At 65.4% G+C, this 57,275-nt stretch carries 52 protein-coding genes (2 of these 52 cut by a window edge); 16 read left to right on the top strand and 36 right to left on the bottom strand.

All coding sequences use genetic code 11. The features are described 5' to 3' along the window. From G5A46_RS18010 to G5A46_RS17990, 5 genes are all read right to left on the bottom strand, one after another. Positions 1–203: the 5' end (the start) of a sugar ABC transporter ATP-binding protein gene (locus G5A46_RS18010; RefSeq protein ID WP_163851858.1), read on the bottom strand. It extends 1,309 nt beyond the left edge of the window; 203 of the gene's 1,512 nt are visible here — the first part of the coding sequence; it begins with the start codon at positions 201–203; its stop codon lies beyond the left edge, outside the window. A 117-nt stretch (positions 204–320) separates the two neighbouring features. Then, positions 321–1,394: an ABC transporter substrate-binding protein gene (locus G5A46_RS18005; RefSeq protein WP_163851856.1), complete on the bottom strand. Its 1,074-nt coding sequence runs from the start codon at positions 1,392–1,394 to the stop codon at positions 321–323. A gap of 134 nt (positions 1,395–1,528) precedes the next feature. After that, positions 1,529–2,392, bottom strand: a complete 864-nt coding sequence (locus G5A46_RS18000) for a MurR/RpiR family transcriptional regulator (protein WP_163851854.1) — start codon at positions 2,390–2,392, stop codon at positions 1,529–1,531. 50 nt (positions 2,393–2,442) lie between these two features. Next, positions 2,443–3,168 carry a creatininase family protein gene (locus G5A46_RS17995; RefSeq protein WP_163851852.1) on the bottom strand — a complete coding sequence of 242 codons (726 nt, stop codon included), beginning with the start codon at positions 3,166–3,168 and terminating at the stop codon, positions 2,443–2,445. Positions 3,169–3,179: 11 nt separating this feature from the next. Further along, a complete protein-coding gene (locus G5A46_RS17990) occupies positions 3,180–4,094 on the bottom strand; it encodes a phosphotriesterase family protein (protein ID WP_163851850.1) in 915 nt (304 codons plus the stop codon). A gap of 147 nt (positions 4,095–4,241) precedes the next feature. Here G5A46_RS17990 and G5A46_RS17985 point away from each other — a divergent pair, with 147 nt between their 5' ends. Further along, complete coding sequence (locus G5A46_RS17985) at positions 4,242–5,219, top strand: phosphotriesterase family protein (protein WP_163851849.1); 978 nt, start codon at positions 4,242–4,244, stop codon at positions 5,217–5,219. A gap of 3 nt (positions 5,220–5,222) precedes the next feature. After that, positions 5,223–6,647, top strand: a complete 1,425-nt coding sequence (locus tag G5A46_RS17980) for an FGGY family carbohydrate kinase (protein WP_163851847.1) — start codon at positions 5,223–5,225, stop codon at positions 6,645–6,647. A gap of 19 nt (positions 6,648–6,666) precedes the next feature. Here the strand turns inward: G5A46_RS17980 and G5A46_RS17975 are convergent, their stop codons facing one another. The 6 genes from G5A46_RS17975 to glsA all read right to left on the bottom strand — a co-directional run bounded on the left by G5A46_RS17975 (position 6,667) and on the right by glsA (position 14,216). Beyond that, positions 6,667–8,370 (bottom strand): ABC transporter ATP-binding protein, encoded by a 1,704-nt coding sequence (locus tag G5A46_RS17975; protein ID WP_163851845.1) that lies wholly within the window; start codon positions 8,368–8,370, stop codon positions 6,667–6,669. 126 nt (positions 8,371–8,496) lie between these two features. Continuing rightward, positions 8,497–9,468 carry a patatin-like phospholipase family protein gene (locus G5A46_RS17970; protein ID WP_163851844.1) on the bottom strand — a complete coding sequence of 324 codons (972 nt, stop codon included), beginning with the start codon at positions 9,466–9,468 and terminating at the stop codon, positions 8,497–8,499. A 255-nt stretch (positions 9,469–9,723) separates the two neighbouring features. After that, positions 9,724–10,035 carry a hypothetical protein gene (locus G5A46_RS17965; RefSeq protein WP_204318801.1) on the bottom strand — a complete coding sequence of 104 codons (312 nt, stop codon included), beginning with the start codon at positions 10,033–10,035 and terminating at the stop codon, positions 9,724–9,726. 138 nt (positions 10,036–10,173) lie between these two features. After that, positions 10,174–10,884, bottom strand: coding sequence for a response regulator (locus tag G5A46_RS17960; protein WP_163851842.1), 711 nt, complete (start codon positions 10,882–10,884; stop codon positions 10,174–10,176). After that, entirely contained in the window at positions 10,881–12,287 is a 1,407-nt protein-coding gene (locus G5A46_RS17955) for an ATP-binding protein (protein ID WP_163851840.1), read from the bottom strand. Before G5A46_RS17955 ends, G5A46_RS17960 begins: the two co-directional genes overlap by 4 nt. Positions 12,288–12,362: 75 nt before the next feature. Then, a complete protein-coding gene (gene glsA, locus G5A46_RS17950; RefSeq protein ID WP_163851838.1) occupies positions 12,363–14,216 on the bottom strand; it encodes a glutaminase A in 1,854 nt (617 codons plus the stop codon). A 296-nt stretch (positions 14,217–14,512) separates the two neighbouring features. On the opposite strand from glsA, the gene G5A46_RS17945 reads away from it, so the two are divergent. The 8 genes from G5A46_RS17945 (at position 14,513) to G5A46_RS17910 (ending at position 22,355) form a co-directional block, all read left to right on the top strand. Then, positions 14,513–15,274 carry a DeoR/GlpR family DNA-binding transcription regulator gene (locus tag G5A46_RS17945; RefSeq protein WP_163851837.1) on the top strand — a complete coding sequence of 254 codons (762 nt, stop codon included), beginning with the start codon at positions 14,513–14,515 and terminating at the stop codon, positions 15,272–15,274. Next, positions 15,271–16,395 carry an ABC transporter ATP-binding protein gene (locus G5A46_RS17940; protein WP_163851834.1) on the top strand — a complete coding sequence of 375 codons (1,125 nt, stop codon included), beginning with the start codon at positions 15,271–15,273 and terminating at the stop codon, positions 16,393–16,395. Before G5A46_RS17945 ends, G5A46_RS17940 begins: the two co-directional genes overlap by 4 nt. After that, the gene (locus G5A46_RS17935) at positions 16,392–17,645 is read left to right on the top strand and encodes an ABC transporter substrate-binding protein (protein ID WP_163851832.1); all 1,254 of its coding nucleotides are present in this window, start codon (positions 16,392–16,394) and stop codon (positions 17,643–17,645) included. The genes G5A46_RS17940 and G5A46_RS17935 overlap by 4 nt, the downstream gene beginning before the upstream one ends. Before the next feature lie 55 nt (positions 17,646–17,700). Then, a complete protein-coding gene (locus G5A46_RS17930; protein ID WP_163851830.1) occupies positions 17,701–18,594 on the top strand; it encodes a carbohydrate ABC transporter permease in 894 nt (297 codons plus the stop codon). Then, positions 18,591–19,391 (top strand): carbohydrate ABC transporter permease, encoded by an 801-nt coding sequence (locus G5A46_RS17925; RefSeq protein ID WP_163851828.1) that lies wholly within the window; start codon positions 18,591–18,593, stop codon positions 19,389–19,391. Before G5A46_RS17930 ends, G5A46_RS17925 begins: the two co-directional genes overlap by 4 nt. Before the next feature lie 96 nt (positions 19,392–19,487). Further along, on the top strand, positions 19,488–20,144 hold the full coding sequence (locus G5A46_RS17920; protein WP_163851826.1) for a metal-binding protein ZinT: 657 nt from the start codon (positions 19,488–19,490) through the stop codon (positions 20,142–20,144). Between the two features lie 198 nt (positions 20,145–20,342). Continuing rightward, on the top strand, positions 20,343–20,636 hold the full coding sequence (locus G5A46_RS17915; RefSeq protein ID WP_239521080.1) for a DUF6525 family protein: 294 nt from the start codon (positions 20,343–20,345) through the stop codon (positions 20,634–20,636). A 60-nt stretch (positions 20,637–20,696) separates the two neighbouring features. Continuing rightward, positions 20,697–22,355, top strand: a complete 1,659-nt coding sequence (locus G5A46_RS17910; RefSeq protein WP_163851824.1) for a flavin-containing monooxygenase — start codon at positions 20,697–20,699, stop codon at positions 22,353–22,355. A gap of 71 nt (positions 22,356–22,426) precedes the next feature. Here the strand turns inward: G5A46_RS17910 and G5A46_RS17905 are convergent, their stop codons facing one another. From G5A46_RS17905 to G5A46_RS17850, 12 genes are all read right to left on the bottom strand, one after another. Beyond that, positions 22,427–23,230, bottom strand: coding sequence for an ABC transporter ATP-binding protein (locus tag G5A46_RS17905; RefSeq protein WP_163851822.1), 804 nt, complete (start codon positions 23,228–23,230; stop codon positions 22,427–22,429). After that, positions 23,223–24,197 (bottom strand): ABC transporter ATP-binding protein, encoded by a 975-nt coding sequence (locus G5A46_RS17900; RefSeq protein ID WP_163851820.1) that lies wholly within the window; start codon positions 24,195–24,197, stop codon positions 23,223–23,225. Before G5A46_RS17900 ends, G5A46_RS17905 begins: the two co-directional genes overlap by 8 nt. Then, entirely contained in the window at positions 24,197–25,036 is an 840-nt protein-coding gene (locus G5A46_RS17895; RefSeq protein WP_163851818.1) for an ABC transporter permease, read from the bottom strand. Before G5A46_RS17895 ends, G5A46_RS17900 begins: the two co-directional genes overlap by 1 nt. Positions 25,037–25,039: 3 nt before the next feature. Next, on the bottom strand, positions 25,040–26,068 hold the full coding sequence (locus G5A46_RS17890; RefSeq protein WP_163851816.1) for an ABC transporter permease: 1,029 nt from the start codon (positions 26,066–26,068) through the stop codon (positions 25,040–25,042). Between the two features lie 63 nt (positions 26,069–26,131). After that, positions 26,132–27,742 (bottom strand): ABC transporter substrate-binding protein, encoded by a 1,611-nt coding sequence (locus G5A46_RS17885; protein ID WP_204318800.1) that lies wholly within the window; start codon positions 27,740–27,742, stop codon positions 26,132–26,134. 56 nt (positions 27,743–27,798) lie between these two features. After that, positions 27,799–29,373 carry a hydantoinase B/oxoprolinase family protein gene (locus G5A46_RS17880; protein ID WP_163851814.1) on the bottom strand — a complete coding sequence of 525 codons (1,575 nt, stop codon included), beginning with the start codon at positions 29,371–29,373 and terminating at the stop codon, positions 27,799–27,801. A gap of 11 nt (positions 29,374–29,384) precedes the next feature. Then, the gene (locus tag G5A46_RS17875) at positions 29,385–31,409 is read right to left on the bottom strand and encodes a hydantoinase/oxoprolinase family protein (protein WP_163851813.1); all 2,025 of its coding nucleotides are present in this window, start codon (positions 31,407–31,409) and stop codon (positions 29,385–29,387) included. A gap of 286 nt (positions 31,410–31,695) precedes the next feature. Continuing rightward, positions 31,696–32,472, bottom strand: a complete 777-nt coding sequence (locus G5A46_RS17870; protein WP_163851811.1) for an IclR family transcriptional regulator — start codon at positions 32,470–32,472, stop codon at positions 31,696–31,698. 150 nt (positions 32,473–32,622) lie between these two features. Beyond that, entirely contained in the window at positions 32,623–33,003 is a 381-nt protein-coding gene (locus G5A46_RS17865) for a nuclear transport factor 2 family protein (protein ID WP_163851809.1), read from the bottom strand. A 17-nt stretch (positions 33,004–33,020) separates the two neighbouring features. After that, positions 33,021–34,325 carry an aminotransferase class III-fold pyridoxal phosphate-dependent enzyme gene (locus G5A46_RS17860; protein ID WP_163851807.1) on the bottom strand — a complete coding sequence of 435 codons (1,305 nt, stop codon included), beginning with the start codon at positions 34,323–34,325 and terminating at the stop codon, positions 33,021–33,023. Between the two features lie 5 nt (positions 34,326–34,330). Beyond that, the gene (locus tag G5A46_RS17855; protein WP_163851805.1) at positions 34,331–36,514 is read right to left on the bottom strand and encodes a 3-hydroxyacyl-CoA dehydrogenase NAD-binding domain-containing protein; all 2,184 of its coding nucleotides are present in this window, start codon (positions 36,512–36,514) and stop codon (positions 34,331–34,333) included. 4 nt (positions 36,515–36,518) lie between these two features. Continuing rightward, a complete protein-coding gene (locus tag G5A46_RS17850; RefSeq protein ID WP_163851954.1) occupies positions 36,519–37,724 on the bottom strand; it encodes an acetyl-CoA C-acetyltransferase in 1,206 nt (401 codons plus the stop codon). Between the two features lie 177 nt (positions 37,725–37,901). Between G5A46_RS17850 and G5A46_RS17845 the strand changes: the two genes are divergently transcribed. Then, positions 37,902–39,536 (top strand): AMP-binding protein, encoded by a 1,635-nt coding sequence (locus G5A46_RS17845; protein ID WP_163851803.1) that lies wholly within the window; start codon positions 37,902–37,904, stop codon positions 39,534–39,536. Between the two features lie 78 nt (positions 39,537–39,614). After that, positions 39,615–40,253, top strand: a complete 639-nt coding sequence (locus G5A46_RS17840; protein ID WP_163851801.1) for a glutathione S-transferase family protein — start codon at positions 39,615–39,617, stop codon at positions 40,251–40,253. Positions 40,254–40,328: 75 nt separating this feature from the next. Here the strand turns inward: G5A46_RS17840 and G5A46_RS17835 are convergent, their stop codons facing one another. Further along, positions 40,329–40,853 (bottom strand): peroxiredoxin-like family protein, encoded by a 525-nt coding sequence (locus tag G5A46_RS17835; RefSeq protein WP_163851799.1) that lies wholly within the window; start codon positions 40,851–40,853, stop codon positions 40,329–40,331. A gap of 259 nt (positions 40,854–41,112) precedes the next feature. Beyond that, the gene (locus G5A46_RS17830; RefSeq protein WP_163851797.1) at positions 41,113–41,910 is read right to left on the bottom strand and encodes an IclR family transcriptional regulator; all 798 of its coding nucleotides are present in this window, start codon (positions 41,908–41,910) and stop codon (positions 41,113–41,115) included. 103 nt (positions 41,911–42,013) lie between these two features. Here G5A46_RS17830 and G5A46_RS17825 point away from each other — a divergent pair, with 103 nt between their 5' ends. From G5A46_RS17825 to purU, 3 genes are all read left to right on the top strand, one after another. Continuing rightward, entirely contained in the window at positions 42,014–44,164 is a 2,151-nt protein-coding gene (locus G5A46_RS17825) for a malate synthase G (protein ID WP_163851796.1), read from the top strand. A 3-nt stretch (positions 44,165–44,167) separates the two neighbouring features. Then, a complete protein-coding gene (locus G5A46_RS17820) occupies positions 44,168–44,590 on the top strand; it encodes a GlcG/HbpS family heme-binding protein (protein ID WP_163851794.1) in 423 nt (140 codons plus the stop codon). A 467-nt stretch (positions 44,591–45,057) separates the two neighbouring features. Next, positions 45,058–45,939 (top strand): formyltetrahydrofolate deformylase, encoded by an 882-nt coding sequence (purU, locus tag G5A46_RS17815; protein ID WP_163851792.1) that lies wholly within the window; start codon positions 45,058–45,060, stop codon positions 45,937–45,939. Positions 45,940–45,981: 42 nt separating this feature from the next. Here purU and G5A46_RS17810 read toward each other — a convergent pair whose 3' ends face one another. From G5A46_RS17810 to G5A46_RS17790, 5 genes are all read right to left on the bottom strand, one after another. Further along, positions 45,982–46,638 carry an ATP-binding cassette domain-containing protein gene (locus G5A46_RS17810; protein ID WP_163851790.1) on the bottom strand — a complete coding sequence of 219 codons (657 nt, stop codon included), beginning with the start codon at positions 46,636–46,638 and terminating at the stop codon, positions 45,982–45,984. Then, positions 46,638–47,384 carry an ABC transporter ATP-binding protein gene (locus G5A46_RS17805; RefSeq protein ID WP_163851787.1) on the bottom strand — a complete coding sequence of 249 codons (747 nt, stop codon included), beginning with the start codon at positions 47,382–47,384 and terminating at the stop codon, positions 46,638–46,640. The genes G5A46_RS17810 and G5A46_RS17805 overlap by 1 nt, the downstream gene beginning before the upstream one ends. Beyond that, positions 47,381–48,337 (bottom strand): branched-chain amino acid ABC transporter permease, encoded by a 957-nt coding sequence (locus G5A46_RS17800; protein ID WP_204318798.1) that lies wholly within the window; start codon positions 48,335–48,337, stop codon positions 47,381–47,383. The genes G5A46_RS17805 and G5A46_RS17800 overlap by 4 nt, the downstream gene beginning before the upstream one ends. Then, positions 48,337–49,230 (bottom strand): branched-chain amino acid ABC transporter permease, encoded by an 894-nt coding sequence (locus G5A46_RS17795; RefSeq protein ID WP_163851773.1) that lies wholly within the window; start codon positions 49,228–49,230, stop codon positions 48,337–48,339. Before G5A46_RS17795 ends, G5A46_RS17800 begins: the two co-directional genes overlap by 1 nt. Positions 49,231–49,339: 109 nt before the next feature. Next, entirely contained in the window at positions 49,340–50,632 is a 1,293-nt protein-coding gene (locus G5A46_RS17790; RefSeq protein ID WP_163851771.1) for an ABC transporter substrate-binding protein, read from the bottom strand. A 318-nt stretch (positions 50,633–50,950) separates the two neighbouring features. On the opposite strand from G5A46_RS17790, the gene G5A46_RS17785 reads away from it, so the two are divergent. Continuing rightward, on the top strand, positions 50,951–51,619 hold the full coding sequence (locus tag G5A46_RS17785; RefSeq protein WP_163851769.1) for a GntR family transcriptional regulator: 669 nt from the start codon (positions 50,951–50,953) through the stop codon (positions 51,617–51,619). A gap of 28 nt (positions 51,620–51,647) precedes the next feature. On the opposite strand, the gene G5A46_RS17780 is transcribed toward G5A46_RS17785, so the two are convergent. The 6 genes from G5A46_RS17780 to G5A46_RS17755 form a co-directional block, all read right to left on the bottom strand. Next, on the bottom strand, positions 51,648–52,979 hold the full coding sequence (locus tag G5A46_RS17780; RefSeq protein WP_163851768.1) for an amidase: 1,332 nt from the start codon (positions 52,977–52,979) through the stop codon (positions 51,648–51,650). Next, positions 52,979–53,365, bottom strand: a complete 387-nt coding sequence (locus G5A46_RS17775) for a cupin domain-containing protein (protein ID WP_163851765.1) — start codon at positions 53,363–53,365, stop codon at positions 52,979–52,981. The genes G5A46_RS17780 and G5A46_RS17775 overlap by 1 nt, the downstream gene beginning before the upstream one ends. 4 nt (positions 53,366–53,369) lie before the next feature. Next, the gene (locus tag G5A46_RS17770) at positions 53,370–54,857 is read right to left on the bottom strand and encodes a 4-hydroxyphenylacetate 3-hydroxylase family protein (RefSeq protein ID WP_163851763.1); all 1,488 of its coding nucleotides are present in this window, start codon (positions 54,855–54,857) and stop codon (positions 53,370–53,372) included. A 29-nt stretch (positions 54,858–54,886) separates the two neighbouring features. Then, positions 54,887–55,411 (bottom strand): flavin reductase family protein, encoded by a 525-nt coding sequence (locus G5A46_RS17765; protein ID WP_163851761.1) that lies wholly within the window; start codon positions 55,409–55,411, stop codon positions 54,887–54,889. Beyond that, positions 55,408–55,953, bottom strand: a complete 546-nt coding sequence (locus G5A46_RS17760; RefSeq protein WP_163851759.1) for a MarR family winged helix-turn-helix transcriptional regulator — start codon at positions 55,951–55,953, stop codon at positions 55,408–55,410. The genes G5A46_RS17765 and G5A46_RS17760 overlap by 4 nt, the downstream gene beginning before the upstream one ends. Positions 55,954–56,180: 227 nt before the next feature. Continuing rightward, positions 56,181–57,275: the 3' portion of a CaiB/BaiF CoA transferase family protein gene (locus G5A46_RS17755; RefSeq protein ID WP_163851757.1), read on the bottom strand. Its footprint extends 54 nt past the window's final position; 1,095 of the gene's 1,149 nt are visible here — the last part of the coding sequence; the start codon falls outside the window, past its right edge — the gene reads right to left on this strand; it ends in the stop codon at positions 56,181–56,183.

Genomic DNA, 57,275 nt, shown 5'->3' with positions numbered 1-57,275 from the left:
GGCTTGCCGTCCAGCCGGATGTCGCCGCTATCCAGCCGATGAACCCCGGAGAGGATCTTCATCAGGGTGGATTTCCCGGCCCCGTTCTCCCCCATGACGGCATGGATTTCCCCGGCCCGGCCGTCCAGCTGCATGTCCGTCAGGGCCTGCGTGGGGCCAAAGGCCTTGGAGAGGCCGGAAACCTTGATCAAGGGCGATGTCATGCGGTGATGTTCACTTTGCTGTGCCCGTCCCCGGACAGCGGGCAGGGGCACGATAGGGTGAGAGGGCGGGCGCGCACCGGTGGCGCGCGCCCGGATGGCGCGAGGATCCGATCCGGATCAGTTGCCGAAGAGATCCTGCAACTTTTCTTCGGACATGGTGGAGCCGACCCAGTAGCTGTCGTTCAGGTCGGGGCGATACAGCGTCTCCAGATCTGCGGCGGTATAGGGATCGGCCGTGACCTTGTAGAAGTCGGAGACCTCCTGGCCCTCGAGAATGGCGACCGCCAGCGCGATCCCCTCGCCCACGGCCCAGGAGGGGTTCTGCGGCGCGATCGAATCGAACCCGGCGTCCTGGTTTTCCGACCAAGTGCGGAAGAACCCGTTGTTGGCTTCGCCGGTCATGGGAATCAGGTCACGACCGAATTCGTTGAAGACCTCTACACAGGCCTGGGTCATGGCGCCACCGGAAGACCAGACGCCGTCGATCTGCGGATGGGCCAGTGCCAGGCTTTCGCAGGCCTGCCGGCCCTGGTCATAGGACCAGGAGGCGTATTCCTCGGCGATGATCTCGATGTCGGGATATTCGTCCAGGACGGCTTTCATCCCGTTGAAACGGTCATCATCGACCGACAGGCCCGCAATCCCACGGAGCGCGATGACCTTACCCTTGCCATCCATGGCTTCGGCCAGAAATTCGCCGCCGGTGGTTCCGAACTTGACCTGATCTGCCATGATGCGGGCGGTCAGTTTGTCGGTATTGGCATCTGCGGTGACCGCGATCACCACAACGCCCTCGTCGTAGGCACGTTCCAGCACCGGAACCAGCGCGACCGGATTGGCCGGGTTGATCACGATGGCATCCGCGCCCTGGGCCAGCATGTCCTCGACGTCAGAGACCTGTTTGGACGGGTCGTTGTTGGCATCCGTGACGATGTAGCGTTCGATCTGTGGCAGGGTGGAGGCGCGGTAGGCGGCTTCTTCCACCAGCTGCGCGGTCCAGCTGTTGACCACCGCGACGTTGGAGAACCCCACGACATAAGAGCCGTCGCGCCGGTCCGCATAGCGGCCGACATCGACGGGCGCGGCATCCTCGGCGGGGCCGATATCGGGGTGCAACGTGATATCCTGCGCAAGGACGGCTGTGGAGGAAAGGAGTAGCGCGGCAAGCGCGGCAGAGTATGACTTGGGCATTTTTTGACCTCGGGTTCCTGTTGGTACCGAGCACGATAACAAGGTGCGTACTTTTGTAAAGATTTCCCATTATGGCCGTAGATGCTGTAAGATATTGAGAAAACTCAATAAATATTTTGAAAATAATTTTTATTTCAGGATTCGGATTCGATCTGGCCCCGCGCGAGCCCGCCTTTGATCTTCTCCAGAAGCTCGGCCCGGTTCAGGGCGGAAGATTGTCCGATGTGAAAGGCGATCAGGCCGATGACGTAATGGTAGGAAAAATGCGAAATCGACGGCGTGTAGATGTCGATCTCCTCGTAGACAGAGACGCCGATCAGAATGTCGCAGAACTGGGTGAGCGGATTGTGCGGCGCGCTGATCCCGATCACCGTCGCACCGGCGCCGCGCGCAATTTCAGCGGCCTCGATCGTTTCCTGTGACCGCCCGGTGTGAGAGATGACGACGGCAACGTCGTCAGGCCTCAGCAAGGTCGAGGCGATCCGGCGGAAATGGCTGTCGCCGACATAGGAGGCATCCAGCCCCAGGCGCATCAACCGCATGGAGGCCTCTTCCGCCATCAACCCGGATACCGCGACACCGAAGAACCGCACTCTGCGCGCGGACCGCAGCGCGGCGATGGCATCGGTCAGGGCGATGGCGTCGAGGGAAGCATAGGTTGACCGCAGAGAAGAGGTGATCTGCTGAAGATACATCTCCTCCAGTTGGCCACCTGCGATGGCGCGTTCATCCAGGTCCTGAACCGATTGGTGGGCGAACGGACTTTGCGCACTGCGGGCCTGGGCGATCGACAGTTTCAGATCCTTGAACCCTTCGGCGCCGAACATGCGCGAAAACCGGGTGATGGAGGAGGCGGAGACGGAGGCCGCCTCCGCCACTTCGGTGATCGACCCTTTCAGCACCAGGTCCACGTCCGAAAGGATCAGCTCCGCAATACGCCGTTCGGCCCGTTTCAGATCGGGGAGAGTCTTGCCGATGCGGCTGAAGATATCATTCACTTGGGCGCTCTCCTGTCCGATGCGGCCCCGAGATTAACGGCAAAGCCGGGTCAGGCACAAATTTCCCGGACCATGTCGACCATGCGGGTCGTGAAGGTCTCGACCATGGCGTGCCCCTTTTCGGCCGTGCCCTTGGTCGCGTCGCCGAATACGCCGCTTCTGGACAATTCCCCCATCGGGCGCCCGCCGTGGAAATACCCGGCATCGCGTTCGGGATATTCGGCGACGGCCTTGTCCATTTCCACCGTTTCGGGGGCGATGGCCAGCATGAGTGAGGTTTCGAATTCACAGGCATGGACGATCCCGTGCCAGGTCGGGCTTTCGCAATGTTGCTTCAGCTCTTCCGCGAGGTTCGGGTAAAACAGACGCCAGACGTCGATATCGGGATGGTCCCACATCCGCCGGGTCGCATATTTCATCGTTGCGGAATTGGCCTCGTGCCCGTTGACCAGGATCAGGTGCTTGACGCCCGCGGGCACCAGGCTTTCGGCGACGTTGCAAATGACGTCTTCCATGACTTTCTGGTCCAGCGTCACGGTGCCGGGCGCGTCGCGCCAAACCCAGGAATAGCCGAAGGGCATCGCGGGCAGGACGGTGGCGCCGGTCGCCTCCGCAATACGCCTGGAGAAGAACTCTGCCAGGATCGTGTCGGTGCCCAGCGGCATGTGATAGCCATGCTGCTCCGTCGCGCCCAGCGGCAGGATGGCCACGGGGCACTTGGCGATCCGCGCGGCAAAGGCGTCGCGGGACAGGTACTTCGATTCTACGATGGTCATGTTTGGTCCGTTCAGAACTTGGCCAGCCAGGCGGCGGGGGTCTTCTTGAAAATCTGTTCGATCGCGTTGTCGGAAATGCCCTCTGCCCGCATCCGCGGGATGAATTTCGTCGCGATATAGGCAAAGCCCGGTCCGCCACCATAGCCTGCCAGGTAGGCGGCGCGGCCCATGTCACCTGAGATCAGCAGACGGCTGCCATGTCCGGCGTCCAACATCGCCTTGATGCAGGCAATGCGGGTGCTGTCGGGGTGATACTTGACCTTACCCACCCCGTCGAATTGCACATGCGCGCCCCTGTTGGCCAGACTTTGGTGATAGTACGGGTCCGCGTTGCGGTCGCAATGCCCGACGACCACTTCGGATAGGTCGACGCCCTCGTCCTGGAGGATATCCAGCATCTCGTTGCCCATGGTCCCGGCCTCCGTGTGCAGCCAGATCGGCGCGCCGGTTTCGTGATGGGCACGGGCCACGGCGCGGGTGGTCTTGTCCTCCAGCGGGTGGATGAAATTGTAGCTGCCCCCGGATTTCAGGTGTCCGGCCTTGTGCGGACCACCGTCCATGCCTTCGGTCACGTCGCGGATCAGCTTGTCCGCGATGCCGTTCAGGGAGGTCGTTTCGATCCAGAGCGGGAAATAGGCCGCCTTGTTGAAGCCGGACACGGCGACCACCGGGACATTCGCCTCCCGCGACATGCGGGCCATCTGGTCGGGATCGCGACCGTAGTCCAGGGTCGTCGCCTCGACCAGCAAGGTGCCGCCGACGTCGCGAAAGATCTTCAGCTCCTGCAGGGAGCATTCGTAGCTGTCCAGTTCGAGGTCGCGATCCTTCTGTACTGGCGGCGGGCAGGTGATCAGGTGCTCATGGCTGTAGATCAGCCCCAACCCGTCCGCGCTGATGTCTCCGTTCACTGTGCGGATATTGCCCATGCGGCACTCCCTGATTTGAAATTCGTGGCGAGGCTAGCAACGCCTATCAGGATTGGCAATTATTTTCTCAGAAATGGAATTCATCGTTCAAAACTCAGAAAAATATGGTAGTTCTATAACGGAAATAATTTTCATACGGAGAGTGCCATGCCTTTCGCGCGTACCGTCAACGGTGATGTCGATGTCTCGGACCTGGGGACAATGTACTGCCATGACCACATCTATTGCGTCCCTGCCTTGTGGAAGGAGAAGGGTCAGGATGATTTTCTTCTCGACAGCCCGGAGAAGTCCAAGGCAGAGCTGGACTTGTTCAAGGCCGCCGGGGGAACCACCATCTACGACGCCACGGCGATCGATTACGGGCGTGATGTCGGCGTCGTCAAAAGGATCGCGAACGAGGCGGGCGTGACGATCATCGCCACAGCAGGATTCAACAAATCCATCATGTGGCCGGCGAAGATTCCGGGCCGCGATGTCACCTTCCAGGCCTGGATCGATTCGATGTCGCGGGCGGACATCCGTGCACATGTCACGGGCGAGGTCGAAACCGGCATGGACGGCACCGACATTCGCGGCGGCGTGGTCAAGTTCGGCACCGGGTACAACACGATGAACACCAGTGAGATCAAGATCATGCGCGGCGTTCTTGATGCTCACAAGGAGACAGGTGCGCCGATCCATTCGCATACGGAGATGGGCACCATGGCTCTGGAACAGATGGATATCGTCAACGAAGAGCGCGTCGATCCGCGATACCTGACCATCGCTCACCTGGATCGCAACCCCGACCCCTGGACACATCGCAAGGTCGCGGAAACCGGTGCCTTCATGTCCTTCGACGGGATCACGCGGGCGAAATATCATTCCGAGGACGTCCGCACCCGCTGTATCCTGGATCTGGTCCGCTGGGGCCATGAGGACCAGGTGATGATCGGTGGCGACATCGCCCGGCGCACCATGTTCGCCAGCTACGGCGAAGGTGGGCTGGGCATGGGGTTCATCCTGGACAAATGGCGCCCGCGCTTCATCGAAGAGGCCGGCGAAGCCGGGTTCGACGGCGCGGCGCTGCTGCACAAGTTCTTTGTCGTGAACCCGCAGAAGGCCTTTGCCTTTCGCGAAGGCTGAGCCATGACGCGGGTTCTGGCGATTGACCTGGGCACAGGGTCGTTGAAGGCGGGTGTGCTGGACACGGCTTTGCAGGTGCATGCCCTGGCCAGTGCGCCCATTGCCACGTCCCGGCGCCGTTCCGGCGTGGCGGAGCAATCCCCGGCGGAGTGGTTCGCAGCCCTTGCCGTGGCCGGGCGCGCGGCGGTGACGCGCGCGGGGGGGCAGATCGATGCCATCGTCTTTACCGGCCATATGAGCGCGCCGTGCCTTGTCGATGGGACGGGCGATCCGGTGGCGCCGGTGCGCACCCTGGCGGACACCCAATGCACGCCGTACCTGTCCACCGATGCGGCCGTCGCAGATCTGACCGGAAACCTGGACGGAACCCACTTCGGGCGGGCCAAGATCCGACAGGCCCTGGACGAGGGGGCCCGCCCGGTCAGCGTTCTGGCGCCGAAGGATCTGTTGCGGCATCGGCTGGGCGGCAGCCTTGCCTCCGACCCCGGTGATCTCGCCAATCTGTTGCTGGTCGACATCGGGTCCGGCGCATTCCACGACGATCTGATCACCGGCGCGGATCTGCATCGGGACCAATTGCCCCGAATGATGTGCGCCGACCAGCGTGACGGGGTGTTGAACGCCGACTGGGCCGCGCGGTTGGATCTCCCGCAGGGCGTACCGCTGATAACCGGGACGGGGGACATGGGCGCGGCGGCGATCGGGGTCGGGCTGGCGCGACGGTGCGATGCCGCGATCACCATCGGCACCTCGGCCACGGTGCTGGCCGCCATGCCAGATCTGCGTGACGACCTGCGTGGCAAGCTGACCTGTCATCTGGATGGTATCGGCGGCCGCTTTGCGCTGGCGTCGCATTTCAATGGTGGCGCGGTATTGGACTGGCTGCACCGATTGTCGGGCACGCAGGAGGCGCGCAACCCTTGGCTGATGCGCCTGTCCAGTGCCGCCGCGCGGCGACCGGTGGAGACCCGGCCACTGGTTCTTCCGTACTTGCTTGGCTCCGGCTCTCCGCGGTTCGACAGGGCGGAAACCGCTCAGATCATGGGGGTAACGGCAGATCACGACATGGTCGATCTGGTCGCCGCATTTCAGGAAGGCGTGGCCTTTGACATCGCGGACAGTTTTGACGCGCTGGCCGATGCCGGGCTGGGGGCGACGCGGGTCTGTCTGGGTGGGGGTGGCGCGAAACTGCCCGGCTGGGCCGAGACGATCAGCGCGGTGCTGGCCCGTCCCCTGGCCCGCGCGTCGGGTGACGACCTGTCCCTGTTCGGGGCGGCGATGCTGGGATTGCAGGGTATCGGAGCGTCAGTCGCCGCCGCAGATGCGGGGCCGGATGGCGAACCCGGTTGGCTGCCTGATCCGGGTGCGGTGGCGGCCTTGCGGCTGCGCCGGACGAGGGTGATTGCCCGGCGCAGCCCCACCCTCTAGCGGGCCGGCCTGTCGCCGCTCAGGCGGTGCTGAGGCTGGCGTAGCGCCCACTGGCCCGGCGCAGTTCCGCGTCGGTGCCCAGCTCGACAATGCGGCCCGCGTCCATCACCGCGATGCGGTCGGCGTCGCGGATCGTGCCCAGGCGGTGGGCGATGACCAGCGTCGTCCGGTCGCGCGACAGGTCGGTCAGCGCCGCCTGGATCAGCCGTTCGGTTTCGGTGTCCAGCGCCGATGTCGCCTCGTCCAGGATCAGGATCGGGGGATTCTTCAGGAAGGCGCGAGCGATGGCGACGCGCTGTTTCTGGCCGCCCGACAGCATCACCCCGCGTTCGCCCACCACCGTGTCCAGGCCGGCGGGCAGCCCGGCGATCATCTCGCTCAGCTGGGCGCGGTCGGCGGCTTGCAGGATCTCGTCCTCGCTGGCGTCCAGGCGACCGTAGGCGATGTTTTCGCGCAGGGTGCCACCGAACAGAAAGACATCCTGGCTGACCAGCCCGATCTGGCGCCGCAGACTGTGCAGGGTCATGTCGCGGCTGTCCTGCCCATCGATCAGGATTCGACCGGCCTGGGGCTGGTAGAAGCGCGGCACCAGCGACAGCAGCGTCGTCTTCCCCGCCCCAGATGGCCCGACAAAGGCCATGGTTTCCCCCGGCTGCACGGTCAGCGAGATGTCGTGCAGCACCGGCCGCTCGTCGCCGTAGTCAAAGCCCACGCCCTCGAACCGGACCTGGCCCGCGAAGTCCGGCGCAGCGCGGGCGCGGGGGCTGTCGGCGATGTCGGGCCGTGTCTGCATCAGCTCCTGATAGCGGCGGAACCCGGCGATGCCACGGGGATAGACCTCGATCACGGCGGCGATCTTGTCCAGCGGACGGAAGAACACGCCGACCAGCAGCAGGAAAGCGACGAAGCCGCCGGTGGTCAGCCCGCCGTTCAGCACAAAGACCGCTCCGGCGACCATCACGACCACCTGGATCAGGCGCATCCCCATGTAGTTCAACGCCGAAGAGGCCGCCATCACCCGGTAGGCCGACAGTTTCGTCTTGCGATAGCCCTCATTGTCGCGGGCAAACAGCGCGCTTTCATGGGCTTCGTTGGCAAAGGCCTGCACCACCCGCATCCCGCCCACGTTTTCCTCCAGCCGGACGTTGAACGCGGCGACACGGGAATAGATCTCCCGCCAGGTGCGGGTCATCCGCCCACCGTAGACGGCCACGATGGCGACGCAGGCGGGTACGATGGTGGCGGTAATCAGCGCCAGGCCGGGGTGGATCGTCAGCATCAGCAGAAACGCCCCGACAAAGGTCATGATGGCGATGAACAGATCCTCGGGACCGTGGTGGGCGACCTCTCCGATCTCTTCCAGATCACGGGTGACGCGGGCGACCAGCTTGCCGGTGCGAACCCGGTCGAAGTAGGAAAAGGACAGCCGTTGCAGGTGGTCGAAGGCACGACGGCGCATCTCCGTCTCGATGTTGATGCCCAGCATGTGACCCCAATAGATCACGATGGCCATCAGCCCCGCGTTGACCACGTAGATCAGCAGCAGCCCCACGGCGGCGATCACGGTCAGCGACAGATCGCCCGACGGCAGCAGCCGGTCGATGAAGGCCTGTACCGCCAGCGGAAAGGCCAGCTCCAGCAGGCCGGACAGGACCGCACAGCCGAAATCGAGCCAGAACAGCGCCTTCCACGGGCGGTAATATTCGAAGAACTGGCGCAGCATGGCACCTCTCTGGGGTCAGTATGTCGCCGGGTCCATAGCAGCCCGTCAGGCGGAAGGGGAGGGGGCCGGAGGACATCAGCCTCCGTGCCGCGCCCCGGGGTCCGTTGCGCGCGGGCTGGCGCATATTCAGCGCCAGCAGGTGCCGCGCTGCGCCGCCTCGTAGCCATGGTGATAGACCCGCTGCATGTAATCGGCGGCGAACCGGTCCGAGGCGCGCCACGTGCCACCGACCTCCGGCGCGACCGACGCGACGCGGGTCGCAAGCCCATTGCGTGCGGCCGCCTTCCGCGCGGTGGACACACCGGCCTTCGCACTGGCGCGGATCATCGCCGTGATCGCCTGTTGCGAAAGGCCCAGCGGCGTGGATCCGACGTCCTGCGGCGCCGGGTCCAGCGTGTTGTTCACCACGATATGCAACGTCCCGCCTGAAGAGACCGGCCAGCCCGCGTCAAAGGCGGCCTCCGGAAAGGCCAGGAACTGCATGATCACACCGCCGTCGACATGGGTTTCGTGATGGCGCCCCCCGTCGCGGTCAAAGGCGATCCTGACCGCGGGAAACAGCCCCGGTATCGCCGAGGACGCGCGCAGCACCGCCCGGAACAGCGTGACATCACCCGCCGCCGCGATGGCGCCCATGTTCCAGACGACGGCCTGCGAGGTTTCAAGGTTGGTCGTCACCACCAACAGCCGCGCGCCCTGAGCATGGCGTGCGGCCACGGCCCGGATCAGGCGCGGCGGGGTGTAATGGGCGATCAGCGCGGCCAGCGGCGCGGTATCGTAGACCGCCTCGGAAAACGCCAGGCCGATAGTGCGCATCCGCATCATGTCGCCGCTGTCGTGGGTCAGGAAGATGTCGCGAAGGGTGGCATCATGCGCAGTCCCGAGAAAGGCGAAAGGTGCAATCAGCGCCCCCGTCGAGATGCCGGTGACGATGTCGAACTGCGGGCGCGTCCCGGCGGCGGACCAGCCATTCAGCACGCCTGCGCCGAACGCCCCGTCCTCGCCACCGCCGGACAGGGCCAGGAATTGCAGGTCGCGGGACAGTGTACTGGCCGGGAGGTGCCGGCGCCATGTGGCCACATCGGCGTTAGCGGACAAGCGGTATCTGGCCAGCGGGTCGGGGACATCGCGGGGCAAAGGCGCGGCGCGCGGCACTTCGGCCGGGTTCCTGGCACAGGCGGTCAGGACGAGGCCCGCGGACAGGGCGCAAAATCGGCGCCGGGACAGGGGCGGGGGACGGGAAGATGATCCGGGCAACTGGGCGATCCTGTACAATCAGGCAAGGTCTGCGCTGGCGAATGCGTGCCACCGGGACCGGGGCGGCGGCCCCGATGGCACGGAGAAAAGGCGGGGTCAGCCGCGTTCGGCGTCAGCAGGAATGCAGGCCAGCGGACGCTGCGCATCGGGGCTGCGGCAGGTGCCGGGCATCTGGCGATCGTCCAGGGTGACGGAGCAGGCGTCGTTCGCCGCCTTGTCGGCGCAGGCCTCGATTGCCGCGCGCGGGGGGCGTCCGCCGCCGCCCTGGGGCCGGGACTGACCCTGGGCCGATTGGTAGGCTGGTGCCGGGTCCGCCAGGGCGGGCATCACGAAGGTGCCGAGGGATAGCGCCGCCCCGATCAACAGGATGCCGAGGATTGCGATGCGGGTCTTGTAGGGGGTTTTCACGAGGGATTCTCCGGTCTGTTGCAACGCCAGGGACGGCGTCTGCCGGAGGTGTCCCACCTCTGTGTGCAGTCGGATTGCAGGGAATATGGAGCGAGTGTGCAGAGGTGAAAAAAACGCTCGCTGCTGCGCTTGTGCCACTTAGCCCGTCGGTGGTTCGTAGGCGTAACCGACGCCGTAGACGGATCGGATCGGATCGACATCGCCCAGGGCGGCGAGTTTCTTGCGGATGTTGCGAATGTGGCTGTCGATGGTGCGGTCGAACACGTCGGCATCGTCGGGAAAGGCGCTGTCCAGCAGGTGTTGGCGAGAGAACACCTGACCGGGCCGCGCAGCCATGGTTCGCAGCAGCGCGAATTCGCGCCGCGTCAGGTCCAGTTTCTGGCCGTTCAGGCTGGCGCGCCAGGTCTCCGGGTTCAGCACCAGCCCGGCCTTGGTCGGGGCCGGATCGGCCAGGGCCGGGCGGCGGCGCAGGACCGCCTTGATCCGTGCGATCAATTCGCGGGGTGAGTAGGGTTTGCACAGGTAGTCGTCGGCGCCCAGCTCCAGGCCCAGCAGGCGGTCGATCTCCTCGACCCGGGCGGTGGTCATGATGATCGGCAGGTCGGATCTGGCGCGAATCTGGCGGCAGATGGTCAGCCCGTCCACTCCCGGCAGCATCAGGTCCAGCACCAGCAGGTCGATATCTCCGGCCAGCGCACGATCCGTCGCGTCGGTGCCTTCGGCCATCAGCTCGGCCTGCATGTCCGCCGCCAGCAGGTAGTCGCGCAGCACTTCGGCCAGGGCGCCCTCGTCCTCGACGATCAAGATACGCGGGGGCGGAATACGAGGCGGCAGGCTTCCATGGGTCATGGTGCGGGCTCCGCCAGGGGCAGGTGCAGGCAGATCCGCAAGCCACCCAGATCCGACGGCGCCGCCGAGATGGTGCCGCCCTGCGCAGCCAGCAGCGACCGGCAGATCGCCAGTCCCAGCCCGGACCCGCCATGATCGCGGGAGCGGGAGATTTCGCCGCGGCGGAACCGGTCGAAAATGGCCGGCAGGGTCCGCTCGTCCGGTCGGGGGGCGGTATCGGCGATCACGATCTCCGCGCTGCCCGCCACCGGGCGACAGGTGACGCAGATCCGGCCGGGGCGATCGGTGTAGCGGCAGGCATTGTCCAGCAGGTTGTCCAGCACCTGGCGCATGCGCCCCGCATCGGCGCGTACGAAGACCGGATCGTCGGCCGCGATCGTCAGCGCCAGGCCCTGCGCCAGACCTGCGCGATGCGCGCTGGCGGCGGCCTCCGTCACCAGCCGGGACAGGTCGATGCGGGCGGGCGTGATCGACAATCGCGCCTCGTCGCTGCTGGCCAGCAGGCGCAGGTCGTCAATCAGCGCGGACAGCCGCCGTACGGCGCCGTGCATGGTGGCCAGCGTCTCGGGGCTGGCACGGCGAACGCCGTCCTGCAACGCCTCGATCTCGGCCTGAAGGACGGCTAACGGAGTTTTCAACTCGTGCGAGGTGTCGGAGACCCATTGCCGTTCCCGCTCCCGGCTGGCGTTCAGCCCTTCGGCCAGCGCGTTCTGGTCGGCCATCATCCGCCCTAGTTCGTCCTGTGACCGGGGGGTCAGGCGGTGCTCCAGATCGCCTGCGGCCAACCGCGCGACGTGGCGGGCAACCTCGTGGATCGGGCGCAGGAATTGCCGCGCCGTCAGAAACGCCACAAGAGCGGCGACCAGAACCGCTATGGCGGTGATCACCTGCATGGCGCGCAATTGCCGCGACAGGTACAATCGTCCGGGTTCCGAAGACGGTGCCCCCCGCCCGAAAAGGCGCAGCGTGGCGGACGGACCATCCGGGAGCGGCACGGAAAGATCGGCGTAGCTCTCTCCTTGCGCGCGGCCCGCGATCACCTGGCCGTCGGGCGCGATCAGGATCAGCCGTTGGGGCAGGCGGTCCGGACCGGGCGGGCCGGGCGGTGGGCCCGGCGGCCGGGCGCGCGGCCCGATGGCCCGGTCACCGCCATGTGGCTGATGCTGTTCCACCAGCCGGGCCCAGGCTTCGGGTGCGGCCAGCAGGGGCCAGCTGTCGACGCTGGTTGCCAGCTTCTGCGCGAGGCTGTCGAGTTGCTGCAATTCGGTTTCCAGCAGGTAATGTTCGAACCCGTTGCGCATGTTGTAGGTCAGCGCCCCGACCATCAGCACGACGACCAGAAGGACCGGCATCAGCACGGCGGCCAGGAGTTTCGCGGCAAGGGGCAGGCGGGACCAGATCATCGCCGCGCGATACTTTCAGACTGTGCAGGGAATATGAAGCCGCGACTGGTGCCACGGGTCCGGTGGTGTGCGGCCCTATTGCAAGGCGCGGATCTGGTCGTTGGCGTTGCGCAGCCGGGTGGAGATGGAACGGATGATGTTGGCATATATCGTGCTGAGGATCTGCGGACGGCTGTCTGCCAGCCGCCGGATCTCCTCGACCGCGATGCCATAGGCCAGCAGCCGCGTCTCGGCCCAGACATTGGCCGACCGCGTGCCGCCGTCCAGCAGCGCCATCTCGCCAAAGGCCTGACCCGGCCCCACGGCGGCCACTCGGCGCCCGCGGGTCGGGCCGCCGCCGACATGGATGCTGGCTGATCCGCGCGCGATGATGAAGATCAGCCGCGCGTCGTCCCCCGTCTTCAGGATCTGGCTGCCGGCGTCGAACTGGTAGGTACTGATCAGGGGGCCAAGCGCCTGAAGATCGGCGCGATCCAGCCCCTGGAACAGCTCCAGCTCATCCAGGGCGAGACGCTCGGGCGGGCGGGCCGGCCCCGCCTGCGCCAGCAGGGCGTCCTCCGCCTGTTCCAGCGCATGATCGAGAGTGCCTGCAAAGCGGCACAGCCCCGCCTCCACCTCGGCGGTGAAGGCGTCCTGAAACCCGGTGAGGTGGGGATTGGTCCCGGCCTCGGTGAAATCGACGCGGCAGCCGCGCCGGGCCAGGTCATGCACCAGCTCCCGCAACAGCGTCCGCGCGGCGGTGTCGGCATAGGCCACCCTCCGCAGGTCCACGATGACCAGCTTTGCCCCGCCACTGCCATCCGCGATTTTGCGGATCAGCCGTTCGGCAGAACCGAAGAACAGCGGCCCCTGCGTTTCCACGATGGCGATCTGGTGGCCCAGCTCTGCCAGCAGCTCCTGGTCTCGATGCCCCCGTACCCGGTCCGACCGCACCTCGTCCCCGCGATAGCTGCGCCGCACCACGTTGCGCATGTCCGACCGGTCGACATAGGCGTGCAGGCTGAAATCGCGGGACATCCGTTTGCAGACTTCGACCCCGCGCACGGAATTGCCGACACTGTCCAGACGCGGGGAATAGACACAGATGCCCAGCTGGCCGGGCAATACGGCGATGATCCCGCCCGACACGCCGCTTTTGGCCGGCAGGCCGACGTCGAACATCCATTGGCCGGCATAATCATACATGCCGCAGGTCGCCATCACCGATAGCACGTCGCGCACCGTACCGGGCGACAGCACGCTCTCTCCGGTCATCGGGTTGCGGCCATGGCCGGCAAAGGTCGCGGCCATGACGGCCAGGTCGCGGGTGGTGGTCAGGATTGCGCATTGCCGGAAGTAGAGATCCAGCAGATCTTCGGTCGGACCGTCGATCATGCCGCTGTTCAGCATCATGTAGGCGATGGCGCGGTTGCGGTGCCCGGTTTCCTTTTCCGACAGATAGACCCGTTCATCCACGCTCAGCCGGCGCCCGGCAAGGCGGCTGAACAGGTCCAGCTGCTCGGCGCGGCGCGCCTCGGCCGTGGGGGCGGAAAGCATTTCGCACATCGCGATGGCCCCGGCATTGACCATCGGGTTGTAGGGCCGGTTGTTGACGTCGTCCAGGACGATGGAATTGAACGGATCGCCCGTCGGCTCCACCCCGACCTTGCGGCGGACGGCGTCGATGCCGTGGCTTTCGATGGCGCCGGCAAACATGAACGGCTTGGACACCGATTGGATGGTAAAGGCCCGGTCGTCGCAGCCGGCGGAATGGATGGCGCCGTCGACGGTGGCTAGGGTGACGGCGAAATCCTCGGGCAGGGCAGAGGCGAGCTCAGGAATGTAATCCGCCACCGCGCCGTCGGTATTCGGTGAAATGTCGTCCAGCAACCGGCGCAGGTAGCTTTCGACCGGGCCGGGGCTGGCGGTAATCGGGTGTGCGGGCGTCATGTTCTGCAATCTGTAAAATTTTTTCCAGACCTTGCGGCAAGGCGCCGCCAGACCGCAAGCCAGAGCTGGCCGGGGGCAAAACGGGCCCGGCTTTTCCCGGTGCCTGTTGTGCAAATGCCTGTTTTTCGGGCGGAGCTGTGGCAGCCCTCCGCCCCGATCGCAGAGCGTCCTTGCCGTCCAGGCCGGGCGCAGCAGGACAAAGTATCCGGGATAGTCGTCAAAACCCGCTCGAATGAGCGGAATCGTCATCAACACGTTACCATTTCACGCTCATATGAGCGTGAAAAGAGGGCGCGATGGACAGACAACTTGCCATTCTGGAGGCGGCGCAGACCCGCGGACGTGTATCGGTGGACGCCCTGGCGCGGGAGCTGGGCGTCTCGGCCCATACGATCCGGCGCGATATCAACACGCTGTGCGAACAGTCGAAACTGCGGCGCCTGCATGGTGGGGCAGAGTTCATCGAAGGTCTGGACAATCTGCCCTACGGCACCCGCAAGATCCTGAACGTGCAGGCGAAACAGGCGATCGCGCGCAAGACCGCCAGCCTGATCCCCGATGGCGCGATCCTGTCGTTTTCCATCGGCACCACGCCTGCGCTGGTCGCCGCGGCTTTGGGCAATCACCAGGGGCTGACCATCATCACCAACAACCTGAACGTGGCGATGACCGCGTCGGAAAACCGCTCCAACAGGGTGATCATTCCGGGCGGGGAACTGCGCCTGCCCGATCGCGACATCCTGGGCCAAAGCGCGCGGGAGATGTTCGCGGCCTACCGCGCGGAATTCGGCATCTACGGGGTCGGTGGCGTCGATGACGATGGCAGCCTGCTGGATTTCCACGAGGAGGAAGTGCAGAACCGCCAGGCGATCCGCGCCAGCGCCCGCAAGTCGATCCTGGTGCTGGATCACAGCAAGTTCGGCCGTCACGCCGCCGCCTTTGGCGGGCATCTGCGCGACGCCGATCAGGTGGTGATCGATCAGATGCCCGATCCGCGGTATCACCCGTTGCTGGACCCGCTGGGCGCCGCGCTGATCGTGGCGGAGCCCGAGGCATGAGCGGCGCGTTTCTGGAACTGGACCGCGTGACCCGCCAATGGGACGGGCAGGGCGGTGTCTCGGGGATTTCGCTCGACCTGGCAGAGGGCGCCTTTCTCTCCATCCTGGGGCCGTCGGGTTGCGGGAAATCCACGCTGCTGCGCCTGATCGCCGGGCTGGAGCAGCCGCAATCCGGGCGCATCCTGCTGCGCGGGCAGGACGTGACAGGCGCGCCAGCGTCCAAGCGTGACCTGTCCATGGTCTTTCAATCCTACGCGCTGTTCCCGCATCTGACGGTGGCAGAGAACGTGCTGTTCGGCCTGAAAGTGCGCCGCGTGCCCCGGGCCGAACGCACCCGCCGCCTGGACGAGGCGCTGGCGCTGACCGGGTTGACGGGGCTGGGCGGGCGCAAGCCTGCGGCCCTGTCGGGCGGGCAACGTCAGCGCGTCGCCCTGGCGCGGGCGGTGGTGTCGGACCGGCGCCTGTGCCTGATGGATGAACCGCTGTCCAACCTGGATGCCAAGCTCCGCAATTCCGTGCGCCGCGACATCCGCGCGTTGCAGCGGCGGCTGGGATTGACGGTGGTCTATGTCACCCATGACCAGGGCGAGGCGATGAGCCTTTCGGATCAGGTCGTGCTGATGAACGGCGGACGGATCGAACAGATGGGCACCCCGGCGCAGCTTTATGACCGTCCCGCCAGCACCTTTGCTGCGGAATTCATCGGAGAGCCGCCCATGGCCCTGATCGACGGCGCCGCCCTGGGCCGCGATGCGGCGCTGACCATCGGCATCCGGCCCGAACGGATCACGCTGGCCGGCGAAGATACCGCCGATCTGACCGCGCAGGTGGCCGATACCGAATTCCTGGGCGCCGAGACACTGGTGTCACTGGACCATCCCGCCGCACGGGGGCTGGCACTGATCCTGCCCGGCATCGCGAGGCTGGAGCCCGGTGCACAGGTGGCTTTGCGCCTGCCCGAACAGGATCGGCTCCTTTTCGACGCCCGAAGCGGGCAGGCCAAAAAGGAGCCGCAGCAGAATCCCGCGACGCGCATTCGCCAAAACACCGCGCCGCGCGATGGCCGAGAGGCCCCCGTTCCAACCGAAGCAACCCCCGGTTCACAAAGGACATTCCCATGACCCGCTTTTCTGCTGTGGCGACCATTCTCGCCGCGACCACGGCCCTCGTCAATCCGGCGGCCGCCGAAACCGAACTGACCATGTATTACCCGATCGCCGTCGGCGGCCCGCTGACCCAGGTGGTGGACGGCATCGTCGCCGACTTCATGGAGGAAAACCCCGACATCAAGGTCAACGCGATCTATGCCGGCAATTACGACGACACCCGGATCAAGGCGCTGGCCGCATTGCAGGCCGGGGAACCCGCGCAGCTGGCCGTGATGTTCTCCATCGATGCCTATGACCTGATCGAACAGGATCTGATCGTGCCCTTCGACGATCTGACCCAGGATACCGCCTGGCTGGGCAGCTTCTACCCCGCGCTGATGGCCAACGGCCAGGTTGAGGGCAAGACCTGGGGCGTGCCCTTCCAACGCTCCACCATCGTGGCCTATTACAACAAGGACATGTTCCGCGCCGCCGGGCTTGACCCGGAACAGGCCCCCACGACCTGGGACGAGATGATCGAGATGGGCAAGGCCCTGACCAATGATGATCACTACGGGCTGATGATCCCCTCCACCGGCTATCCCTACTGGATGTTCCAGGCTCTGGCGATCCAGAACGGCAAGGAGCTGATGTCCGACGACGGCACCGAAACCTACTTCACCGATCCCGCCGTGGTGGAGACACTGGACTTCTGGAAAAGCCTGTCGGCCGATCATGGCATCATGCCCGCCGGCACCGTGGAATGGGGCACCCTGCGCCAGGCCTTCCTTGAGGGGGAGACCGCGATGATGTGGCATTCCACCGGCAACCTCACCGCCGTGCGCAACGGTGCCGAATTCGATTTCGGCGTTGCCATGCTGCCCGCGCAGGAACGCCTGGGGTCGCCGACCGGCGGCGGGAACTTCTATGTCTTCAAGGATGCCACCCCCGAAGAGCAGGAAGCCGCCGTCGCGCTGATCCAGTTCATGACCGCGCCGGAGCAGGCCGCCGCCTGGTCCATCGCCACTGGCTACATGGGTGTCTCGCCCGCCGCCTACGAGACCGAGGCGCTGCAAGCCTATGCCGCCGATTTCCCCGCCGCGCTGGTGGCCCGCGATCAGCTGGAGCACGCGGTTGCCGAATTCTCCACCTTCGAGACGGCGCGGGTGCGCGACGGTCTGAACGCCGCCATCCAATCCGCGCTGACCGGCGAGAAGAGCGCCGCCGACGCGCTGTCCGAGGCGCAGACCGCAGCCGAACGCCAGCTGCGCCCCTACAAGTAACCCAGCTGCGGGGGGCGGCCGTCGCGGCCCCCCGCACCCGACCAGGGCCCAGATGATGACCGATCTTTCCCAGGCAGAGCAGCGCCGGCGCGCCATCCACGGCTGGCTGTTGCTGTCGCCCGCGCTGGCGATGCTGGGCACCTTTGCATTCTACCCGTCGGTCGCCACGTTCTGGACCTCGCTCTGGTCGCGGGGCACACGGCGGCGGCCTTCGGAATTCGCGGGGCTCGAAAATTACCGCGCCCTGCTGGAGGATCCGACCTTCTGGAAAGTGGCGTGGAACAACCTGCTCTATGCCGGGACGACGATCCCGCTTTCCATCGCCATCGCATTGGCCATGGCGCTTTGGGCCAATTCGAAGATCCCGGCCCGCAGCTTTGTCCGCACCGCCTATTTCACACCGACGGTGCTGCCGATGATCGCCGCGGGCAATCTGTGGCTGTTCTTCTACACCCCCAGTTTCGGCATCATCAACAAGGTGGGCGCCCTGTTCGGCGCCCCGGCGGTGAACTGGCTGGGCCAGCCGGAAACCGCCCTTTGGGCGATCTGCCTGGTGACGGTCTGGAAGGAAAGCGGGTTCTTCATGATCTTCTACCTGGCCGCCCTGCAAACCATCCCGCCCGACCTGAAAGAGGCCGCCGAGATCGAGGGCGCCAGCCGCTGGACCTATACCCGCCGCATCGTGCTGCCCCTGCTGATGCCCACCACCCTGTTCATTCTGGTGAACGCGATGATCAACTCGGTCAAGCTGATCGACCACCTGTTCATCCTGACCAAGGGCGGACCATCCGACAGTTCCAAGCTGATCCTCTATTACATCTGGGAAAACGCCTATGCCTATTTCGATCGGCCAGCCGCCGCGGCGATGACTGTGCTGGTGCTGATCGGCCTTGGCCTTCTGGCGGCGTTCCAGTTCACCGTTCTCGACCGCCGGACCCATTACCGATGACCCGTCTGATCGAACCCGTGCTGGCGGTGGCACTAGCGATTCTGTGGATCTCGCCGTTGCTGGTGGCGGTCTGGGCGGCGTTTCACAACGTTTCCGACGCGATCAACTTTCGCCCCACCGCGCCGCTGACGCTGGACAACTTCCGCACCGCCTGGGAAGGCGCGCCCTGGCTGCGGTATTTCCTGAATTCCTTCCTGCTGGTCACCTCGATCCTGATCGGGCAGTTCGTGCTGGCGACGCTGGCGGGTTTTGCCTTTGCTCAGGTGCGGTTTCGCGGGCGCGACGCGGTGTTCACGCTGGTGTTGCTGCAATTGTTCATCCTGCCCGAGGTGCTGATCGTGGAAAACTACCGCGTCGCCGCGCGGCTGGGCCTGCTGGACACGATCCTGGGGATCGGCGCGCCCTACATGGCCTCGGCCTTCGGGATCTTTCTGATGCGGCAGGCGTTCAAGTCCGTGCCCAGAGATCTGGACGAGGCCGCCCGGGTCGAGGGCTGTTCCCTGTTGGGCGTGCTGTGGCGGGTCTATGTTCCGGCGGCGCGGCCCACCTATATCGCCTATGCGCTGGTGTCGGTGGCGACCCATTGGAACAATTTCCTGTGGCCGCTGATCGTGACCAATACCGACAGCGCGCGCCCCCTGACGGTGGGGCTGTCGATCTTTGGCGCGCCGGAGAACGGGGTGGATATCTCGGTCATCTCTGCCGCGACGCTGATGGTCGTGGCGCCGCTGCTGATCCTGTTCCTGGTGTTCCAGCGCCGGTTCGTCCAGGCCTTCCTGACAGCGGGGATCAAGTAGGGCCCTTGCCATTCCGTCATAGCCCCGGTACGTGCGACTGATGATACGTTATAACATAATGAATCATCCTTGAACGACCTGAACAGGACCGATCGCATGACACAAGCTTACCCCATGGCCGCCCTCGCCCTTGCCACCGGCGCGATGCTTGCCCTCGCTCAGCCCGCAATGGCCGAAAGCGACAGCCATGACCACGCCCATTCCCATGATCACAGCGCCGAGGAGATCTACAAGGGTCATTTTGATGATGATCAGGTTCAGCCCCGCGCGCTGACCGACTGGGCCGGTGACTGGCAATCGGTCTACCCGCTGCTGCTGGACGGCACGCTGGATCCGGTCTTCGCCGACAAAGCCGTGCATGGGGACAAGACAGCCGCCGAATACACCGCCTATTACCAGACCGGCTATGCAACTGATGTCGACCGGATCGAAATCGGGGCCAGCCACGTCACCTTCTTCCGTGACGGAGTGCCGGTACAAGGCGAATATGCCAGCGATGGCCAGGAAATCCTGACCTATTCCGCCGGCAATCGCGGCGTGCGCTTCATCTTTGCCAAGACGTCGGGCGATGCGGCGGCGCCGGCGTTCATCCAGTTCAGCGATCACCGTATCGCGCCGGAGAAATCCGACCATTACCACTTGTATTGGGGCGATGACCGTGCCGCCCTGCTGGCGGAAGTGACCAATTGGCCGACCTACTTTCCGGCCGGGTTGAGCGGCAGCCAGGTCGCCGAGGCGATGATGGCCCACTGATCCCTGCGCGCGGGCACGCCTGTCGTGGCGTGCCGGCCCTGCCGGGGGTTCTGGTCCGACAGATCCGATCTTGCCGATGCCCGATACCATCCTGAACCACCGCGCGGCCCCGCCTGGGCCGCTGCTTTTCCCGCGCTTTTTCCGTTGCCGCGTGGCTGTTGCCCCTGTGGCCCGGCGCGCCGTCGGAAGGTGGCGCCGATGACGCGCGCAAACATGGCCACCACCCTGAAGCGCCGCCGCCGCTCAGCGGATCCGATGGCGACCTATGACAGCCTGCCGCCGCCGTTGCGGCGCTGGCTGGCGGGTGCGACCCTGCCCTGGTCACCACGCTCCGCCCTGCGGCTGTGGCGCCGGTTGGCCCGCGATCACGGCCCGGATGCGGAGGCCATCCTGTCCCGTCTGACCGAGATCGAGGCCCGAACCCTTGCCCGCGACCGGCTACGCCCGTCGCATCCCGATCCCGCGCCGTCCGGGACCGGGCTCAGCGCCTGATCTGATCTCGCGCCCGACCAAACGCCGCAAGGACCGGTGCCAGCCCGGTCGCGGCCGGTCATGCAGGACAACACCGCGAAGCAGATCCAGAAGGTCGACGTTCTGGTCGTCGGCGCGGGCTTTGGCGGCATGTACGCGCTGCACAAGTTTCGCGAAAAGGGTCTGCGCACCGTCGCGATCGAAGCCGGGGCCGGCGTCGGCGGCACCTGGTACTGGAACCGCTATCCCGGCGCCCGCTGCGACGTGATGACCATCGACTACAGCTATTCCTTCTCGGACGAGATCCAGCAGGAATGGACCTGGTCCGAACGGTTCTGCGCCCAGGGCGAGATCCTGAGCTATGCCAACTTCGTCGCGGAGAAGCTGGACCTGCTGCGCGACATCCGGTTCGGCACGCGCGCAAATGTCGTGGAATTCGATGACGCCACACAACGCTGGCGGATCGAGACGGAGCAGGGGGACATCTACGACGCCAAGTTCTGCATCCTGTCCACCGGCCCGCTGTCCGTGCCCAAGGGCGTCGCCATCCCCGGCGCCGACAGTTTCGAGGGGGAGCTGTACCTCTCTGCCCGCTGGCCGCATCACGATGTGGAGCTGGACGGCAAGCGCATCGGCGTGATCGGTACCGGGTCATCGGGCGTTCAGATCGTCTCGGTCGTGGCGCATCAGGCCAGCCATCTGCATGTGTTCCAGCGCACGCCCAGCTTCTCCCTGCCGATGCGCAACCAGAAGCTGGATCCCGACTACGTCGCGCAGGTCAAGAAACACTACAACGCCATGCGCGCGGTCACCCGAATGACCTTCAGCGGCGGCACCCGGCCGGCGTCCTCCCGCCCGTTGTTCAGTGTCACGGTGGAGGAACGCAACGCCATGCTGGAAGAGGCCTGGCAGACCGCCGGGCACAACCTGCTGGGCATCTTCTCCGACCTGCTGCTGAACAAGGACGCCAATGACGTGGTGGCCGATTTCGTGCGCAAGAAAATCGGGGAAACGGTCAAGGATCCGCAAACCGCCGAAAAACTCATGCCCCGGGGGGAGCCGATCTTTGCCCGGCGTCCGTGCCTGGACACCAATTATTACGAGGTCTTCAACCAGGACAACGTCACCCTGGTCGATTGTCTGACCACCCCGATCGAACGGATCACTCCGAAGGGCGTGATCGTCGATGGCAAGGAAATCGAACTGGACGTGATCATCGCCGCGACCGGGTTCGACGCGCTGACCGGGGCGTTGCTGTCCATCGATATCAAGGGCCGCGCGGGTGCCAGCCTGCGCGAGAAATGGTCCGAGGGCGCGCGGTCCTACCTGGGCATGACGATCCAGGGCTTTCCGAACCTGTTTACCACGGCCTCGGTCAACGGTCCCTCGGCGCTGGCCAATTTCATCCTGCTGAACGAGCAGAACGTGAACTGGATCAGCGACCTTGTCGACCATATGACGGCGCAGGGACACGATACCGTCGAAGCCACCGAGGCGGCCGAAGATCGCTGGATGGAGCGTATCGCCCAGCTGGCCAGCAAGTCCCTGATGCCCAAGGCAAACACCTGGTACACAGGCACCAACATCCCCGGCAAGCCGCGCAGCTTTCCGATGTATGCCGGGGGTCTGGGAAAATATACCGAGGATTGCCAGAATGTCGCGAACAACGGCTACGAAGGCCTGATCTTCGGCAGCCAGTCCGCGACACCCGCCACCCACAAGGCCAGGGAAACCGCCTGACCGATCGGCAGATACCGGTTTCGGCGGGCGCGGAACATTTCGCGCCCGCGAAGGTCATGTCCCGCCGCCGGTCAGGGCCCCGGAACCCGGCGCTGGCCCAGTTGCGGGATCGCGGCAATCAGCTCGCGGGTGTAGGCCTCCTTCGGATCGGCGAACAGCGCCGCGACCGCCCCTTCCTCCACCAGCTTGCCTTTTTGCATGACCAGGATCCGATCCGCGATCAGGTGCACCAGGTTCAGATCGTGGGTGACAAAGACATAGGTCAGGTCAAGATCAGCGCGCAGTTGCATCAGGGTCTGGATCACGTGGGCCTGCAAGGACGCGTCCAGCGCCGATGTCGGCTCGTCCAGGATCAGCAGCTTGGGGCGCAGCACGATGGCGCGGGCGATGTCGACACGGGCGCGCTGGCCACCGGACAGTTGATGCGGAAACCGATCAAGCAGGGCAACCGGCAGGCCAGAACGTTCGGCAGCCGCCGCGATCAGCGCCGGCGCCTCGGCGCGCTCCTCGGCCGTGCCCAGACAGCGGATCGGATCGCCGATGATCCTGGCCGCGCGCCACCTGGGGTTCAGGCTGGCCAGCGGATCCTGGAACACCATCTGGATATCGCGCCGCGCCGCCGCCCGGGCAAAGCGCGATCCGCTGAGCCCGGCCAGATTGGCCTTGTCGAACCAGACCGAGCCTTCGGTCTGGGGCAGCAGTCGTGCCAGGATCCGGGCAAGGGTGGACTTGCCCGACCCGCTTTCACCCACCAGCCCCAGGATTTCGCCCCGCTTCAACTTGAACGAGACGCGATCGACCGCGCGCAGGTGCCTGCCGCGCCCCAGGGGGAAGTCTTTGACCAGAGCTCCAGCTTCGAGAAGGGTGTCAGTCATGGGGGAAAAAGCACCTTGCTACATGCGCCCGGTCGGAACGCGCCTCGGGGATCGCGCCGTCGCGGCAACAGCGTTGCACGCGGGGACACCGATCGGCGAACCGGCAGGCAGGCAGATCGTCGCGGCGCAGATCGGGAAGGCTGCCGCCCATCGGCTTCAGCTCGGCCGCGTTGTCCTTGCCATAGGGCATGGAATCCAGAAGCATTCGCGAATAGGGGTGGCGCGGATGGACAAAGACCCGGTCGGCGGGTCCGTCTTCCAGAACCTGGCCCGCGTGCATGACCACCGCGCGGTCGCAATAGGCCGAGGCCAGTGCCAGGTCGTGGGTGATGAACAGGACGGCGACACCGCGCTGGCGGCAGGCGGACATCAGCAGGTCCATCACCCTGATCTGGGTCGTGACATCCAGCGCGCTGGTCGGTTCGTCCGCGATGATCAGCTCCGGGTCGCACAGCAGGGCGGCGACGATCATGATGCGCTGGCACATGCCACCCGAGAGTTCCGCGGGATAGGCCTGCATCCGGTCCGCCGCCTCGTGAATGCCGATCTGGTTCAGCATCTCCAGCACCCGCGCCCGGCCCTGCCGGCGCGACAGCCGTTCGGGGGAATGGGTGCACAGGATGTCGGTCAGCGTCTCGCCCACCCGGCGCAGCGGGTTCAGGGCCGACTTGGCGTTCTGAAAGATCATTGCGACGCGGCGGCCCCGGATGGTCTGGAACACCTTGTCCGGCATCTTCTGCATATCCGTGCCGTCCAGCGCGATACGGTTCGCCCGGATCCGGGCATTGGGCCCGTTCAGCCGCAGGATCGACATTCCGGTGATCGATTTGCCCGAACCGCTTTCCCCCACCAGCGCGACGCATTCGCCGCGCTGCACGGACAGGTCCACGCGGTCCAGCGCATGGACCAGCCCGGCGGGTGTCTCGAATTCCAGCGTAAGCTTGTCGATATCCAGCATGAGGGTCATCAGCTTCTCCTGCGCGGGTCGGAGATGTCGCGCAGCCCGTCGCCCAGCAAGCTGAAGCAGAACACGGACAGCACCAGGGCAAGACCGGGAAACAGGACGGTCCACCATTCCCCCGACATCATCATGGAAGCCCCCTCCTGGATCATGATCCCCCATTCCGGCGTCGGCGGCGCCACGCCCAGCCCGATGAAGGCCAGGCCCGAGGTGTTCAGGATCGCCCAACCCAGGTTCAGGGAAATCTGCACGATCACCGGCGGCAGAGAGTTCGGCAACAGGAACCGAAAGATCACCGAACGGTCGGAATTGCCATTGATCAACGCCGCCTCGACATAGCCGATCTCCCGGCGGGAGGCCGCCTCGATCCGGGCGAGGCGGAAGTAGAAGGGAAAATTGATGATCGCGGTCGCCAGCACCACGGATTGCACCGAGTTCCCGAACACCGCGACCAGGGCCATGGCCGCGACAAACAGCGGAAAGGCCATCATGACATCGACGATACGGCTCAGGATCCCATCAAGCCATCCGCCGAGATAGCCGGAGATCGCCCCGACCGAGATGCCGGCCAGCGCGGACAGGCCCACGGCCGCCACGGCGATTGCAAAATCCAGCCGTGTCGCCACCACCACCCGGCTGAAAATGTCGCGCCCCAACTGGTCGGTGCCGAACCAATGCGCGGCGGAGGGCGGTTCCAGCACCTCGCGCATGGAGGTGGCAAGCGGGTCATAGGGCACGATCAGCGGCCCGAACACCGCCAGCGCGAACAGCAGCACAATGATCCCGGCGGCGACGCTGGTCGCCACATTGCGTCGCAGGTGATACAGCGTGGCACTCCGGGCCATGGTCTACCCTTTCACCTTGTAGCGCGGGTCGATCGCCGCGGAGAGAAGATCGATCGCAAGCGTCATCAGCACGAAGAGCACGGCAACAATCAGGACGAAAGCCTGTACCGGGGCATAATCCACGCCGGTCAGCGCATTGACCGAATAAGAGCCGATTCCGGGCCAGGAGAAGAGCTTTTCGATCATGATGTTGGCACCCAGCATCGTCGACAGGACCATGCCCATGGTGGCCAGCACCGGCAGCATGGCGTTGGGCAGCGCGTGTTGCAGCAGGATCCTGCGGCGTGACAAGCCATAGGCCTGCGCGGATTTGATGTAATCGCTGTCCAGCGCGTCGATCATGCCGCCGCGCATCATCCGCATCAGCGGCGCCACCGCGAAGATCGCCATGGAAGCGGCCGGCATGATCATCTTGGCCACGGCTTCCCGGAACAGCGGCCAGTCGCCGATCAGCGCCGTGTCGACGGTCATCAACCCGGTGACGGTGGGCGGCGCGATTGACCAACCCGACAGGCGGCCGATGGGTTCGGGGCCGATGCCCAGCAGGAAGTAGAAGACAAAGATCAGGATCAGCCCGAAGAAGAAACCCGGCATCGCCGCCGAGACAGAGGTGACGACGCGGGCCAGCTGGTCGATCCAGCTGTCGCGGTATAGGGCCGACAGCACCCCGATCGGCAGCGCCACGATCAGCGACAGCGCAAAGGCAAAGATCGCCAGTTCCAGCGTCGCGGGCAGGCGTTCCTTGAAATCTTCCAGCACGGGCTGCCCGGTGATCATCGAATTGCCGAAGTCGAGATGGGCGATATTGCGCAGGTAGATCAGGAATTGCTGGGCCAGTGACTTGTCCAGCCCCATCGCCCGGCGGATCGCGTCGATGTCCTCCTGGCTCATGTTCGGGCCGGAGGCATAGGCGATGGCCGGATCTCCCGGCAGCGCACGGATCAGGACGAACGTGACGACGACGACGCCGAACAGGATCGGCAGCGCCATCAAGAGGCGCCAGGCGATCAGGCGAAGGGTCCGATGCTTCATGTGGGCTCTCCTGGGCGCGGGGGTAGCACGGGGCCGCCGCAGCGGCCCCGGCGGCGGGGGGGATCAGGTCTTCTCAAGCAGTCGAAGTTCCAGCTGACCGTGGAACATGTATTCGTAGCCGGAGACCGCGTCGCTCAGCACCGTGTCCTGGTAGGGCGACCAGAGGGCAATCAGGGGCACGTCCTCCTTGGCCAGCTCGATCATGCGGATGACCTTGGCCTTGTAGACCTCTTCGTCGGTTTCGAAGCGGGTTTCGCTGACCAGAGTGGACATTTCCTCGTTCTGGTAATTGCCGTAGTTCCAGCGCCGGGTCGAATTGTAGAAGATGCGGAAGAAGTAGTCCGGATCCGCCAGCCATGCGCCACCGACAGCAATGTACATCGGCAGGGCGCGTTCGGTCTGAAGCTGGCCCATCTGGGCCGACGGCACCTTCTCGATCTTGACCGTGATGCCGATCTTGCCCAGGGCCTCCTGCATCAGGATCGCGATCGGTTCCGCCGTGGTTCCCAGGGAGCTGTCGATGGTGAATGTCGTCTCGAACCCGTCGGGCATTCCGGCCTCGGCCAGCAGCGCCTTGGCCTTCTCCAGGTCCTGGGTGTAGGGCAGGGGCTGGGGGTAGACCGGTTCTGTCGTCTCGGCGCTGCCGCCGAACAGCGGCGTGCCCCGGCTGTAGAGCACGGATTCGAACATCTCGTCATAGGGCACGGCAAAGGCGACGGCCTGGCGCACCAGCTTGTTGTCGAACGGCGCCATCTCGGAATTCAGGGCGATGGACACCATACGCGCCGGGTTGGAAATCCCCAGCACACGGGGTTTGCCGGCGTCGATCATGTCCTTGATGTCGCGGCCCGACAGCGCCCGCACCAGGTCCGCCTCGCCCTTTTCGGCCGACACCCGGCGCGAGGAGGCGACCGGCACGATCTGCGCCAGGATCCGGGCGTGGCTGGGCACCGCGCCATTCTTCCATTCCGCGAACCGGTCCAGGACGAATTGCTGATCCGCGACGTAGCGGCTGACGGTGAACGGGCCGCCGCCGGCTTCGTTCGTCTTCAGCCAGGCCTCGGCCCAGGGGTCGTCCTCGGTGGCGTGTTCCTTGGCCAGCTCCGAGTTGAAGATCGCCGGGAACAGGATGCACAGGTTCGGCAGGGTGAAACGGTCGGCCTGCGGCAGCGTGATCTGAAAGGTCATGTCATCGACGACCGCGAACTGGTCAGGGCTGGTCAGGGAGCCGGTGCCAAGCTGCGCCTTGGAGGTCGGCAGGCTGACCGCACGATCCAGCGACCACTTGGCATCATGTGCGGTGACCGGACGGCCATCGTGGAAGGTGGCCCCGTCCCGCATCTTGAAGGTGATGACGGTCCCGTCCTCGGAGACCTCGTAGCTTTCGGCGGCCTGGCCGACGATATTGGAATAGTCATAGATATGGGCGTCGTCCTCGCCCTCCACCGGCTTGGTGCCAAAGGTCACCAGGCGGTCATAGACATTCCAGGAGATATTGCACGACGCCGGGTTGTAGCCGGTGCCCGAAGGATCGAACGTGTTGGGGCTGTCCTCCAGCAGGATGCGGATCACGTCGCTGCGGCTTTGGGCCTGCGCGGGGGTCGCGCCCAGCCGCAGACCGACAAGCGAAACCCCGGACATTGCGGCGACATTCAGAAAGTCACGTCTTTTCATGGTTCTAGTCTACCTTTTCCTATTGGTGTCAGTTCAGACGGGCCCGGAATTTGTTGTTATGTGGACCCGTATCCGCCCCCACCGCAGGACATCACAGTCACCCGATCGTCCCTGTTGATGGTGACGTTTTGCTTGCCGGACAGCTTGGTTTGCTTGCCTTCTCGTGTTTCCAGGAGCACCTCGAAGGCGGCTCCGTCTTCGCCGCCTTCCACCCCGTAGGGAGGGACGACGGCACGTTCGAACATGGTGGTCAGCGACACGTTGTCGGCGCGCATCCGGTAGACTCGGTGCAGCCCGTCGCCGCCCACATGCGCGCCCTTGCCCCCCGATCCGTGGCGCAGGGACTGGCGTTCGACCATGATGGGGTACTCGGTCTCGATGACCTCGGCGGGGGTGCTCATCACGTTGGCCAGATGCACCCGGGTCACGGACATGCCGTCACGGTCGATCCGGGCGCCTTCACCGCCGCCATGCACCTCGTAGAAGGTCGCGTAATCGCCATCCTCGCCACGGGCGGAAAAGATCAGCAGCCCCGCTGTGGTCGGCCCGCCGGCGGACAGCCGTTCGGCCGCGACAGGCACCAGCGCCTTGAAGATCGCGTCGGCAACCCGCTGGCAGGTCTCGTGATTGCCACCGACCACCGGCACATTGCTGCGCGGATCAAGAACAGAACCCGCGCGGGTCACCACCTCAAGCGGGCGATAGCACCCGGCGGAGGGCTGGATGTCGGGACCATACAGCGCTTTCATCACATAAAAGACGCCCGCCGCGGCAATGAACGGCGTGGTGTTGAGCGGCCCGGCGACGGCATCGTCCGTGCCGGTGAAATCGAAACTGGCGGTTTCTCCGCTGATCGTGACCTTGACCCGAATGGCCACCGGCGCGCCGCCATGGCCGTCGTCATCCAGATGGTCCGTCCCCTCGTAGATGCCGTCGGGGATCGCAGCGATGGCGTCCTGCATCTGCCGCTCCGCCCGGTCGTGGATCGCCTTGAACGCGGATTGAAGGAAGCGGCGCCCGTATTGCACCCTCAACTCCTCCAGCCGGCGACCGGCGATCGTGGTGGCAGAGATCTGGGCCAGGATATCGCCGCGCCGTTCCGCGGGACCGCGCACATTGGCCAGGATCAGGCCCATCTTCTCCTCGTCGATCCGGTCCCCGCTGACCAGGCGTACGGGGGGGATGCGCAGCCCCTCCTGCCAGCAATCGAAAGCGGCGGCGTAATAGCTGCCGGGCATGGCGCCGCCCACATCCGCCCAATGGGCCAAGCTGATGGAAAAGGCATAAAGCGCATCGCCGTCGAAGATCGGGCGGATCAGCTTGACATCCGGCAGGTGGTTGCCGCCCACGTCCGGCAGGTTCAAGATCCAGACATCGCCGGGCCGCAGCACATCGCGGCCCACCGCTTTCAGGAACTCACGCACGGTAAAGCTGAGCACCCCCAGATGCACGGGCACGTCACGGCCCTGCGCCACCAGGTATCCTTCCGCATCGGTCAGGGCGGAGGAATGGTCGCCCGCCTCGCGCAGGAGCGGCGACCGCGCGGCACGCATGACGACGCTCGACATTTCCTCCGCAACGGCGGTCAGCGCGTTGCGGATCACTTCGAGAGAGACAGGGTCGAGTTGCACGGCGGTGTCCTTCATTGGTCCAGTTCAACCCCGATGTGGAGATTGCCCGCAGGATCGCGGCGGATCGTATCGCGGGGCGGGACGACCACGGTGGACCAGCTGTCCTCCACGATCAGCGGGCCGGTCAGCACCTCCCCCACCACCAGCGCGGCGCGGTCGTAGACCGGGGTCGGCACGTTTTCCGCAGCCTCGAATGTCACGTCGCGCCAGCCCACGGGATCAGGCGTCGCGGTCCCGCCGGGCAGGTCGGTCGCGTTCAGCTCCCGCTCCGGGCCGGAAACCTCGGTGCGCACGGTCATCAATTCCCAGGTTTCGCCTGTCGCGTAGCCGTAGATCGCCCGATGCGCCGCGTCGAATTGCGCACCCAGCTTCTCGGGATCATCGAACGCGGGGTCGTGGATCGGAGTCTCGTAGCTTTGCCCGGAATAGCGGATGCCGGCGGTATGGCTGATGCGCAGCGTGGCGGCATCGTGCCCGGCCTGGGTCAGCGCCCGCGACAGGGCAGTCACCTCTTCCGACAGCAGCGCGTCCAGCCGGTCATGATCCCAGGTGCGCGACTTCATGTTCACCGTGAATTGCCGCGCGTAACTCATTGCCGCATCGACACATCCCAGGGCCGAAAAGCCAGAGGAGAACATCGGGATGACTATATCCCCGATGCCGCAGATCCGGGCGACCTCTACGGCGTGCATGGGTCCGGCACCGCCGAAGGCAACAAGGGTGAAGTTGCGGATGTCCAGCCCCCGCTCCACCGTGGCGCGGCGCAGGGCGCGGGCCATTGTGGCATGGACCACGCGGGTGATTCCGAGGGCCGCCTGGCGGACGCCGAACCCCATGTCGTTGGCCAGCACGCCGATCGCTGCCTCTGCCAGCTGCGGCTGCAATGGCACGGACCCGCCCAGCGTGCGCGTCGGGTTCAGGTAGCCAAGCGCGATATCGGCGTCGGAGACGGTGGGCAATGTGCCGCCCTTGCCATAGCAGGCCGGCCCAGGTGTGGCCCCGGCACTGCGCGGCCCGACCTCCAACGCGCCGGAGACGAGTTGCGCGATGGACCCGCCGCCCGCGCCGATGGAATCCACGGCGACCATGGGCAGGCGAATGCGCTGCCCGCCAAGTTCGCGATTGGCCGCAATCTCGGCCCGGCCGTTGACGATCAGGCAGACGTCGGTGGTGGTGCCGCCCATGTCGAAGGTCAGGGCGTTGTCGATGCCCAGCCCGCGCGCCAGTTCGGTGGTGGCCAGCGCCCCGGCGGCGGGGCCGGACATGGCCAGCATCAGCGGGCGTTCCGCGATCAGATCGGGCGTCGCCATCCCCGAGGCGGAATGCATCAGGTGCACCAGGCTGTCGGCGGCGCGGGTCTCGTCGATGCGGTTCAGATGAGCGCGGATCTTGCCCATCATCATGGCGTTCAGGACAGTTGTGCTCATCCGTTCGAATTCGCGGATCTCCGGCGAAATCTCGTGGCTGAGCGAGACATTGGCGAAATGCTCCGACAGTTTTTCACCCAGCTGAATTTCATGCACCGGGTTCTGGAACGCGTGCAGCAGGCAGACCGCAACGGTGTCGACGCCGGTGGCCTTGATCCGCGTGATGACGTCGTCGATCTCGGCGTCGGTCAGCCCTGTCATGACGCTGCCATCGGCGCGCAGGCGTTCGGCGACTTCGAACCGCAGATCGGCGGGCACCAGCGGCGCGACCTTGGGGGGCAGATCCAGGCGATACAGCACCCGGCGGGAGGTTCGCCCGATCTCGATGGAATCGGCAAAACCCGCTGTGGCGATCAGGGCGCAGGGGCGAAAGTTGTGTTCCACGATATCGTTGGTCACGATCGTGGTACCGTGCACGATCTCGCCGACCTGGGACCAGTCCAGATCGACGGCGGCGATCGCCTCGACGATGGCGCGCACCGGTTCCGCCGGTTTGCTGGGCACCTTGGCCGACCGCCGGTTCGTCCCGTCGGGGGACACCGCGATCACGTCGGTGAAGGTGCCCCCGATATCAATTCCTAGACGCCAATCCGACACGGTGATCCTCATTTTCGTTATTCGAAACTTTATCTTGTTTATTCGAAAAACGACGCTGAGGGCGCGCTGTCAACTGTTCCCTCTGAAAAGCCCCGGCAATCGCCCTGAAATCCGCTCTGCGCTGCTGGATTGCGCAAGTTTTCATCATGTCAGGTGAGTTGACGGGCCGGATTTTCCGGTAATCGGAAGTCAGGCGCGGCCATGGCCTTGACGGTCCAGCACAGTTTACAGGCGATTCTCATGGAAAAAGTGGGCGGCAACCCCTGCGCGCCCAGTCCAAGTTTTCCGAATTCCGAGATTACTCCGGACTACGGAAGCTACCCAGCGACAACGACAGGCGTTGCGCGGCGTTCAGAAGCTGCGTCTCGACCGTCCCGCGTTCGATGGCGGAAAACCGATCCGCCAGACCAAAGACCGCCAGCGCATAGGTCAGCCCGGTGCGCTGATCCTCAACCGCGGCGGCGTAGGACAGGATGCCGGGATCGAATTCGTTGTTGCAAATCGCGATCTGGCGGTCGCGGGTCTGGCGGATCTCCGCGCGGATCTCGGCCTCTGCCACCTTGGTATTCGGAGTGAAGGCCTTGCGCGGTTGCCTCAGATAGCTGTCCACGAAGCTGTCGGAGCTGAGCGCGAGCAGAATTTTCCCCGAGGCCGCGGCATATAGCGGCATGCCGCGCCCCGGCTGCACGAAGGATTGGCCGAAGGCCGTGGGGGTGCAGGTCGACATCACCTCGACATTGCGATCCCCGAGCCGGGCGAGGAACGAGGTCTCTCCGAAGCGGTCCGCCAGATCCTTGAGCACCGGCGCGGCGGAATGGGTGATATCGGCGCCATTGGTCATCTGGCTGGCCATGACCCACATCCGTTCGCCCAGCACAAAGGCCTTGGTGTTCAGCTTGCGCACGGCACCGACGTTGATCAGCGTGTTCAGATGCCGGTGCACCGTGGCGACGACCAGGTCGGTGGATGCCGCGATTTCAGACAAAGTCAGACCGTCGGGATGGGAGGACAGCTTTTCCAGAATCCGAAAGGCCCGGCCCACGGGTGTGTCGTCAATCTGGGTGGTGTCGCGCATTGCCTATCCGTCCTCCACGGTATCCCTGCGGTACGCGGCGCAGTTTCAGATTGAAATTCAAGGTAAACGCCCGCCGCAGCGACCCGGTCAGCTAGGTGGTCGGGCCGCTGCCTGTCAACAGGGAATTCCGAAATTCGGAAAAACGGCAAATCAGGACAGCACGTGCCAGGCCTTGACCACGATCCACCAGCGCCCGTCTTCCTTCAGAAACGTCAGCTCGTTCACGAAATGGCTGGGCGCATAGATATCCTTGACCCGAGCATGGGCGGTGGTCGGGCTTGCGACGCTCAGGCTGACGATCTCGTCCTGCCGGACATCGTTGCGCGAGGCGCCCGACGGACGGCCCGCCACACGCGCCATGTAGGGGTCATGGTCAAAGGCCGTGATCTTGCCGTCGATCACCGCGAACAGGCGGCACTGAGGGTGGAACACCTGCCGGATACGGGGGATGTCACCGGCGTAGATGGCGTCGAAATACTCCTGGATCAGCGCTTTCAGTTGCGCTTCGTCGTTGCGGGTCTGGTCGGTCATGTGTCTGGTCCTTTGGCTTAGCGCGCGGCGCGTTCAAGAGCGTCGTCAGCCACGCACAAGGCGTGGTCGAGGACTTGCAACAGGTGATCGAGTTCGCTGTCGGAGATGATCAGCGGCGGCGCAAGAAACAGGGAGGTCTCCTCCCCGCTCGTTCCAAGGGACACGTCCTGCGCCATCGCGGCGGCCACCACTTTCGAGGCGACGGGCGTCTCGCGGGTGGCGGCGGTCCAGCCCATCCAGTGCGGGCCATGGAATTCGATCGTCCAATGCAGACCCCGGCCATCCACGCGGGACACGCTGGGGTGCCGTTGCGCCATCGCGACAAGGCGTTCCGCGATCCGGGGTTCCAACGCGGCGACACGGTCCAGCAGCGCATCGCGCCGCAGCACGCCGAGATAGGTCGAGACTCCCGCCATCGCGACGGGGTGGCCCCGAAAAGTGGAATAATTCTGCCAGGCGGCATCGTCCAGCTGATCGGTCAGATCCCTGGACAGGATGATCGCGCCGATCGGCGCCGCCCCTCCGGCAAGCGCCTTGCCCATGGTCACGATATCCGGCCGCGAGTTTCCCCCCTGGAAGGCGAACCAGCGGCCGGAACGGCCAGCGCCGGTCACCACCTCGTCCGCAATCCAAAGGGCGCCGGCCTTGCGCGCAGCGGCGGCGGCCTGATCCTGGTAGGTGGCGTCGTGGTAGATGCCGCCCTGAGTATAGTCGAGGATCAGGGAAGCACTGTCGGACAGGACTGCGGTCATGTCCGCCTCGGACATCGGGGCGTGCTGCACCACCCGCTCTCCGTACAGCGACCCCGCCGGGCCGGAGATGGTGCGCACCTCGCAATTGGGGGCCGCCGGGCTGATCGTGCCGTCCCCGCGCGACAAGCCGCCGTGCCATTGCGGCTGGGTCGTGACCTCCCGCGACAGGCCGGTCAAGCCGTGGTAGGCGCGTTCGCGGGTCCCGATGGCCGACCGTCCGGTGACGGCCTGAGAGAACGACAGCGCCAGGTCGTTGATCTCTGACCCGGACAGGCCGAACCGGACGCCCCCGACCCACTCCTGTTCCCCGTCAAAGGCCAGGTTGATCAGGTCTTCGGCGGCCTTGCTGCGGCCTTCCCAGGCCCAGCCCTCGGAAATGGCGGGGTATTCCGCCGCCTTTCGGATCGTCTCGACCATGTCGGGATGGCGGTGCCCAAGCGCCCCGGCGGAATTGGACCCGTCCAGCACCTTGCGCCCGTCGGACAGCGTGAACCAGCAGCCTTCGGCACCGACGACAAAGACCGGGGCCGCGTCATTGGTGGTGAGACTGGTATTGAGGAGTCGTGTCATGGCGGTCATCCCTGTGTCATGGCGGGTTCAGTATCAAAGGTCTCGGCCCGGTCGAGCAGGGCCGCCAGCGCATCGGTATTTGTGAAGGGCAGGGCAAACCGCGCTCCGTGCCGGTCGGCCAGCGCCCGGCTGCGCGCCAGGAAGGGGGCGGCGCCCTCCTCGGCGATCAGGCGCAGCGGGCCACCGGTCCACGCGGGGAAGCCGATGGCCCGGATCGCCCCGGCGTTCACCTCTGCCGACGAGCGGATCACCCCCGCCGCCAGGCAGCGCAGCACATCGCAGCATTGCGCCGTCAGGTAACGTTCGGCGATCTCCTCCGGGGCCGGCGTCGGCCGCAGCCGGCGGGAGGCCAGATCCGCCAGGCCGGGCCAGGGGAACTTCCCCGTGGGGGTGTAGTCATAGAATCCCGCTCCGGCGCGGCGGCCTTCGCGGCCGTGATCCAGGGCCAGGGTGCGGATGATTGCTTCGCCGGGGTGGTTTTCGGGGGCGTGACCGCTGGCAATCGCGGCCTCGGCGGCATGGTCGATCACCTTCAGCGACAGCGTCAGCGCCGTGTCATCGATCAGGGAGAGCGGACCGGCAGGATATCCCGCCTGCAAGGCCGCATTCTCGATCAACGCGGCGGGCACGCCCTCGCCCACCAGGGCGGCGGCCTCGTAGATGAACTTCTGGAACACGCGGCTGGCAAAGAACCCGTGACTGTCGGCCACGGTGATCGGCTGCTTGCGCAGGGAGCGGCTGTAATCATGGGCCAGCGCCAGCATCGCGTCGCCGGTCCGGGCGCCGACGACGATTTCCACCAGATGCATCCGGTCCACCGGAGAGAAGAAGTGCAGGCCCAGGAAGGCCTCCGGCCGGGCCAGCGCCTGGGCGATCCCGGTGATCGACAGGGCAGAGGTGTTGGAAGCCAGGCGGCCTTCCGGGGGCAACAGCGTCTCCATCTCGCGCAGGACGCGCTGTTTCAGGCCGATATCCTCGGTCACCGCTTCGATCATCAGGTCGCAACCGGCCAGATGCGCGGTGCCGACCCCCGGCGTCACCCGGGCCAGCAGGGCAGCACCTTCGGCCGCCGTCATCTGGCTGCGTCGCAGGGCGCGGTCCACGTCAGCACGAACCTGTGCCATGCCGCGATCGGCGGCCTCCCGGGTTACGTCGGCCAGCGCCACAGGGTAGCCGGCGCGCGCATTGGCAAAGGCGATGCCGGCCCCCATCAGCCCTGCGCCCAGGATGCCGACACGGGTCGGCAACACCTGCGCCGGCACCCCCTGCGGACGGGAGGGCGCGCGTTTGAGCACCGATTTGTCCTTGATCTCCAGACCGATACAGGCGCGCGCCTCGGCGCTGGTGGCCTGGCGGGCAAAGGCGCGGCTTTCGATCAGCGCGCCGTCAGCGAAGCCACAGGCCGCCACGTCGCAAATCGCAGACAGCGCCGTGATCCGGGCCATCTGGCGCCCGTGCCCCCGCTTGACCAGACCCGAGACATGGCCCTGCCGGGCAAGATAGCGCCCGCGCCGATCATAGGGGCCGCCACCCGGCACCTTGTGGCGCTTGCGATCCCATGGCCTGGCCGGAGTCGCGTTCTCGGCGATCCAGGCGCGGGCGGCGGCCATCAACGCGTCGCGGTTTTCGGCCAGCCCGGTCACCAACCCCAGTTCCAAGGCGCGGTCGGGGGCGATCAGCGTGGCATCGACAATCAGAGACCGCGCGGCGTCCTCGCCCAGCAGATGCACGCAGCGCAGCAGCCCGCCCGCGCCGGGCACCAGCCCTATGGAACATTCGGGAAAACCCAGGCGGATACGCGCGTCGGCCCGCGCAAAGACCGCGTGGCAGGCCAGCGCCAGCTCGAAACTGCCGCCGACGGCCATGCCCTCGATCAGGCAGACCACCGGCAGGGGCAGGGACTCGATCCGACGGAACAACGCCTTGATCCGCTGGCTGTCGGCAAAGCTCTCGCCGACCCCGGCAGCGGCCAGCGCGGCGATCTGGTCGACATCGCCGCCCACGCCGAAGGCGTCGCGATCCGTGCGCAAGATCACCCCCTTGGGCGGCGCGGCTTCCAGCCGGTCCAGCAGCGCCGCCAGCTCTGCCTTGAACTGGTCCGTGGTACGGTTCAGCGGGCCGGAAGGATCGGCCAGGGTGACGATCAGCAGGCCGTCGGGGTCCAGGTCTTCGGTCAGGTAACTGTTCATCTCGTCACACCCTTTCGATCACGGTGGCCGAGGCCATGCCCGCCCCGATGCACATGGTGACCAGACCACGACGGCCCCCCGTACGCTCCAGCGCGTCCAGCAGCGTACCGGTCAGCATGGCACCGGTGGCGCCCAGGGGATGGCCCATGGCGATGGCGCCACCGTCGATGTTCACACGCTCCAGCGGCACGCCGGTCTCGGTCATGAAATGCAGCGGCACGGCGGCGAAGGCTTCGTTGACCTCGAACAGGTCGATATCGTTGAACGTCAGCCCGGCCACCACCAGCGCCCGGCGCGCCGCCTCCGCCGGGCCGGTCAGCATCTCCACCGGCGCGGAGGCGCACAGCCCGGTGCCCAGAATTCGCGCCCGGGGGGTCAGCCCCGTGGCCGCCGCCTGCCGGTCGGAGGCAACCAGCACCAGCGCCGCACCATCGACGATGGCCGAGGAATTGCCGGCGGTATGGTCATGCCGGATCGCCATCAGATCCGGGTAGCGGGTCAGGGCGATCTGGTCATAGCCGCCGCGCCCGATGCCATCGAAGACACAGGGCAGCGTGGCCAGCGTCTCCACCGTGGAGCCGCCGCGTATGGCCTCGTCCCGCGTCAGCAGGGGCTGGCCCAGATCATCGCGCACCGGCACCACCGAACGGTCGAACGCCCCTTCGGCCCAGGCCCGCGCCGCATTCTGGTGGGAGCGGGCAGAGAAGGCGTCCAGCGCCGTGCGGGACAGCCCGCCCAGCGTGGCGATCAGGTCGGCGCTGATGCCCTGCGGCACGTAGTCGGTCGCGGTGGAGATTTCGGGGTCGAATTGCCAGGCGCCCCCGTCCGAGAACATCGGCACACGCGACATGGATTCGATTCCTCCTGCGATCACCATGTTTTCCCAGCCGGACCGGATCTTCTGCGCGGCCAGATTGATCGCCTCCAGCCCGGAGGCGCAGAACCGGTTCACCTGCATCCCCGGCGCGTCCATGTCCCAGCCGTTCATCAGCGCGGCGGTCCGGCCCATCGGCCCGCCCTGTTCGCCAACGGGCGAAACACAGCCCAGCACGATATCGTCGATGTCGCGCGGCGCGAACCCGGTGCGGCGCTGCAACTCCGATAGCAGGTCCGCCACGATCTGAACGGGCTTGACAGAGGCCAGGCCCCCACCGGCCCGCCCCTTGCCGCGCGGGGTGCGCAAAGCCTCGCATATATATGCGTCTGGGATTGTCGTCACGCTGGAGCCTCCGCTGGGATTTTGAGCAGAGCATGAGCAGACATTTCGAATATTCGCAATCTTTTTCCAGTTTCTGCTATTTCTGTTTTTGCGATGTGCTAGCAAATAGGCAAATGAGGCCGGCCCTCAGCCGGATTTGCCGCCTCTCGCACCATTGAAAGGAGCGCCATGCCTAGTTCGCCTGATACGCCCACTGGCCCCGATGGCAGCCTGCTGCTGAACCTCGCACGACAGGCGGCAGCTCGCCCCGAGGGCCGGGCGACAGGGTATTACGGCGCCGATCTCAGCTACGGGGCGATGTTCGACATGGTCGGACACATGGCTGCCGCGCTGCACGGGCTGGCGGTTCAGCCGGGCGACCGGGTGGCGATCCAGATGCAGAACAGCCCGCAGTATATCGTGGCCTATTACGCGGTGCTGGCGGTGCGGGGCGTGGTCGTGCCGTTGAATCCGATGTACCGCGCGGACGAAGTCGCCACGATCCTGGGCGATGCCGGCGCGCGGGTGGCGCTGGTGGCCGAGGACATGCTGGACCGCTACAGCGGTTGGCCGGGTGCCGCTGGGCTGCGGCTGATCGTGGCGCGCTATGCCGACATGCTACCCGACGCGCCGGTGGCCGCGCTGCCCGAGGTGCTGACCCGGCCGGCGGTGGATCTGTCCGGCGATCCGCGTCTTCTGCCCTGGGAGGCGGCGCTACGCACACCTGCCGCGCGACCGCTGATCGGGCTGTCGGCTCCGGCCAGCGACCCGGCGGTGATGCCTTATACCTCGGGCTCCACCGGGGTGCCCAAGGGCTGCCTGCACAGCCATGCCAGCGTTCAGCACACCGCCGTGTTGCAGGCACGATGGTACGGGATGACCCCCGCCAGCGTCGTCACCGCCGTGCAGCCGCTGTTTCACGTCGCGGGCATGCAGGGGTCGATGAACGCGGGGATTCACGCGGGGGCGACGCTGGTCATCCTGTCCCGGTGGGATGCGGCGGCGGCTGTCGCGTTGTTCGCCCATTACGGCGTTACCTTCTGGAACGCACCGCCGACGATGGTCGTCGACATGCTGTCGCAGGGGGAACAGGTCGCGCCCGCGCTGGCCCGGATCACCTGCATCACCGGCGGCGGCGCGGCGATGCCGGCGCCCGTCTCCGCCCGGTTGAAGGACCAATACAATCTCGACTACGTGGAGGCCTACGGCCTGTCGGAGACGATGTCGCCCACGCATCTCAACCCTGTGGCGGCAGTTCAGGCCGGCACCATCGGCCTGCCGGCCCCCCGGACGCGCGCCATGATCATCGACCCTGACAGCCTGTCCGCGCTGCCCGACGGCACGGTCGGGGAAATCGCCGTATCCGGCCCGCAGGTGATGCTGGGGTATTGGAACCGGCCGGACGCGGATGCCCTGGCCTTCTTTGACCGGGAAGGCCACAGATACCTGCGCACCGGCGATCTGGGCCTGCGCCAGCCGGACGGCTATTTCAGGATCGTCGACCGGCTGAAGCGGATGATCAACGCCTCCGGTTTCAAGGTCTGGCCGACAGAGGTGGAACACCTGATCCACGGTCACGACGCGGTGGAAACCTGCTGCGTGATCGCCGCCCCAGACAGCTATCGGGGAGAGACGGTCAAGGCGCTGGTCCAGCTGCGCCCCGGCGCCAGCTTGCAGGCGGCGGAGCTGATCGCCTGGTTGCGTCCGCGGCTTGCCGCGTTCAAACTGCCGCGGCAGGTCGCCTTCGTGGACAGCCTGCCGCTGACCGCGTCCCACAAGGTGGATTGGCGCCGCTTGCAGGAGCAGGAGGCCACCGGCGCCTGACCCATCGGCCCGCGCCGACCCGCCCCCCCTTTGCCCGGCCACCGCAATCACCGCGCTGGCAAACCCAACGGAGGACACATGATCGATCTGTACAGCTGGACCACACCCAATGGGCGCAAGGTCTCCATCCTGCTTGAAGAGTTGGGCGTGCCCTATACGATCAAGCCTGTCGACATCTCGAAAGGAGAGCAATTCGCCCCCGAATTCCTGGCCATTGCGCCGAACAACCGGATTCCGGCGATCGTCGACCATGAAACCGATATCCAGCTGATGGAGACCGGGGCGATCATGCTCTATCTCGCGCAGAAACATGACCGCTTCCTGGCTCGGGGCGATGAATACTGGCGCATGGTGGAATGGTTGATGTGGCAGATGGGCGGTCTTGGGCCCATGCTGGGCCAGGTCCACCATTTCGTGAAATACAACAAGGGCACCTCGCCCTACAGCGAGGACCGCTATTCCACCGAGGCGAAACGGCTTTACCGAGTGCTCGATACCCGGCTGGCGGGGCGCGACTACGTGGCCGGTGCGGGACGGGGGGAATACACCATCGCCGACATGTCGATCTGGCCGTGGATCTCCCGCCATGACTGGCAGGGCATCGACCTTGGCGATTTCCCCAACCTCCGCAGCTGGTACCGGCGCCTGCGCGCGCGTCCGGCGGTTCAGTCCGGCTACCACCTGCCGCACAAGGTCAACGAGATCCCCGAAGGCTGACAGGACCGGGACAGGAGCAGGGGCAGGGGCAGGGGCCCCTGGCACCGCAGAGGGCACAGGAGCCGCCCGGCTGGATCAGCCTTCGTAGGTGCCTCGGGCGGGGTAGCCGTTTTCCAGGGCAAAAGGAGCCTTTGACAGCAGGAACTCCAGATCCGGCCGGGGCCAGGGCATGTTGGCGATATCCACCAGGTACAGCCGTCCGTCGGGGCGGACCCAGAACATCCCCGGTTCGGCAAAGATATCCTGCTCTGTTTCCTTGAACGCCTCGGAGATCCACAGCCCCCAATCCTTCGCCATCTCGATGGTCAGGCCATAGGCGATCCGCAGTCGGCCCAGATCCCATTCCTGTTGCGCGCGGGCGGCCAGCGTCTCGTCATTCATCGACACCGCCACGACGGAGAACCCGGCTTCCTCGAACTGGTCAAGCATGTTGGCCAGCTGCGACAGGTACTTGTGGCAGACCGGACAGTGATGCCCCCGGTAAACCACGATCATGGTGAAGGCGCGCGGGGATTCCTCGGCCAGGTCGAACCGGCCGCCGCCGACAAGCGGCAGCGACAAGGGCGGGGTCTGGTGATCGGGTCTGAGTTTGCTGGACATGGCATCTCTCCTGTTTCTGGTGATGAACCCAGTGTATCATGGCCCGATATCAGGAGGCAGAGGCCGCGACGCCCGCCGCCAGAGACGGCGCACGTCCGCGCAGAACATGCGCGGCATGTCGCCCTGATCGGCACCGCGCCGCTGGACCATGCCCCCCGGCGCCAGCGCCGGACGCTGCGGCCCTGCGGCTCACGCATTCGCGAGGCAGACGGCCTCTCCCGTCACGGCAGAGCGCGTGATCGCCGCCCCCGGAGGAACGTCACCCCTCCGCCGGACGGGCACCGCCGGACAGCGCGGCGGTCAGGTCCAGGGCGGTCCGCCGCACCCGGTCGGCGATGGCGCCGATGCGGTCCACCGTGACCCGCCCCGCCACCCCGGACACCGAGACCGCCGCCACCGGATCCCCACCCGAGGACCACACAACAGCGGCGACGCAGCGCATGCCGCTGATGTATTCCTCGTTGTCGATGGCATAGCCCCGGTCGCGGGTGGCCCGGATCTCGACCATCACGTCCTCCATGCAGCGCAGGCTGGTCGGTGTCATCGGGCGCAGGCTTTGGCGCCTGACCAGGGTTTCGATGGCGTCGTCGGGCCAGGTGGCGATGATCGCCTTGCCCATGCCCGAGTTGAAGATCGGCACCCGCCCGCCCGGCGGCGCGATGGCACGGTTGATCTCGCGGCTTTCGGCCTGGGCGATGGTGACGGTGTCCTCCGCCTCCACCACGCCCAGATTCGCGGTTTCGCGGGTGTCGTCGCGCAGCGCGCGCAGGAAGGGCCGGGCGAGGGCGACGATATTGGCGTAGTGGGAGAAGCTCTCGCCCACCGAAAACGCCCGGTGCCCGATGACCCAGCGACGGGACAGCGGCTCATGCGCGACGAAGCCGCGCAATTGCAGGGTTGTCAGCAACCGGTGCGCCGTGGACGTGGGCAGGCCGATCGCGCGGGACAGATCGGACAGCCCGGCACCGCCGGAATGCTCCGCCAGCGCCTCCAGCAGGGCAAGCGCGCGATCAACCGATTGAACGATCCCGGCGTCACCGGTCTGGGATATCCGCATCCCGGCCTCCTCTGGCTTCCCGTATCGTGGGAAACTTTTTTTCAGAAATTGCGGATCGGCGCCAGCCCCCCGTACCTCCGGCGACAAACAAAGGAGGATCATCATGTCCTATCGACAGCATGGCGCGCTTCAGGTCGCCGCCGAATTGAGCGCGTTCGCGGAAACCAGGCTGCTGCCGGGCACGGAACTGGAACCGGATGCCTTCTGGTCAGGGCTGCACGGGATCCTCCAGGAATTCGCGCCAGAAAACAAACGGTTGCTGGAGATCCGCGCGCAGCTTCAACAGCAGATGGACGCATGGGCCCTGGCGCAGAATGGCACCCCCATCGATCAGGCGGACTACCAGGATTTCCTGAAGAAGATCGGCTATCTGACCCCCGAGGGCGCGCCGTTTTCCGTGGGCACCGCCAATGTAGACCCCGAGATCGCCGAGATCGCAGGCCCGCAGCTGGTCGTGCCGGTGATGAACGCGCGCTATGCGCTGAATGCCGCGAATGCGCGCTGGCGGTCCCTGTATGACGCGCTCTACGGCACCGACGCTCTGCCGGGCGCGCCCGAAGGTGCCGGCTACGACACCGCGCGCGGGGCACAGGCCGTTGCCTGGGCGGCCGCGTTCCTCGACCGGGCGGCACCTTTGGCGCAGGGCTCGCATGCCGGGGTGACCGCCTATCGCCGCGACGGCGCGACGCTGGTGGCGGAAATCGGAGAGACGGTGACCGGTCTGGCCGACCCGGCGGCCTTTGCCGGATACACCGAAACGCCGGGCGGCGGCGCCTACTTGCTGCGCAACAACGGGCTGCATATCGAACTGGTGATCGACCCGTCCCACCCGGTCGGCGCCGCCAGCCCTTCGGGGCTGCGCGACGTGGTGCTGGAAAGCGCGATCACCGCAATCCACGATTGCGAGGATTCCGTTGCCGCCGTGGATGCTGCCGACAAGGTGCTGGCCTATTCCAACTGGCTGGGCCTGATGGACGGCACGCTGTCCGAAAGCTTCGAGAAGGGCGGCACCACGATGCACCGCACCCTTGAGAAGGACCGCACTTTCACCGCCCCCGACGGCACGCCACTGGTCCTGAAGGGCCGGTCGCTGGCGCTGGTGCGCAACGTCGGCCACCTGATGACCAGCGATGCAGTGCTGCTGGACGGTGCGGAGGTGCCCGAAGGCATCCTTGACGCGGTGTTCACCGTCACCGCCGCACTGCACGACCGCAACCGCGAGGCGGATCGCAATTCGCGCACCGGTTCTGTCTATATCGTGAAGCCGAAGATGCATGGTCCCGAGGAAGTAGGCTTTGCCAACCGGCTTTATGGTCGGGTGGAGGAGATGCTGGGCCTGCCCCGCAACACCGTCAAGCTGGGCGTGATGGACGAGGAACGGCGGACATCGGTCAACCTGGTGGAATGCATCCGGCAGGTGAAGGACCGGATCATGTTCATCAACACCGGCTTTCTGGACCGCACCGGCGACGAGATCCACACCAGCATGCGGCTTGGCCCCGTCATTCCCAAGGAAGAGATGAAGGGCGCGCCATGGCTGCTGGCCTACGAGGACAACAACGTCGATGCCGGTGTCGCTACCGGGCTGGTGGGCCATGGCCAGATCGGCAAGGGCATGTGGGCCAAGCCCGACGACATGGCAGAGATGCTGGAGGCCAAGATCGGGCACCCTCAGTCCGGCGCCACGACCGCCTGGGTTCCCTCGCCGACGGCGGCGACGCTGCACGCGACGCATTACCACGCGGAAAAGGTGTTTGACCGGTTGACGGAGATCGCCACCCGACAGGCCGCCAGCCGGGCGGATCTGCTGACCCCGCCGGTCCTGCATGACCGCAGCCTGACCCCGGCGGAGATCAAGCGCGGGCTGGACAACAGCTGCCAATCCATCCTGGGCTATGTCGTTCGCTGGGTGGACCAGGGGATCGGCTGTTCCAAGGTGCCCGACATCGACGATGTCGCCCTGATGGAGGATCGCGCGACCCTGCGGATCTCGGCCCAGATCCTGGCCAACTGGCTGATGCACGGTATCGTCACCCGCGACGAGGTGCTGGACAGCCTGCGCCGGATGGCCGCGAAGGTCGATGCGCAGAATGCCGGCGATCCCCTGTACCAGCCGATGACGCCGCATTGCGACGGCCTGTCCTTTCAGGCGGCGCGCGACCTGATCCTGCTTGGCGCCGAACAGCCGTCGGGCTACACCGAGCCCTTGCTGCATGCCTACCGCCGCAAGGCCAAAAACCAGACCGGAGCCTGACCCATGATCACTCTCAGACGACTTGACCTGACCGATGCCCGCACATTGATTGCCGGCGCCCGTACCAAGGCCGAGGAGATCGGCGTGCCGATGTGCATCGCCATCACCGACGAAAGCGGCAACCTGATCGCCTTTGAGCGGATGGAAGGCGGAAAGGTGACCAGCACCACGATCGCCATCGACAAGAGCTTTACCGCGTCGGCCGCGAAGAAGGCGACCCATGAATACGGCAAGGCCAGCCAGCCCGGCGCGCCCGCCTATGGCATCGCCTCCGCCATCGGTGGCCGCTTGATGGTCGTCGGCGGCGGCCTGCCCGTGGTGGTCGAGGGCGAAGTGGTGGGCGGCATCGGTATCAGCTCGGGCACACCCGCAGAGGACATGCAAGTCGCCCAGGCCGGCATCGACGCGTTCCTTGCCACGCTTTGAGCGGACCGCGCCCGCGCCGGCGGAGCGGGGCAGTAGCGCGCCTCTCGCCGGATGCGCCGGCGGGGGCAGGCGAGGGCATGCGGGGGCCTGACCTTTCACCCCTCGGAACCCCCACGGGCGGGGGTTTCCAACGGTTCTGCGTTTCAGTCAGGATGCCCGTTCAGCTCCTAACATCCCGTCACGATTCAAAAGTCGCATTTCAGTTTAGCGCGCGCCCCCGCCAAAACCACATCACGGCTAATCCACATTATGTTAACCTTTGTCTGAAACGGCGCTATCCTTCATCGTTCGGCACGCCCCGATGTAACCGATAGGCGCCCGAAGCCGCAGCATCGGAACCATCGTCGCCGGTTCAGGGCCGCCAAGGGTCGCTTGGCAACTGGCAAAGGGGGCGGACGCGCTCTAGGACGGGGGGCGGCCCCCGGCCCGCCCGCGTGATCCGACCAAACCCAACAGAGAGTACCCGAATGACCTGTGTCCTGACTGTGCAGTGCACCTCGCGCCGCGGTATCGTCGCCGCCGTTACCGGCTATATCGCCGAACGGGGGGGCAACATCATTGATGCCGCGCAGTTCGACGATACCGAAACCGGCACGTTTTTCGCCCGCATCTGCTTTGTCCCCGAGACGGGCGCCCATCTGGCGGATCTGAAGGCCGGGTTCACCGCCGTCGCCGATCCGTTCGAAATGCAATGGGACATGCGCGACACCAAGGATCGCATGAAGGTGCTGTTGATGGTGTCGAACTTCGGCCATTGCCTGAATGACCTGCTGTACCGCTGGCGCATCGGCGCCCTGCCGGTTGAGATCGTGGGCGTGGTGTCCAACCACATGACCTACCAGAAGGTCGTGGTGAACCATGACCTGCCCTTCCATCACATCAAGGTGACCAAGGACAACAAGAGCGAGGCGGAGGCGCAATTGCTGCGCGTGGTCGACGATTCCGGCGCCGAACTGGTGGTTCTGGCGCGCTACATGCAGATCCTGTCGGATGCGCTGTGCCAGAAGATGTCGGGGCGGATCATCAACATCCACCATTCGTTCCTGCCCAGTTTCAAGGGCGCGAACCCCTACAACCAGGCGTTTCAGCGTGGCGTGAAACTGATCGGCGCGACCTCGCATTACGTCACCGCCGACCTGGACGAAGGGCCGATTATCGAACAGGACACCATCCGCGTGACCCATGCGCAAAGCGCGGCCGATTACGTGTCCCTGGGCCGCGACGTAGAGGCCCAGGTACTGGCACGGGCGGTCCATGCCCATGCCCAGAACCGGGTGTTCATCAACAAGGACAAGACCGTCGTCTTTCCCGCCAGCCCGGGCGATTACGCTTCGGATCGCATGGGGTAACCCTGGCGGAGCGCGGGTGCGGCAAGGGCTGAGGGGCGCGGTTCAGCGTCTCTCTACCGCGCCGCGTTCGATCATCAGGGTTTCGTCGGCGATGCTGTCCAGCAGCTTGGGCGAGGATTCCGTGACCATCATGCACAGCTCCGGCTTCACATCGCGCAGGCGGGCCAGCGTCCGCGCGTAATCCAGTGCCAGCGCCGGCGCGAGACCCTGAAACGGTTCGTCCAGAAACAGCACCTTGTCCGCGACCATCAAGGCACGGCCCAGGGCGACCATCTTGCCCTGCCCGCCCGAGACGCCGCCGCCGGGCCTGGCCTTCAGCTTCACCAGTTCGGGCATGAAATCATAGACCTGGGCCAGCCGCTTCTCCCGCTCCGCGCGCGGCATCTTCAGAGCGACCGCAGGCAGCAGGATGTTGTCCTCGATGCTGAAATGGCCGATCAGGCGGCGGTCTTCGGGAGCGTAGCCGATGCCCAGTTTCGCACGGTCATGGCTGGGCCGATCCTGGATCTCGGTGCCTTCCAGAGTGATCCGCCCCGATTGATGCGGCAGCAGCCCCATGATCGACCGCAGGGTCGTCGTCTTGCCGGCGCCGTTGCGGCCGACCAGCACGGTACAGACCCCGGCCCGCAATTCGAAGCCCAATTGGCGCAGCACCTGCACGCCGGCGATATCCACAGACAGGTTCTCGATCTTCAGCATCATTCCACTCCGACCACGCGTTCCAGGACACGCGGGTCTTTCATGACCACATCGGCCCGGCCTTCGGCCAGCACCTGCCCTGCATCCCAGACCACCACGCGATCCGCGTATTTCTCCACGATTTCCATGTCATGCTCCACGAACAGGGCGGTCATCCCGCGGCTGCGCATCGCGGTCATCAGCGTTTCCATCAGCGGGAAGCGTTCCAGCGCGGAGACGCCGCTGGTCGGTTCGTCCAACAGCAGCAATTGCGGTTGCAGCGCCATGGCGACGGTAACGTCGGCCAGTTTGCGCAACCCCTCCGGCAGAGCTCCGGCCAGCGTTTCGGCATGATCGGCCAGGCCCAGCAGGTCCAGCAGCTCCAACCCCTCCTTGCGATAGGCGGGCCGGTCCAGCGGGTTCAGCGCCTGCCAGATACCGCGTTGGGCCGCGATGGCCAGCATCACGTTCTCCAACACGGTCTGATCGGTGAACAATTGCGGGATCTGGAACGCCCGCGCGATCCCTTGCCGCGCGATCCGGCGCGGCGGAAGGGAGGTGATCGGAACGTCCTTCAACAGCACCTCCCCGGCGACCGGCCGGACATAGCCGGTACAGAGGTTCAGGAACGTCGTCTTGCCCGATCCATTTGGGCCGATGATGGCGACGAATTCACCTTCATTGATGGTCAGGTTCACCCCGTCGGCGGCCTTCACGCCGCCAAAGGCAACTTCGAGATCGCGGGCAATCAGCAGTGGCTTGGTCACAGCTTGGCCTCCCCTTTGCGGGATTTCCCGCCGGTGATGCGCTCCACCAGTCCGAACAGACCGCGGGGCAGGAAGAAGATGACGACCAACATCGCGATGCCGATGATCATGTTCCAGGCTTCGGCGGCGTAGCCGACGGCGAATGTGTGGATCAGTTCCAGGAAGATGGAGCCGAGGAACGGCCCAGCGATCCCGGCGATGCCCCCCAGGACGGCGGTCAGGACCAGGTGCCCGGATTCCGTCCAGAAGGCGAATTCCGGCAGGACATGGCCGATGGACACCGCGGCGATGGCGCCGCCGATCCCGGCCAGCGTGGCGGAAATCGTATAGGCCGCCAGCAAGGTGGACCGGGCGGACACACCCAGGTATTCCAGCCGGATCTCGTTGCTGTGCACCGCCGACAACGCATGGCCCAGCGGGCTGCGCATGTAGCGATGCATCAGGATGCCGACGCCGACCATCAAGACCAGGACCAGGTAGTAGAGCACGACATCAAAGCTCGATTTCTCGACGCTCATCCCCAGGATTGTCGGGACCGAGACGCGCAACCCGTCGGTGCCACCGGTGATGCCATAGGCCTTTGAGGCCAGTGAATAGGCCACCATCGACACCGCGAGGTTCAGCATCGCGAAGAAGATCGCCCGGTAGCGCACCAGGAACAGCCCGATCAGCACGCCAGACAGCGCGGAGATCGCGACCGAGAAGACGAGGATGGCAAAGATGTCGGTGATCCCCAACCGCGCCGACAGGAAGGCCGCCGCATAGGCGCCGATGGCGTAGAACATCGCGTGGCCCAGCGAGATCAGCCCGGCCCGCAGCAGAAGCGCGACGCCCAACGCGGCGAACCCCTTGGCGATGGCGATCGTCAGGACGAATTGCGTGAATGGGAACAGGATGGGCGCGGCAGCCAGAAGGGCCAGGCCTGCGACCATGAAAATCGTGCGACGCGTCATCAGATCCTCCGCGCGGTTTCGGTGCCGAAAAGGCCGTAGGGGCGCACCACCAGCACGGCGAGCATCACCAGGTAGGGCGCCACGGCATCAAGCGACGGGGCAAAGTAGATCGCCAGAACCTTGGCAAAGGCGACGATGATGGCGGCGATGGCCGCCCCTTCGACCTGGCCCAGCCCGCCGATGGCGGCCACGGCAAAGGCCAGTACCATGGTGTCGGCACCCAGACCGGGGCTGACGCCCGATGTCGGCGTGGCCAGCGCCCCGCCCAGAGCCGCAAGGAAGACACCGACGGAAAAGGCGATCACGAACATGCGGCTGGTGTCGATGCCCATGGCCTGAGAAACTTCGCGGTCGGCCACGACGGCGGACAGCAACTTGCCGGTGCGCGAGTAGCTGATGAACAGCTTCAGCGCGATCAGCATGAACACCGCCAGCGCGATCAGCAGCAGCTGGTAGTTCAGGTAAACGATCCCACCGATCTCGACCACGCCGAGCATGGTCATGGGCGTGTCCTGGTAGACGGATTGCACGCCGAACACCATGCGCTGGAGGTCTTCGAGGATCAGGAACAGGGCAAAGGTGACCAGCACCTGCACTGCCTCGCTCTTGCCGTAGGTCCAGCGGATCAGCGTGCGTTCCACCACGGGGCCGAACAGCACCGCGACGAAGATCGCCGACAGCAGCAGCGTCGGAAAGGTCAGCCAACCCGGCGCGCCCGCCGATACGATCCACAGCCCGGCACTGGCGGCCAGGTAGGCGCCGATGGAATAGAAACTGCCATGGGCGACATTCAGGATGCGCAACACGCTGAACACCAGCGTCAGGCCGACAGCGACAAAGAAGATCAGGGCTGCATTGGCCAATGCATCTACGATCAGGGGGATGAAAACCATCAGATGTCAGGTCCGGTCATACAGGGCGCGCGGGAACGCGCCGGTCACAGGATGGGCACCGCCGCCACCGGGAGAGAAAGGAGGCGGCGGTGCCGGACGGCAGGCGCGGTTACTCGTAGCTGCCCGGTTTCGGCAGATCCGAAAGGAAGGCCGGCGTCAGCGTGCCGATCCATTCGATCGGATCGGTGCCGGCGGGCGGCAGCAGCGTGGCGCCGTCATAGCGCACCATGTTGCCCAGCACCGGGTAGTCGATGCCCTCCACGATCGTGGTCATGCCGACCACCTGGTCGACAACGCCGTCGTTGTCCTCGCGAAAGGTCATTTCCCCGGTGAGGGTCTGCGCGGTCATCCCCTCCAGCGCGGCAATCAGCTGTTCCTCGGTCGGCCAGGCGCCGTCATTGTCGGCGATGGCCTTCTCGTAGCCGGCCTTCATGACCAGCAGGCTGTTGGCCATCTTGATGGCCGGGAACACCGGGTCTTCGTCGAACTTGGCGGCATAGGCAGCGGCGAAATCGCTGGCGGCACCGATGCTTTGCGCATCCGGGGACCGCCACCAGCCATCGCCCAGCACGCCGACCACGACGCCTTCGGGCAGGTCCGAACGTTGCAGCACCGTTTCACCCAGAGCCAGGACTGCCTGGCTTTGCCGGAAGATACCGCGCGGAGCGGCCTGACGGACGAAGTTTTCCAGGTCTCCGCCCCAGAGGTTGGAGAAGATCACATCGGGCCGGGTGGCGGCGAGGCGCGAAATCTCGGTCTGGTAGGTGGCCGATCCCAGTTTGGGGAACAGCTCTGCAACGATTTCCACATCGGGCTTCATCGCGGCCAGCGTGGCTTTCACGATCTCGGCGGCGTCATGGCCAAAGGAATAATCGGGGTTGATGATGGCGACCCGGCTGATGTCGGGGTTCTGTTCCAGGAAATAGAGCGTATAGGCCATGAACTCGGCAATCGTGTTGCCGTTCGGGCGGTAGTAATAGTCATGCGGTTCCTTGAACAGCTGGTGCGAGTCGCAGTTCCAGCCGATGGTCGGCATCTTAAGCTGATCGGCAATCGGGGCCAGCGCCAGGCAATTGCCGGAGGACAGGGCCGCGATCATGAAATCGGCTTCTCCGTCGGCCATGCGGCGGTATTCGGAGATCACGCCCTCCGCACCCTGGGCCTCATCGACATAGGTCGCGGTGACCGGAACACCGCTGATGCCGCCGTCGGCGTTGATCTTCTCGATCATGATCTCGGCGCCCTGGCGGCCGGGCATGCCATAGGCGGCGGCCGGGCCGGACAGGAAGGTGAAGACGCCGAGGTCCAGACTTTCGGGTTTGTCCTGGGCCTGTGCGCTGGTTACTGCCGCCAGAAGGGCGAGGGCGGAAGCAGCTGTTCTGGTGCGGAAAATATGGTTCATTTGGATCCCCTGTTGTGAGATTTGGACGGGTTTCGGGTTATCTGAAACTCTTGTGATATTTTAGACTGATCTTCAGATTTCGGGCTTGTCAAGTGGCCGGGCCGGTGTGCGGCGGGTGGTGTCGGTCGTTGCTACAAATGCCTGCTTTTGCAGGGGCGGCTGCGTGCGGATCGCGCGGCCCGGACAGGGCCGCGCCCTCCCGCGTGCGGGTGGGGCCGGGCATTGCGTCTGGGCGCCGTTGTTCTATGCTGTCTGCACTGCGCAGAAGATGCGCCTGATACTTCACGAACTCCGGTGTTTTCTGAGTAGATGAGCAACATGTCAAAACCCCCCGCGCAGCCCGGCAAACGGGAGTCCCTGCGGGGGCAGGCCTATGAAGCGCTGAAAAAACGCATCCTGAGCTGCGACCTCAAACCCGGCGAGGCGGTGACGGTCGCTGCCTTGGCGCAGGACATGGGGCTGGGCCGTACCCCGGTGATCCAGGCGGTGGACCGGCTGATGCTGGACGGGCTGGTCGAGGTGATGCCCCGCAAGGGCGTGGTGGTCAGCCCCGTCTCCCTTGAAGTGCTGATCGAGATCATCGAGGTCCGGCTGTTGAACGAATGTCGCGCCGCCCGCTGGGCGTCGCAACGCATTACGGACAAACAGGTCAAGGCGCTGCGCAACAACGTCAAGGCGATGCAGAAAGCCGCCGCCGCCCGCGAGGTGGAGCAGCTGATTTCCCTGGACAGCGCCTTTCACAAGCTGATCAGCGAGGCGGCGGGCAACGATATCCTGGCGGAATTGCTGGAGAACCTGCACGACCGGTCGCTGCGGTTCTGGACATTGTCGTTGCAGGTGCCCGAACATAACGACCGCGTCGTCGACCAGCACAGCAAGATCGTCGAGGCGCTGGCCAATCGCGATGCCGACGCCTCGGAGGAGGCGGTGCGCGAACATATCGCCGCCTTTCAAAGCAACATCGTCGATCGCGTCATGCGTCGCTGAAGATCGCCCGAACCGCCCGCGCATCCGCTCAGCCCTCCAACACGCGTTCAACGCTGCGCGCCATGGCGAACATGCGGTGATCGTCAAGGGTTTCGCCCATCAGCATCAAACCGGTGGGCAGGCCGTCGCTGCGCATCGGCAGGCTGATCGCGCAACGGTCCAGGAAATTGGCCACGGTGGTGTTGCGCAACGCCAGCAGATTGGCCCGGCCATAGGCGCGCTCTTCCGCCATCTCCGCCAGGGTGGGCGGCTCCATCGCGACGGTCGGCATGATCAGCGCATCGAAATCAACGGTGGCGGCATTGGCCTGGGCGATCATCCGGGCCCGCGCCGCCAGAAGCGCCTGGTATTCGCCGGGCTCCTGCGTCTCGCCCTTGCGGATCCGCACGCTGACACGGGGGTCATATCGGTCCTCGGCGCGGTCCAGCAGGTCACGGTGCAGGGCCAGCGCTTCGGCCGCGATCACGCCGCCACGGGCGTTCAGCGCGGGCAATTCGTCCAGAAACGGCAAGGTCACGCGGCTGATCCGCACGCCCGCGCGTTCCAGCGCGGCTATTTCCGCCGCGAAAGTTGCGGCGACCAGAGGGCTGAGATCCTCCAGCACGTAATTATCCAGCACGGCCAGGTGCAGATCGGACAAGTCCGGCGCGTCGGGACGGGGCGCGTTGTCATCCGCGATCACCTGGTCCAACGCCGCGCAACAGGCGACACTGCGCCCGATCCCGCCGATGGAATCCAGCGAGGCGGACAGGGGGTAGGTGCCTGCCATCGGCACCCGCCGCGCCGTGGGCTTGTAGCCTACCAGATTGCAGAACGCCGCCGGGATCCGGCATGAACCGCCGGTATCCGTGCCCAGGCCCACCGCGCTCATCCCCGAGGCGACAGAGACGGCCGCGCCGGAGGACGAACCGCCGGGGATGCGCGTGGGATCGACCGGGTTGGCCGGGGTGCCGTAATGGGGGTTCAGCCCCAGGCCGGAATAGGCGAATTCGGTCATGTTGGTGTGGCCGGTGATCACCGCGTTCGCCATGCGCAGCCGGTTGACCACCGTGGCATCGGTGCGGGCCGGTTCGGCATCCGCCAGGACACGCGACCCGGCATGAGTCACGCGGCCCTGGATGTCGAACAACGCCTTGACCGATACCGGGATCCCCGCCAGCGGCCCGCCGCCCGCTCCTTTTGCGCGGGCGGCATCGGCTCGCTCCGCCTGCGCGATGCTGCGCTCCGGATCGATCATGGTGAAGACCGTCGATCCCTGTCCGTCGGCATCCAGGATACGGTCGAGACAGGCGGACGTCAGGTCCAGGCTGGTTGCCGCGCCACTGGCCATCCGGCGCCGAAGGACAGGAACAGGTTCCATCAGGCGGTCTCGTCGAAATAGTGGATTTCAAGCAGCACACAGCCACCTTCGGACTTGAACGGCCCGTGGTAGGCGCCGGGCGGACGGCAGGCATAGGTGTTGATCGGATAGCTTTGCCCGCCTTCGCCGTTCGCGTCATTGCCGACGGTCAAATCGCCGTCGATCAGGTAGACCTCTTCCCAGTAGTCATGGACAAAGGGCGCGGTGGTGAAGACACCGGGTTCGAACCGCAGCAAGCGGGTGCGGTGGCCGGTCTTGCCATCCTCGTCCAGCGACCCGGCGATGATCTTCTGCTTGATCCCCGAGGGGTAGCCGGGCGGGGTGGCCCAGCCGTCGGTCCCCATGTCGATGGTATGAAATTCCTTGTGTTCCTTGTTGATCGGCATCTGCTTACTCCGCTGCGGTCTGGATCTGGGCGAGTTCGCTTTCCAGCGAATAGGTGTCGAGCATCCGGTCAACCAGGCCGGTACAGCGGTCCCAGTCGAAGGTGCGGAAGGAATGGCCCTTGGTCACGAAGGTCGCACCGGCATAGAACATCTCGTATTGCGTGTGGCGCGACGCGAATTCCGATCCGACGGCATCCCAGGCCAGCTTGAAGAACTTCACCCGCCCTTCGGAGGTGGTGGTGGGCGATTGCTGGGTCTTGCCGATCAGCTTGGCGACCTCGGGATTGGCGAAATCCGCGACAGAGGACGGCAGCATGATCATCCCGCCCCCGGCAAGATCGCGCAATGTGGTCATCACCGTGGCATACAGCTGCTGGGTCAGCACCTGCGCGGCATACAGCGTGTGGCGGTCGGGGATGAAATAGTCGCCGCGCATCTCGCCCTTGATCTCCATGGCGTGCACCAGCGAATCCACCATGGCGCATTGCGCGGCCAGTTGGCCCAGCGTTTCGCGCACTTGCGGGAACCCGATGACGCCGTTTGTCTCGGCGGTCTTGCGTGCGATCCCCATCAGGAACCGCATCTTGACCATCAACCGGACCTGCGCCTGGTAGTTCTGGTAGACATGCGCGGGGGTGGCATGGAACTGCTTGTTGCACATCTCGGTGTCCTGATTGATGAACACGCGGTCCCACGGGACCTTCACGTCATCGAAATACAGAACTGCGTCGTTTTCATCGAACCGGCTGGCCAGAGGGTTGTCGAAGACGCTGGTGGCGCTGGCCTCATAGCTCTTGCGCGACAGGATCTTCAGTCCCTTGGCATTCATCGGAATGGCGAAGGAGATCGCGTAGGGTTCCTCTCCCGGTTTCAGAGGCTGAATGCAGGTCACGAAGACCTCGTTGGCCATGATCCCGCCGGTGGCCAGCATCTTGGCCCCCCGGATCGTCAGCCCCTCGTCATCCTGACTGACCACGCCTGCGGTCAGGAACGGGTCGGCCTGTTCATCCGCCGTCTTGGACCTGTCGGCCTGCGGATTGATGATGACGTAGGTCAGATAAAGTTCGTTGTCGCGGGCGTATTTGTAGTAGTTTGACAGGGCGGTGGCGCGGTCCGGGTCGTGGGTTTCGAACGCCTCGATCCCCATGTACATCCCCGCGATGCAGGAGGCGACATGATCCGGTGCGCGGCCCAGGAAACCGCCGTGCAATTCGGTCCAGGCTTCCAGCGCCTTGCGGCGCTCGACCAGTTCGGCATGGGTCCTGGGCAGTTGCCAGATCCGGTTGGCCCGTTCCCCACCCGACCCGGGAATCTCGTAGGTCATCAGCGCGCGGTTTTCCTCGGCCGACTGGAAATCGTAGATCTTGGCCATGGAATGCACGACATTGGTGAATGCGGGATGCGTGGTGACATCCTCCACCTCGGCACCGTCGATGAAAATCTGGCGTCCGTCGCGCAGGCTCTCCAGATATTGCTGTCCGGTCTTGAGCATCGGTGTCTCCTGTAAGGTCTTGTGTTCGATCAATAGTGAATGGCCAGTGGCCATCCTGTATCGGCACGCTCCCCGGTCCCGAGCGCGGCGTAGCGCCCGCGCGCAAAGACCAGCGGGTCGCGGTCAGGGTTGCTGGAATGGCGTTCGATCTGGGCGATGAACAACAGGTGGTCGCCTGTGTCCTCCACCCGATAGGCCCCGCATTCCATCACGGCGGTCACGCCGGGGATCAGGGGGGCATCGTGCAGCCCGGTGTCATGCGCGACACCGGCCCATTTGTCGCCGGGCCGGGCAAAACGGTTGGACAGATCCTGCTGCGTCGCAGCCAGGATATGCACGGCATAGCCTTCTGCCTTCTGCCATTGCGGCAGGCCACGGGCACGTTTGTCGATGGAAAACAGGATCAGCGGCGGCGTCAGGGAAAGCGAGTTGAACGAGGTCATCGTCATCCCCAGCTTCTCCCCGCCGGAGATGCAGGTGATCAGGCAGACCCCGGTGGGAAACTGCCCCAGGGTGCCGCGCAGGGCCTTCTGATCTTCGACGGACAGGCTCATTTGCCGTCCCCTCCCTGTTGCAGCAGGTAATCCGACAGCAGCAGCGCCTTTTCCGCGCTGTTGTTCAGGTCGCGGGCCAGATCCTGCAAGATTCGGAAGTTGGTGGCGTTCACCGGTTCGAACAGCTGGTCGTTGATTTCCTGCTGCTGCGGCGACAGAAGGCGCAACAGCTCCTCCCCCCGCTCCGTCACCGACAGCAGGACACGGCGCCCGTCGGTCGGGTTCGGCCGCTTGTTCAGCACGTCAAGCTTCACCAGCTTGTTGGTCTCCGCCGTGACGAAGGCGGGCGAATGGGAGAGGTGTGTCGCCACGGCATTGGCGCCGATACCGTCTTCTCCCTGCAATTGCCGGACAGTGATCAGGAGCGTGTATTGCGGACCGCTCAGCCCGATGTAGCCCGCAAACTGGCCGCGGATCTGTTGCAACCGGGCCGAGAACGCCAACAGGTTATGCAGCATCTGGCGGAACGCGACATCGTTTCCGTCCTGCAACAGGTCATCGCGGCTGACGGTCAGGCGCGTGTTGGTCGGGGTGTCGGTCATCATCGCTCCTTGGCTCTTTCAAAGATGATGAAGTAACTTAATTAACCCGTCAATGATATTTCACAGAAATTTCTGGTGACCGGTGAATTTCCCTGATCGGCGGCGCGCGCCTGCCTGGTTTTCGGGCATCCCGTCCATGCGAAACGCCCGCACCACATCCACGGCACGGGCGTAATTCTGTTAACTTCCAATACTTTGCAGGTTTCTGGCAGGATGACCCTCCTGCCCTACCCCGCCGCATCCTGGTTCAGTTCCGCCAGCACGTCCTGGGTATGTTCCCCCAGCAATGGCGGCGCGACCTGCGGCTGTGCGTCCCGCGTTCCGTCGATCCAGACCGGGTTGCGCACTGCCCGGACCACCCCTTCGGAGGGATGTTCAAGGTCCATGAAGGATTTCAGGTGCTGTACCTGCGGGTCGTCGAACACCTCTTCCACCGTGTTCACCGTGGCGAAGGGCACGTCGGTCTCCACCAGCCGCGCCTGCCAATAGGCCAGCGGTTGGGCGGCGAAACTGCGGGCGACCTCCCGGCTGAGGTCAAAGTAGTTCTCGATCCGCCCGGCGCGTTCGGCAAAGCGCGGATCCTGGGCGAGCTCCGGCCGTTCGATCGCGCTCAGCAGGCCTTTCCAGAACTTTTCCTGCGACGACATGTGCACATTCACCAACCGCCCGTCGGCACAGCGGAACACGTAGGATTGCGAGGTCCGCACCCGCAAATAGGGATCCGAATGCAGGTCCATCTGCGTGAAATAGCCGAACGGATCGGGCATGAAGGCCATCGTTGCCTCCAGCATGTTGATGTCGACCCGCCGTGCCGGGCCGCCGCGCTCCCGCTCCAGCAGGGCGGAAAGGATGCCGTAGGCGGCGTAGATCCCCGTGACGTTGTCGGAAATCGTGGGCCCGGTCAGGGCGGGGGCCTCGGGCTCGACAAACAGGCTGGACATGCCGCTGATCGCCTGCGCCACGGCGTCATAGGCGGGCCGCTGGGCATAGGGACCATCGGTGCCGAAGCCACTGATCGAACAGCGCACAAGCCGCGGGTTCAATTCCATCAGCTGCGCGTCGGAAAAGCCCAGCCGATCCAACACGCCGGGGCGGAAATTGTCCAACAGGACATCCGCCCGCGCGATCAGCTGGCGCAGCGTGTCCTTGCCCGCGTCGGATTGCAGATTCAGCGCCACGCTGCGCTTGTTCCGGTTGTAGGAGCAGAAATGCGGGCTGTAAGCCCCGCCGCGAAAGCTGCGGAACGGGTCGCCCCCATCCGGGCGTTCGATCTTGATCACGTCGGCGCCCATGTCGGCCAACATCATGCCGGCCAGCGGCGC

The organism is Pseudooceanicola aestuarii, from assembly GCF_010614805.1.
GTDB lineage: Bacteria > Pseudomonadota > Alphaproteobacteria > Rhodobacterales > Rhodobacteraceae > Pseudooceanicola > Pseudooceanicola aestuarii.
This window is presented reverse-complemented; position numbering and strand designations above follow the sequence as displayed.

Excerpts from the sequence above, each read along its gene's own strand:
- G5A46_RS18005 (WP_163851856.1), bottom strand. The coding sequence starts at position 1,394 with ATGCCCAAGTCATACTCTGCCGCGCTTGCCGCGCTACTCCTTTCCTCC.
- G5A46_RS17995 (WP_163851852.1), bottom strand. The coding sequence starts at position 3,168 with ATGACCATCGTAGAATCGAAGTACCTGTCCCGCGACGCCTTTGCCGCG.
- G5A46_RS17990 (WP_163851850.1), bottom strand. The coding sequence starts at position 4,094 with ATGGGCAATATCCGCACAGTGAACGGAGACATCAGCGCGGACGGGTTG.
- G5A46_RS17985 (WP_163851849.1), top strand. The coding sequence starts at position 4,242 with ATGCCTTTCGCGCGTACCGTCAACGGTGATGTCGATGTCTCGGACCTG.
- G5A46_RS17980 (WP_163851847.1), top strand. The coding sequence starts at position 5,223 with ATGACGCGGGTTCTGGCGATTGACCTGGGCACAGGGTCGTTGAAGGCG.
- G5A46_RS17975 (WP_163851845.1), bottom strand. The coding sequence starts at position 8,370 with ATGCTGCGCCAGTTCTTCGAATATTACCGCCCGTGGAAGGCGCTGTTC.
- G5A46_RS17960 (WP_163851842.1), bottom strand. The coding sequence starts at position 10,884 with ATGACCCATGGAAGCCTGCCGCCTCGTATTCCGCCCCCGCGTATCTTG.
- G5A46_RS17955 (WP_163851840.1), bottom strand. The coding sequence starts at position 12,287 with ATGATCTGGTCCCGCCTGCCCCTTGCCGCGAAACTCCTGGCCGCCGTG.
- glsA (WP_163851838.1), bottom strand. The coding sequence starts at position 14,216 with ATGACGCCCGCACACCCGATTACCGCCAGCCCCGGCCCGGTCGAAAGC.
- G5A46_RS17945 (WP_163851837.1), top strand. The coding sequence starts at position 14,513 with ATGGACAGACAACTTGCCATTCTGGAGGCGGCGCAGACCCGCGGACGT.
- G5A46_RS17940 (WP_163851834.1), top strand. The coding sequence starts at position 15,271 with ATGAGCGGCGCGTTTCTGGAACTGGACCGCGTGACCCGCCAATGGGAC.
- G5A46_RS17935 (WP_163851832.1), top strand. The coding sequence starts at position 16,392 with ATGACCCGCTTTTCTGCTGTGGCGACCATTCTCGCCGCGACCACGGCC.
- G5A46_RS17930 (WP_163851830.1), top strand. The coding sequence starts at position 17,701 with ATGACCGATCTTTCCCAGGCAGAGCAGCGCCGGCGCGCCATCCACGGC.
- G5A46_RS17925 (WP_163851828.1), top strand. The coding sequence starts at position 18,591 with ATGACCCGTCTGATCGAACCCGTGCTGGCGGTGGCACTAGCGATTCTG.
- G5A46_RS17920 (WP_163851826.1), top strand. The coding sequence starts at position 19,488 with ATGACACAAGCTTACCCCATGGCCGCCCTCGCCCTTGCCACCGGCGCG.
- G5A46_RS17915 (WP_239521080.1), top strand. The coding sequence starts at position 20,343 with ATGACGCGCGCAAACATGGCCACCACCCTGAAGCGCCGCCGCCGCTCA.
- G5A46_RS17910 (WP_163851824.1), top strand. The coding sequence starts at position 20,697 with ATGCAGGACAACACCGCGAAGCAGATCCAGAAGGTCGACGTTCTGGTC.
- G5A46_RS17905 (WP_163851822.1), bottom strand. The coding sequence starts at position 23,230 with ATGACTGACACCCTTCTCGAAGCTGGAGCTCTGGTCAAAGACTTCCCC.
- G5A46_RS17900 (WP_163851820.1), bottom strand. The coding sequence starts at position 24,197 with ATGACCCTCATGCTGGATATCGACAAGCTTACGCTGGAATTCGAGACA.
- G5A46_RS17895 (WP_163851818.1), bottom strand. The coding sequence starts at position 25,036 with ATGGCCCGGAGTGCCACGCTGTATCACCTGCGACGCAATGTGGCGACC.
- G5A46_RS17890 (WP_163851816.1), bottom strand. The coding sequence starts at position 26,068 with ATGAAGCATCGGACCCTTCGCCTGATCGCCTGGCGCCTCTTGATGGCG.
- G5A46_RS17885 (WP_204318800.1), bottom strand. The coding sequence starts at position 27,742 with ATGAAAAGACGTGACTTTCTGAATGTCGCCGCAATGTCCGGGGTTTCG.
- G5A46_RS17875 (WP_163851813.1), bottom strand. The coding sequence starts at position 31,409 with ATGAGGATCACCGTGTCGGATTGGCGTCTAGGAATTGATATCGGGGGC.
- G5A46_RS17870 (WP_163851811.1), bottom strand. The coding sequence starts at position 32,472 with ATGCGCGACACCACCCAGATTGACGACACACCCGTGGGCCGGGCCTTT.
- G5A46_RS17865 (WP_163851809.1), bottom strand. The coding sequence starts at position 33,003 with ATGACCGACCAGACCCGCAACGACGAAGCGCAACTGAAAGCGCTGATC.
- G5A46_RS17860 (WP_163851807.1), bottom strand. The coding sequence starts at position 34,325 with ATGACACGACTCCTCAATACCAGTCTCACCACCAATGACGCGGCCCCG.
- G5A46_RS17855 (WP_163851805.1), bottom strand. The coding sequence starts at position 36,514 with ATGAACAGTTACCTGACCGAAGACCTGGACCCCGACGGCCTGCTGATC.
- G5A46_RS17845 (WP_163851803.1), top strand. The coding sequence starts at position 37,902 with ATGCCTAGTTCGCCTGATACGCCCACTGGCCCCGATGGCAGCCTGCTG.
- G5A46_RS17840 (WP_163851801.1), top strand. The coding sequence starts at position 39,615 with ATGATCGATCTGTACAGCTGGACCACACCCAATGGGCGCAAGGTCTCC.
- G5A46_RS17835 (WP_163851799.1), bottom strand. The coding sequence starts at position 40,853 with ATGTCCAGCAAACTCAGACCCGATCACCAGACCCCGCCCTTGTCGCTG.
- G5A46_RS17830 (WP_163851797.1), bottom strand. The coding sequence starts at position 41,910 with ATGCGGATATCCCAGACCGGTGACGCCGGGATCGTTCAATCGGTTGAT.
- G5A46_RS17825 (WP_163851796.1), top strand. The coding sequence starts at position 42,014 with ATGTCCTATCGACAGCATGGCGCGCTTCAGGTCGCCGCCGAATTGAGC.
- G5A46_RS17820 (WP_163851794.1), top strand. The coding sequence starts at position 44,168 with ATGATCACTCTCAGACGACTTGACCTGACCGATGCCCGCACATTGATT.
- purU (WP_163851792.1), top strand. The coding sequence starts at position 45,058 with ATGACCTGTGTCCTGACTGTGCAGTGCACCTCGCGCCGCGGTATCGTC.
- G5A46_RS17810 (WP_163851790.1), bottom strand. The coding sequence starts at position 46,638 with ATGCTGAAGATCGAGAACCTGTCTGTGGATATCGCCGGCGTGCAGGTG.
- G5A46_RS17800 (WP_204318798.1), bottom strand. The coding sequence starts at position 48,337 with ATGACGCGTCGCACGATTTTCATGGTCGCAGGCCTGGCCCTTCTGGCT.
- G5A46_RS17795 (WP_163851773.1), bottom strand. The coding sequence starts at position 49,230 with ATGGTTTTCATCCCCCTGATCGTAGATGCATTGGCCAATGCAGCCCTG.
- G5A46_RS17790 (WP_163851771.1), bottom strand. The coding sequence starts at position 50,632 with ATGAACCATATTTTCCGCACCAGAACAGCTGCTTCCGCCCTCGCCCTT.
- G5A46_RS17785 (WP_163851769.1), top strand. The coding sequence starts at position 50,951 with ATGTCAAAACCCCCCGCGCAGCCCGGCAAACGGGAGTCCCTGCGGGGG.
- G5A46_RS17780 (WP_163851768.1), bottom strand. The coding sequence starts at position 52,979 with ATGGAACCTGTTCCTGTCCTTCGGCGCCGGATGGCCAGTGGCGCGGCA.
- G5A46_RS17775 (WP_163851765.1), bottom strand. The coding sequence starts at position 53,365 with ATGCCGATCAACAAGGAACACAAGGAATTTCATACCATCGACATGGGG.
- G5A46_RS17770 (WP_163851763.1), bottom strand. The coding sequence starts at position 54,857 with ATGCTCAAGACCGGACAGCAATATCTGGAGAGCCTGCGCGACGGACGC.
- G5A46_RS17765 (WP_163851761.1), bottom strand. The coding sequence starts at position 55,411 with ATGAGCCTGTCCGTCGAAGATCAGAAGGCCCTGCGCGGCACCCTGGGG.
- G5A46_RS17760 (WP_163851759.1), bottom strand. The coding sequence starts at position 55,953 with ATGACCGACACCCCGACCAACACGCGCCTGACCGTCAGCCGCGATGAC.